Annotated in this window: 47 protein-coding genes and 3 tRNA genes (2 of these 50 running past the window's edge); 26 read left to right on the forward strand and 24 right to left on the reverse strand. The window is 38.6% G+C overall.

Annotated elements, in window-relative coordinates; all coding sequences use genetic code 11:
- The 3 genes from lptB to R2Q84_RS16935 all read left to right on the forward strand — a co-directional run.
- Positions 1-105 carry the 3' portion of an LPS export ABC transporter ATP-binding protein gene (gene lptB, locus R2Q84_RS16925; RefSeq protein WP_316817766.1) on the forward strand. 630 nt of this gene lie to the left of the window's left edge, so the window shows 105 of its 735 coding nt (coding positions 631-735); its start codon lies beyond the left edge, outside the window; it ends in the stop codon at positions 103-105.
- 21 nt (positions 106-126) lie between these two features.
- Positions 127-1,635, forward strand: a complete 1,509-nt coding sequence (locus R2Q84_RS16930; RefSeq protein WP_316817767.1) for a GH3 auxin-responsive promoter family protein — start codon at positions 127-129, stop codon at positions 1,633-1,635.
- An 89-nt stretch (positions 1,636-1,724) separates the two neighbouring features.
- On the forward strand, positions 1,725-2,153 hold the full coding sequence (locus tag R2Q84_RS16935; protein WP_316817768.1) for a CBS domain-containing protein: 429 nt from the start codon (positions 1,725-1,727) through the stop codon (positions 2,151-2,153).
- Between the two features lie 96 nt (positions 2,154-2,249).
- Here the strand turns inward: R2Q84_RS16935 and R2Q84_RS16940 are convergent, their stop codons facing one another.
- Positions 2,250-4,292: a M13 family metallopeptidase gene (locus R2Q84_RS16940; protein ID WP_316817769.1), complete on the reverse strand. Its 2,043-nt coding sequence runs from the start codon at positions 4,290-4,292 to the stop codon at positions 2,250-2,252.
- Positions 4,293-4,432: 140 nt separating this feature from the next.
- A complete protein-coding gene (locus tag R2Q84_RS16945) occupies positions 4,433-4,612 on the reverse strand; it encodes a hypothetical protein (RefSeq protein ID WP_316817770.1) in 180 nt (59 codons plus the stop codon).
- A gap of 234 nt (positions 4,613-4,846) precedes the next feature.
- Here R2Q84_RS16945 and R2Q84_RS16950 point away from each other — a divergent pair, with 234 nt between their 5' ends.
- The 6 genes from R2Q84_RS16950 (at position 4,847) to R2Q84_RS16975 (ending at position 12,230) form a co-directional block, all read left to right on the forward strand.
- Positions 4,847-5,959, forward strand: a complete 1,113-nt coding sequence (locus R2Q84_RS16950) for a metallophosphoesterase family protein (protein WP_316817771.1) — start codon at positions 4,847-4,849, stop codon at positions 5,957-5,959.
- A 69-nt stretch (positions 5,960-6,028) separates the two neighbouring features.
- Positions 6,029-6,637 carry an RNA polymerase sigma-70 factor gene (locus R2Q84_RS16955; RefSeq protein ID WP_316817772.1) on the forward strand — a complete coding sequence of 203 codons (609 nt, stop codon included), beginning with the start codon at positions 6,029-6,031 and terminating at the stop codon, positions 6,635-6,637.
- Positions 6,638-6,706: 69 nt separating this feature from the next.
- Positions 6,707-7,696, forward strand: coding sequence for a FecR family protein (locus R2Q84_RS16960; RefSeq protein WP_316817773.1), 990 nt, complete (start codon positions 6,707-6,709; stop codon positions 7,694-7,696).
- Positions 7,697-7,881: 185 nt separating this feature from the next.
- On the forward strand, positions 7,882-10,527 hold the full coding sequence (locus tag R2Q84_RS16965) for a TonB-dependent receptor (RefSeq protein ID WP_316817774.1): 2,646 nt from the start codon (positions 7,882-7,884) through the stop codon (positions 10,525-10,527).
- 4 nt (positions 10,528-10,531) lie between these two features.
- Entirely contained in the window at positions 10,532-11,329 is a 798-nt protein-coding gene (locus R2Q84_RS16970) for a DUF4249 family protein (RefSeq protein ID WP_316817775.1), read from the forward strand.
- Between the two features lie 10 nt (positions 11,330-11,339).
- Positions 11,340-12,230, forward strand: coding sequence for a sterol desaturase family protein (locus R2Q84_RS16975; RefSeq protein WP_316817776.1), 891 nt, complete (start codon positions 11,340-11,342; stop codon positions 12,228-12,230).
- A gap of 1 nt (position 12,231) precedes the next feature.
- Here the strand turns inward: R2Q84_RS16975 and R2Q84_RS16980 are convergent, their stop codons facing one another.
- The 6 genes from R2Q84_RS16980 to R2Q84_RS17005 form a co-directional block, all read right to left on the reverse strand.
- Positions 12,232-12,513 (reverse strand): GNAT family N-acetyltransferase, encoded by a 282-nt coding sequence (locus tag R2Q84_RS16980; protein WP_316817777.1) that lies wholly within the window; start codon positions 12,511-12,513, stop codon positions 12,232-12,234.
- A 6-nt stretch (positions 12,514-12,519) separates the two neighbouring features.
- Positions 12,520-13,419 (reverse strand): pirin family protein, encoded by a 900-nt coding sequence (locus tag R2Q84_RS16985; RefSeq protein ID WP_316817778.1) that lies wholly within the window; start codon positions 13,417-13,419, stop codon positions 12,520-12,522.
- 42 nt (positions 13,420-13,461) lie between these two features.
- Positions 13,462-14,796: a hypothetical protein gene (locus R2Q84_RS16990; RefSeq protein ID WP_316817779.1), complete on the reverse strand. Its 1,335-nt coding sequence runs from the start codon at positions 14,794-14,796 to the stop codon at positions 13,462-13,464.
- Entirely contained in the window at positions 14,777-16,615 is a 1,839-nt protein-coding gene (locus R2Q84_RS16995) for a hypothetical protein (RefSeq protein WP_316817780.1), read from the reverse strand. The genes R2Q84_RS16990 and R2Q84_RS16995 overlap by 20 nt, the downstream gene beginning before the upstream one ends.
- A gap of 24 nt (positions 16,616-16,639) precedes the next feature.
- Positions 16,640-17,317: a hypothetical protein gene (locus R2Q84_RS17000; protein ID WP_316817781.1), complete on the reverse strand. Its 678-nt coding sequence runs from the start codon at positions 17,315-17,317 to the stop codon at positions 16,640-16,642.
- 73 nt (positions 17,318-17,390) lie between these two features.
- Complete coding sequence (locus R2Q84_RS17005) at positions 17,391-18,284, reverse strand: DUF3078 domain-containing protein (RefSeq protein WP_316817782.1); 894 nt, start codon at positions 18,282-18,284, stop codon at positions 17,391-17,393.
- A 113-nt stretch (positions 18,285-18,397) separates the two neighbouring features.
- Here R2Q84_RS17005 and R2Q84_RS17010 point away from each other — a divergent pair, with 113 nt between their 5' ends.
- Both R2Q84_RS17010 and R2Q84_RS17015 read left to right on the forward strand, forming a co-directional pair.
- Positions 18,398-19,009: a lycopene cyclase domain-containing protein gene (locus R2Q84_RS17010; RefSeq protein ID WP_316817783.1), complete on the forward strand. Its 612-nt coding sequence runs from the start codon at positions 18,398-18,400 to the stop codon at positions 19,007-19,009.
- On the forward strand, positions 19,002-19,241 hold the full coding sequence (locus R2Q84_RS17015; protein ID WP_316817784.1) for a cytochrome b5 domain-containing protein: 240 nt from the start codon (positions 19,002-19,004) through the stop codon (positions 19,239-19,241). The genes R2Q84_RS17010 and R2Q84_RS17015 overlap by 8 nt, the downstream gene beginning before the upstream one ends.
- Positions 19,242-19,528: 287 nt before the next feature.
- Here the strand turns inward: R2Q84_RS17015 and R2Q84_RS17020 are convergent, their stop codons facing one another.
- Positions 19,529-20,449: a PfkB family carbohydrate kinase gene (locus R2Q84_RS17020; RefSeq protein ID WP_316817785.1), complete on the reverse strand. Its 921-nt coding sequence runs from the start codon at positions 20,447-20,449 to the stop codon at positions 19,529-19,531.
- A 140-nt stretch (positions 20,450-20,589) separates the two neighbouring features.
- Between R2Q84_RS17020 and R2Q84_RS17025 the strand changes: the two genes are divergently transcribed.
- Positions 20,590-20,666, forward strand: a tRNA-Asn gene (locus tag R2Q84_RS17025).
- 66 nt (positions 20,667-20,732) lie between these two features.
- On the opposite strand, the gene R2Q84_RS17030 is transcribed toward R2Q84_RS17025, so the two are convergent.
- From R2Q84_RS17030 to R2Q84_RS17070, 9 genes are all read right to left on the reverse strand, one after another.
- Complete coding sequence (locus tag R2Q84_RS17030) at positions 20,733-21,278, reverse strand: hypothetical protein (protein ID WP_316817786.1); 546 nt, start codon at positions 21,276-21,278, stop codon at positions 20,733-20,735.
- Between the two features lie 77 nt (positions 21,279-21,355).
- Complete coding sequence (locus R2Q84_RS17035; protein ID WP_316817787.1) at positions 21,356-22,516, reverse strand: TlpA disulfide reductase family protein; 1,161 nt, start codon at positions 22,514-22,516, stop codon at positions 21,356-21,358.
- A 30-nt stretch (positions 22,517-22,546) separates the two neighbouring features.
- A complete protein-coding gene (locus R2Q84_RS17040) occupies positions 22,547-23,755 on the reverse strand; it encodes a thioredoxin family protein (RefSeq protein WP_316817788.1) in 1,209 nt (402 codons plus the stop codon).
- Between the two features lie 71 nt (positions 23,756-23,826).
- Positions 23,827-25,224 carry a RagB/SusD family nutrient uptake outer membrane protein gene (locus R2Q84_RS17045; protein WP_316817789.1) on the reverse strand — a complete coding sequence of 466 codons (1,398 nt, stop codon included), beginning with the start codon at positions 25,222-25,224 and terminating at the stop codon, positions 23,827-23,829.
- A 24-nt stretch (positions 25,225-25,248) separates the two neighbouring features.
- On the reverse strand, positions 25,249-28,782 hold the full coding sequence (locus tag R2Q84_RS17050) for a TonB-dependent receptor (protein WP_316817790.1): 3,534 nt from the start codon (positions 28,780-28,782) through the stop codon (positions 25,249-25,251).
- 117 nt (positions 28,783-28,899) lie between these two features.
- The gene (locus R2Q84_RS17055; protein WP_316817791.1) at positions 28,900-30,057 is read right to left on the reverse strand and encodes a FecR family protein; all 1,158 of its coding nucleotides are present in this window, start codon (positions 30,055-30,057) and stop codon (positions 28,900-28,902) included.
- A 97-nt stretch (positions 30,058-30,154) separates the two neighbouring features.
- On the reverse strand, positions 30,155-30,751 hold the full coding sequence (locus R2Q84_RS17060; protein WP_316817792.1) for an RNA polymerase sigma-70 factor: 597 nt from the start codon (positions 30,749-30,751) through the stop codon (positions 30,155-30,157).
- 103 nt (positions 30,752-30,854) lie between these two features.
- On the reverse strand, positions 30,855-33,284 hold the full coding sequence (locus R2Q84_RS17065) for a hypothetical protein (protein ID WP_316817793.1): 2,430 nt from the start codon (positions 33,282-33,284) through the stop codon (positions 30,855-30,857).
- 106 nt (positions 33,285-33,390) lie between these two features.
- A complete protein-coding gene (locus R2Q84_RS17070) occupies positions 33,391-34,518 on the reverse strand; it encodes a TlpA disulfide reductase family protein (RefSeq protein WP_316817794.1) in 1,128 nt (375 codons plus the stop codon).
- Between the two features lie 181 nt (positions 34,519-34,699).
- Here R2Q84_RS17070 and R2Q84_RS17075 point away from each other — a divergent pair, with 181 nt between their 5' ends.
- Positions 34,700-35,779 carry a sensor histidine kinase gene (locus R2Q84_RS17075; protein WP_316817795.1) on the forward strand — a complete coding sequence of 360 codons (1,080 nt, stop codon included), beginning with the start codon at positions 34,700-34,702 and terminating at the stop codon, positions 35,777-35,779.
- Complete coding sequence (locus R2Q84_RS17080; protein WP_316817796.1) at positions 35,776-36,435, forward strand: LytTR family DNA-binding domain-containing protein; 660 nt, start codon at positions 35,776-35,778, stop codon at positions 36,433-36,435. The genes R2Q84_RS17075 and R2Q84_RS17080 overlap by 4 nt, the downstream gene beginning before the upstream one ends.
- A gap of 115 nt (positions 36,436-36,550) precedes the next feature.
- On the opposite strand, the gene R2Q84_RS17085 is transcribed toward R2Q84_RS17080, so the two are convergent.
- Positions 36,551-36,635 (reverse strand) — tRNA-Ser (locus R2Q84_RS17085).
- Between the two features lie 309 nt (positions 36,636-36,944).
- On the opposite strand from R2Q84_RS17085, the gene R2Q84_RS17090 reads away from it, so the two are divergent.
- The 7 genes from R2Q84_RS17090 to R2Q84_RS17120 all read left to right on the forward strand — a co-directional run bounded on the left by R2Q84_RS17090 (position 36,945) and on the right by R2Q84_RS17120 (position 47,260).
- A tRNA-Asn gene (locus tag R2Q84_RS17090) sits at positions 36,945-37,018 on the forward strand.
- A gap of 134 nt (positions 37,019-37,152) precedes the next feature.
- Entirely contained in the window at positions 37,153-37,695 is a 543-nt protein-coding gene (locus R2Q84_RS17095; RefSeq protein WP_316817797.1) for a GyrI-like domain-containing protein, read from the forward strand.
- Between the two features lie 294 nt (positions 37,696-37,989).
- Positions 37,990-38,502, forward strand: coding sequence for an RNA polymerase sigma-70 factor (locus R2Q84_RS17100; RefSeq protein ID WP_316817798.1), 513 nt, complete (start codon positions 37,990-37,992; stop codon positions 38,500-38,502).
- 109 nt (positions 38,503-38,611) lie between these two features.
- Entirely contained in the window at positions 38,612-39,772 is a 1,161-nt protein-coding gene (locus tag R2Q84_RS17105; RefSeq protein ID WP_316817799.1) for a FecR family protein, read from the forward strand.
- 122 nt (positions 39,773-39,894) lie between these two features.
- The gene (locus R2Q84_RS17110; RefSeq protein ID WP_316817800.1) at positions 39,895-43,287 is read left to right on the forward strand and encodes a SusC/RagA family TonB-linked outer membrane protein; all 3,393 of its coding nucleotides are present in this window, start codon (positions 39,895-39,897) and stop codon (positions 43,285-43,287) included.
- A gap of 21 nt (positions 43,288-43,308) precedes the next feature.
- Positions 43,309-44,733, forward strand: a complete 1,425-nt coding sequence (locus R2Q84_RS17115; RefSeq protein WP_316817801.1) for a RagB/SusD family nutrient uptake outer membrane protein — start codon at positions 43,309-43,311, stop codon at positions 44,731-44,733.
- A 64-nt stretch (positions 44,734-44,797) separates the two neighbouring features.
- A complete protein-coding gene (locus R2Q84_RS17120) occupies positions 44,798-47,260 on the forward strand; it encodes a zinc-dependent metalloprotease (protein WP_316817802.1) in 2,463 nt (820 codons plus the stop codon).
- Positions 47,261-47,333: 73 nt separating this feature from the next.
- Here R2Q84_RS17120 and R2Q84_RS17125 read toward each other — a convergent pair whose 3' ends face one another.
- From R2Q84_RS17125 to murB, 5 genes are all read right to left on the reverse strand, one after another.
- Positions 47,334-47,933, reverse strand: coding sequence for a class I SAM-dependent methyltransferase (locus R2Q84_RS17125; RefSeq protein ID WP_316817803.1), 600 nt, complete (start codon positions 47,931-47,933; stop codon positions 47,334-47,336).
- Positions 47,934-47,975: 42 nt separating this feature from the next.
- Positions 47,976-49,901: an LTA synthase family protein gene (locus tag R2Q84_RS17130; RefSeq protein ID WP_316817804.1), complete on the reverse strand. Its 1,926-nt coding sequence runs from the start codon at positions 49,899-49,901 to the stop codon at positions 47,976-47,978.
- A gap of 12 nt (positions 49,902-49,913) precedes the next feature.
- Positions 49,914-50,678 (reverse strand): phosphatase PAP2 family protein, encoded by a 765-nt coding sequence (locus tag R2Q84_RS17135; RefSeq protein ID WP_316817805.1) that lies wholly within the window; start codon positions 50,676-50,678, stop codon positions 49,914-49,916.
- Between the two features lie 123 nt (positions 50,679-50,801).
- A complete protein-coding gene (locus R2Q84_RS17140) occupies positions 50,802-51,332 on the reverse strand; it encodes an RNA polymerase sigma factor (RefSeq protein ID WP_316817806.1) in 531 nt (176 codons plus the stop codon).
- Positions 51,333-51,521: 189 nt separating this feature from the next.
- Positions 51,522-52,538, reverse strand: coding sequence for a UDP-N-acetylmuramate dehydrogenase (gene murB / locus R2Q84_RS17145; RefSeq protein ID WP_316817807.1), 1,017 nt, complete (start codon positions 52,536-52,538; stop codon positions 51,522-51,524).
- A gap of 150 nt (positions 52,539-52,688) precedes the next feature.
- On the opposite strand from murB, the gene R2Q84_RS17150 reads away from it, so the two are divergent.
- The 5 genes from R2Q84_RS17150 to R2Q84_RS17170 form a co-directional block, all read left to right on the forward strand.
- Complete coding sequence (locus R2Q84_RS17150; RefSeq protein ID WP_316817808.1) at positions 52,689-53,300, forward strand: TetR/AcrR family transcriptional regulator; 612 nt, start codon at positions 52,689-52,691, stop codon at positions 53,298-53,300.
- A 114-nt stretch (positions 53,301-53,414) separates the two neighbouring features.
- Positions 53,415-54,026, forward strand: a complete 612-nt coding sequence (locus R2Q84_RS17155) for a TetR/AcrR family transcriptional regulator (RefSeq protein ID WP_316817809.1) — start codon at positions 53,415-53,417, stop codon at positions 54,024-54,026.
- Between the two features lie 7 nt (positions 54,027-54,033).
- Positions 54,034-55,374 (forward strand): TolC family protein, encoded by a 1,341-nt coding sequence (locus tag R2Q84_RS17160; protein ID WP_316817810.1) that lies wholly within the window; start codon positions 54,034-54,036, stop codon positions 55,372-55,374.
- On the forward strand, positions 55,374-56,441 hold the full coding sequence (locus R2Q84_RS17165; protein WP_316817811.1) for an efflux RND transporter periplasmic adaptor subunit: 1,068 nt from the start codon (positions 55,374-55,376) through the stop codon (positions 56,439-56,441). Before R2Q84_RS17160 ends, R2Q84_RS17165 begins: the two co-directional genes overlap by 1 nt.
- A 5-nt stretch (positions 56,442-56,446) precedes the next feature.
- On the forward strand, positions 56,447-57,671 hold the beginning of the coding sequence (locus R2Q84_RS17170; RefSeq protein WP_316817812.1) for an efflux RND transporter permease subunit. 1,970 nt of this gene lie beyond the right edge of the window; 1,225 of the gene's 3,195 nt are visible here — the first part of the coding sequence; its start codon is at positions 56,447-56,449; its stop codon lies beyond the right edge, outside the window.

Below are 57,671 nucleotides of genomic sequence, written 5' to 3' on the forward strand. Positions count from 1 at the left end.
GGAAAAATCCTTGAATCAGGTACTCCCGAAGTACTGGCCGCAAACGAGATGGTGAGAAGGGTGTATCTGGGTTCTAACTTCGTCCTTCGCAAAAAAAATCTATAGTCCTTACTCAAGATATAACACATGGCAATTGTAAATTCAATTTTCACCTGGTATATGAAAAAGCGGGTCCACCAGATCGAGCTTTTTATGAAATATCCCCATGATGTGCAGGAGGAATGGTTTCATAAACTGATATCAAGCGCAGAGTATACGGAATGGGGATTAAAGTACGATTATCAATCCATCCTTTCCCCGCAACAATTTAAAGAAAGAGTACCTATACAAAATTACGATACCCTAAAGCCCTACATAGAACGCATGCTAAAGGGCGAGCAAAATATACTGTGGCCTTCTGAAATAAAATGGTTCGCCAAATCATCAGGCACCACGAGCGACAGAAGTAAGTTCATACCTGTTTCTGAAGAATCTTTGCAGGAATGTCACTTTAAAGGAGGAAAAGATATGCTTTCTATCTTTTGCAACAACCGCCCTGATAACCAGATCCTAACAGGAAAAGGCCTGGTGCTTGGCGGAAGCCATCAGATTAACCAGCTGAATGAGGATTCTTTTTATGGTGACCTTTCCGCTGTACTGATCAAAAACCTTCCTGTTTGGGCTGAATACTACCGTACACCAAATATCTCAATTGCCCTGATGGACAATTATGAAGATAAAATGGAAAAGATGGCGGAAGCAACCATCAAAGAAAATGTTACCAATATTGCAGGCGTGCCTACCTGGACAATTGTACTTGCGAAAAAAGTACTGGAAATGACAGGCAAGAAACACCTGTTAGAGGTTTGGCCAAATTTGGAGCTTTATATCCATGGCGCAGTCAACTTCAAACCCTATAGAGAGCAATTCAAAGAACTGATTCCTTGTAATGATATGTATTACCTGGAAACTTATAACGCCTCTGAAGGCTTCTTTGGCATACAGGATCAGGCTGATTCTGACGAGATGTTGTTGATGCTGGATTATGGTATTTATTATGAATTCCTGCCACTCGAAAACATTGAGGACGAACATGCAAAAACCCTGTCACTGGGCGAGGTAGAACTGGATAAGAACTACGCCATCATTATTTCTACAAATGGAGGGCTATGGCGTTATATGATTGGTGATACCGTACAGTTTACGAATCTATTTCCCTATCGCATTAAAATTACCGGCAGAACCAAGCATTTCATCAATGCTTTTGGAGAGGAAGTAATTATTGACAATGCGGAGCAGGCAATCTGTAAAGCCTGCCTGGAAACAGATGCCGTTTTTAAAGACTATACAGCTTGTCCTATTTATTTTAAAGGAGAAGAAGCCGGTGGACACGAATGGATTATAGAATTTGATCAGCAGCCAAATGATTTTGAAAAATTCATCGACATACTGGATCAAACGCTGAGAGAAGTAAACTCGGACTATGATGCTAAACGCTTTAAAGATATGGCTTTACGCAGACCAAAAGTACATAATGCACCATCGAACACCTTCTATAACTGGTTAAAATCGAAAGGTAAGTTAGGAGGACAGCATAAGGTTCCAAGGCTGGCAAATGACCGTAAATATGTAGAAGAAATCCTTTCGATAATTTAGTCTGGTTAATAAACACTACTGTTTTTAAACTTGTTATTGTAAGTGTGTATTTTTTTAGTTAGATTTAATTAGCTAAAAACGAATCTCTTATGAAAACTGTAAAACAATTACTCAGCACCAAACCGGGCCATATTTTCTCGGTGACTGAACAAGCTTCTGTATTAGAAGCCCTGAAAGTAATGATGGAAAAAAACATTAGCGCTCTTCTTGTTCTTGAAGGACAAGAACTGAAAGGGATTTTTACGGAAAGAGATTATGCCCGAAAGATTATCCTTCATGGCAAGTCTTCAGCAGAGACTTATATTCATGAGGTAATGACCGCTAATCCTATTACCGTGCTGCCATCAGATAGTATAGATTTTTGTATGGGTATCATGACAGATAAACACATCAGACATTTACCGGTAATGGAAGGCACTCAGCTACTTGGCATGGTATCTATTGGCGATGTAGTTAAGTTTATCATCGAAGATCAGAAACAAACCATTTCCCAACTTGAAAGTTATATCAGTAGTTAAATAATAAACCTAATTTATATTTACAACCAACCGTTCATTAAAAAAGGCTTTATCCAATTGGATAAAGCCTTTTTTAATGAACTACATCATGCTCAATTACCAGATCTTCACTCTTTTTTCAGGAGCAAGATATAGAGAATCCGTAGGCTTCACATTAAACGCAGTATAAAACTCAGGAATATTCCTTACCACACCATTTACCCTGAACTGAGCCGGAGAATGCGGATCAGTACTCACCTGGTTTCTTAATGCCTCATCAGTAGATTTACTTAACCATGCCTGCCCCCATCCGATAAACACTCTTTGCTCCCCTGTAAAGCCATCCATAACCGGAGCCGGTTTACCATTTAAACTCGTATTATAAGCTTTTAATGCAATCGTTAAACCACCAAGATCTCCAATATTTTCTCCCAATGTAAATTCACCGTTCACATTAAGATCAGGAAACACTTTAAAAGCACTATACTGAGCAACCAATGCACTGGTTCTTTTTTTGAACTCCTGATTATCTTTTTCAGTCCACCAGTTACGCATTACCCCATCTCCGTCGAATGTGCTACCCTGATCGTCAAAACCATGGCCAACTTCATGACCAATGACAGCACCAATACCACCATAATTAACAGCATCATCTGCCTTCATGTCGAAAAATGGTGGTTGTAAAATAGCTGCCGGAAATACAATCTCATTCATCGTCGGATTGTAATAGGCATTTACAGTTTGCGGTGTCATTCCCCATTCTGATCTGTCTACCGGTTTACCTAGTTTATTGATTGTCCTGTTATATTCAAACTCTGCAGAACGCACGTTATTACCATAAAGGTCATTTTTTGCTACTTTCAGCTTACTATAATCTCTCCATTTATCAGGATAACCAATTTTAGGTGTAAACTTACTGATCTTCACCAAAGCCTCTTTTTTAGTTTCCGGGCTCATCCAATCCAATTCCTTAATGCTGGCTTCATAGGCTTTTAATAAATTACCTACCAGTTTCAACATTCGCTCTTTAGCTTCAGGAGAGAAATGTTTCTCTACATATAGTTTGCCAACAATTTCACCAAGATTACCGTTTACAGCATCAACAGCCCTGCGCCATTGTGGCTTCTGTTCCTTAATCCCTTTTAACGCTTTCCCATAAAATTCGAAGTTCTCATTATCCAAAGCCGTATTTAATGACGACGCAGAACCGGTTAAAACACTCCATTTCAAGTAATTTTTCCAGGTGTCAATAGGTGTATTTTTCAGGATTGCATTCAGATCTTTGGTGTAAGCCACCTGCGTAACTACAAGGCTATCCTCACTTTTTATTCCAGCCTCTTTCAAAAGCGTGGTCCAGTCAAAATCTGGCAATAATGTATTCAGGTTTTTAACCGCATACTTATTATATAGTCCTGCCATATTCCTTGTCTCCTCTTTTTTCATCTGCTTAGATGCCAATAATGTTTCAAGGGCCATAATCTGAGCTGCTCTAGGTTTACCATCAGCAATCCCCGCCAGCTTAAACATATTTTCAATATGCTGAACATACTTAGTGCGTATTTCTTTTGATTTTGCGTCCGTTAAAGAATAGAAATCACGATCCGGCAAACCTAAGCCACCCTGCCAGGTATACAACATATACTTTTTAGGATCTTTAAAATCTTCAATCACGCCTAAATTAAAAGGGATTTTTACACCGATCTTATTGGCATAAGCAAAATAACCGGCAAGATCCTTATTGGTAGTAAGCGCATCAATCTTTTTAAACTCAGCTACCAAAGGCGTTAATCCTACAGCATCTCTCGTTTTCATATCCATATATGAAGCGTAAAAATCGCCGATCTTTTGTTCATCAGAACCCTCTTTAGCCTCTCCCTTTGCTGCATTCTCAATCAGCGCTTTCACATCCTCCTGTGCCTTATCATTGATGATATCCATCACGCCATAACGCGCCTTATCAGATGGCACTTTGGTATTTTTCATCCAGCTACCGTTCACATATTCCGTAAAATTGTTACCTGGGACGACGGTTGTATCCATATTTTTAAGGATAATCCCCGATTGAAGCTCCTGTTTAACCTCCGAATTGCTACACGCAGACAGAAATAATGCAGTTCCTGCAAACATGAACAAACCTGTTGATTTACTCAATTTTATCATAAGTTTAAAAGTTAGTACATTCAAACTTAACAAAAAGTTATGGTCTTACCGCTAAATAAATATCTACTTCTGAATCATCCGGATTTTGAGCACGCTCACTATAAAGCTCAAAATCAGCAGTGTACATCCCCGAGATTAAATCAGTGTAAAACCAGCGAATCTTTTTTTATCGTATCAGTTACTAGCGTATCTGATTTCGGGCTTGCTGCCTGGGCCGTAGCCTCATTGCTTTCCGATTCTACAGCTCTCAACTGCAGTTTAGTATTATCACAGGCACTAAAACTCAAAGCTATAGCTGCCATAAAGATGATGCGTTTCATAAATAATTTAAATATTCAATTTCAAAATTAGAGAATAATTTCAGCTAAGTATTACGAAAACCATCAAACAACCCACTTATTATCATTTAATTACAAAAGGATTACAGTTGACTTTAAAACCACAATAGTTAGTAATCATTATAATTACCAATTACTTAACAATACCTTAATACCTGTACCGCTTTGCCTTAATATCAATACTTTAATTTTATTGTAATCACAAAGGAGATGGTTATGATCAGTACAAAAGTTTTATATAGCGCTGTTTTAAAAGCAGAAACAATTGATGACGGGCATAAATTTCAGACTTTACCCCAACCCGCCGGCAGCTACCCATATCGGTTAAATTTTGGCAGTCAGGCAAATCATGAAAAACTGGTTTTTCATATGGTTGGCGATACCGGTGGCGCCAACACACTAGCTTTTCAGGAACAGGTTGTCGGGCAAATGGCCGCTCAATGTTTACATTCAACCGCAGACCAACAACCTTCTTTTTTATACCATCTGGGTGATATTGTATATCATTACGGAGAGGCGGAACATTACGACCAGCAGTTTTTAACACCTTTTGAACAATATCCGGCTCCCATTTACGCCATTGCCGGCAATCATGATAGTGATATAAATCCAGAATGCGATGAACACTATGAAAGCCTCGAAGCCTTTTATACTGCATTTTGCAACACCAGCCCAAAAACAATGTATTTTGGTCAGCACAAGCAACGGAAAAGTCAGGTCCAGCCCCATGTATACTGGACTATGGAAGCACCATTGGCAACAATCATTGGTCTTTATACCAACGTACCTAAATATGGCTGTATAAAAAAAGAGCAAAGGAGCTGGTTTATTCAGGAACTTCAAAATGCAGCAAAATATAGCGCCGACAAGGCCATTATCGTATGTATGCACCACGCACCCTACTCTGCCGATTTTAACCATGGCTCGAGCCTCAATATGATTGAGTTTCTGGAGTCTGCTTTTGAAGAGGCCGGTGTAAAACCAGACATCGTTTTTAGTGGCCATGTACACAATTACCAAAGGTTCAGCAAACATTATCCAGACGGGAAAACGGTACCGTTTATCGTTGCAGGTGCAGGAGGTTTTGACGAATTACATCCTCTGGCCGATCCTACTGACCCAGCCTACCATACACAAAGCCCACTACTTGAACAGGTACAGCTTGACAATTATTGCGACAACAAGCATGGCTTTTTAAAGATCGCTATTGAGAAAAATCCATTTAGCTTTATGATAAAAGGAGAATATTATACCATTTCTGATAAAAGCCATGGAAATAAAAAAGCCGGTTTATTTGACAGCTTTAGTATAGACCTTACCGGTCGATAAACGGAAACATATTGTCCCTCATTTTTTTGTGTAAAAAAAAATATCTAACATTGGGCGCAATAGACTTCCATGCATACGGACCGATCGGATATTATTGAGGACAATGAACTGCTGACCAAGCTCAGGAACGGCGATCAACTGGCGTTTGCGCAAATTTATAACCAGTACAGAAGCAAAATGTATGCATACGCCTACAACCTTTGCAAATCGGGAGAAACTGCAGAAGAGATTGTTCAGGAAGTATTTATCCGACTTTGGCAAAAAAAAGAACAAATCAATACCGATTTAAACTTTAATGCCTACATCAAAAAAATAACACTGAACCACGTACTCAACCACTTAAAAAAAGTTGCCCGCGAAAAAAGCCTGCAAGAAGAAGTCTTCGGGTACATTGAAGCGATTCGGAATACCACAGAAGACAACCTGCTGGAAAAAGAATTACTGAAAACCTACGATGAGGCCATTTCACTATTGCCACCTCAAAAAAAAATTATCTATCAGCTTAGCAGGAATGAAGAAATGACCCATGATCAGATTGCCGAGAAATTGAACATTTCAAAAAATACTGTAAAAAACCATATGGTGGAGGCGACAAAATTTATCCGAAGTTATGTAAGTAAACATGGTAGCATAGTATGCTTCCTTATCGCATCTTCAAATTATTTTCGACCACACTAGTCCCCTCTCCTTTTTCAATTGTATTGTAATAAACGGGCAACGTAGCCGCGTGATGCAAATTACAACACAGTGGAAGAAAAAGAACAATTTAAATACCTGTATAACCAATACTTGCATAACCGCTGCACTGCAGATGAGCTTAAACAGTTCTTTAATCTCCTAAACGAACGCCAGGATAAAGAAGAGATCATGACACTATTGTCTGATACCTGGGACCAGACGGACACACTCCCTGAAGAGGGATTGATACCTCCATTCCTGAAACCGGAAGCAAAACAGGTAAAGCTGGAGGTAGACCGTCATAAACACTACGGCTTCAAGAAATGGATTGGAGTAGCAGCTTTACTGGTCGCACTTACAGGCATATATTTTTACCAGTCAAGCCTTACCAGTCTATTCAATCCTGCTACAAAATACGAATTGGCCCACGCAACGACCAAACGGAAACAGTTACAACTTGCAGATGGCACAAAAGTTTGGCTTAGTCCAAACAGTACACTCAGCTATCCTGCAAAATTTGACGACAACGAACGTTTGGTAACGCTGGATGGTGAAGCATTTTTTGAAGTAACACATGATGCCAAACATCCCTTTATCATTAAAAGCGGTGACGTGAGCACAACCGTACTGGGTACCAGTTTTAATGTTGCCGCATACACAAAACAACACACCATAAATGTAACCCTGGTTACCGGAAAGGTAGCCGTTGCTTTAAATGGCAACAACAATACCAAGCGTGATACGATAACAGCTAATCAGCGTCTTATTATTGACAAGACTGCATTAAGCATCACAAAGGTTGACTATCCGGATGCCGCAGCTTTCCTTAATAAGCGGTTAGGCTTATTTGATTACAAGGGAGCTGCGCTTCAGGAAGTAATTAAAGATCTGGAAAATCAATACAACATCCAGATTCAGCTAGATTCTGAATTGTATACAAAAACCTTTTATGGAGGCTTGAACATGACCGATTCTCTAAATGAAACCTTAGATAAACTATGTACCGTTATGGAAACTAAATGGGAAAAAGATGGAGGGACATATGCTATCATAAAATAAATGCCTGGCAATGAAAGTACACAACCAGGCAAGTATCCAATTAATCAAATGCCCAAGCCTTGAGAACTATAGGGCAATTCAATCAATATCCAATTATAAAGTTATGAATCCTCCACAAACTTCTCGCTTTTAAGCAGAAATTATTTAGTGCAGGCTTTATACACTATAACACACAAAACAATTATATGAAACCAAATGGATCGGTCAGATTTCTGACCCTTATTGCCATCGTACTACTGTTACTGCTAATTGCGCAAACCCAGACACAGGCACAAGAACAGCTCAACAAAAGAATCACTATAAGCATAAAAAATGAGACGCTAAAAGCTGCCTTAGATAAAATCAGCAGTACCAGTGGAGTTAAATTTACATACAACGAACAAGTAGCCCTAAGTAAAATAAAGCTCAGCGTTACCGCTAATGACAAGCCTATTGCTACAGTTTTGCAAACGGCCTTTACCGGACAGCCTCTCCAGTTCAGTGCTCTAGGAAACGAAATCTTCATACGCTTTGATCCCTCAAAAGAAAAAAAGCAGGAAGCCGGTCCGGCGGCCAATCCGGCACAAAGCCAAGAAAAACACACTATAAGTGGTACTATTAAATCGGCCAGCACAGGTGAAACGTTAATAGCCGCAACTATTCGCGCAGCAGATACCAAATATGCCACTTCAAGTAACGAATATGGTTTTTACTCGCTAACACTTCCTAAGGGTATTTACACCATTAGTATAAATGCAATAGGTTCCAAAAGCCATAAAACAACTGTTGACCTGCAAAAAAACATGAGCTTAAATGTGGCTATGGACGACGATTTAAACGAATTGGAAACCGTAACGATTACCACAAATTCAGTCAAAAGGAATATTGACAACCCACAAATGGGTATGGAAAGACTAAGTGTCAGCGAGACTAAAAATGTACCGGTGTTACTTGGTGAACGCGATGTGATAAAGACCTTACAACTCTTACCAGGTGTTAAAACCTCGGGAGAAGGAAGTGGAGGTTTCTTTGTCCGGGGCGGTAGTGCTGATCAGAATATGATTCTCTTAGATGAAGCACCCGTTTACAATGCTTCTCACCTGCTAGGCTTCTTTTCCACCTTTAACTCAGATGCCATTAAAAATGTAACCCTGTATAAAAGTGGTATGCCAGCACAATATGGTGGTGGACTGTCCTCGGTATTGGATGTTAAAATGAACGATGGGAATAATCAAAAGTATGGGGTAAGCGGTGGTGTAGGTTTAATCGCTGCCAGAATCAATGTAGAAGGACCAATCCAAAAAGAGAAATCGTCCTTTCTGATTTCGGCCAGAAGAACATATGCAGATATGTTTTTAAAACTGTCAAGCGACTCTGCGGCCAGGGATGCAAAACTTTATTTTTATGATATCAATTTAAAAGCCAACTATATCCTCGGCGAAAAAGACCGCTTGTTTGTGTCCGGGTATTTCGGTAAGGACGTTTTAGGTTCCGACAATCTAATAGGAATAAATTGGGGCAATGCAGCATCCACACTACGTTGGAACCATGTATTCAACAGTAAGTTATTTTCTAACACTTCCCTCATTTTCAGCAACTATAATTATAAAATCCAATCTACAGATGATGAAAGTTCTTTGACTTTATTCTCTCAAATCAGAGATTGGAATTTTAAAGAAGATTTGCAATGGTATGCAAATGAGAAGAACACAGTAAGTTTCGGATTAAACTCCATTTACCATACCATAAAACCGGGTGAAGTACAAGCCACCGGAAACTCTGGCTTGATCTCTCAAGATCTTCAAAACCGATATTCATTGGAGAATGCTGTTTATGCCAGCAATACCTGGAAGGCCAATAGCACACTTAGCTTTACTTATGGATTAAGAGTTTCAGCGTTCAGTATACTTGGAAAAGGTGATTATTACACTTTAGATGATGCAGGTAACGTTACAGGAACAACAAGTTACAAAAAGGGAGAAATCGTAAAAACTTATGTAAACTTTGAACCAAGGATAGCAGCAGCATTGCAGTTAAACGAATCAACAGCACTAAAGGCATCTTACGTTAGGAATGCACAGAACCTACACCTGGTGTCCAACTCCAATGCGTCCTCGCCCACAGACCGATGGGTAGCGAGTACCAATATCATTAAACCTGAATTAAGTGATCAGGTGTCACTAGGCTATTACAAAAACCTGGGGAACGATAATTATGAATTAACAGTTGAAACTTATTATAAGACGCTACAAAATCAAATCGACTACAGAAACGGAGCAGACATTTATACCAATAAACCTATAGAAACGCAGTTGTTGTACGGAAAAGGAAGGGCCTACGGAGCTGAATTCTTATTGAAAAAGAAGAATGGCAAACTAACAGGTTGGCTTGCCTATACCATTTCTAAATCAGAAAGGCAGATTGATGGCATCAACGATAACAACTGGTACAATGCCAGACAGGACCGGACTCACGATATCTCTTTGGTGAGCATGTATCAGCTCAATAAAAAATGGTCCTTATCTGCCAACTGGGTCTTTGCAACAGGAAATGCAGTCACCTTCCCTACTGGAAAATACAAACTGCTTGGTCATAGCTATTTTAATTTTTCAGACCGCAATGCCGATAGAATGCCTAGTTACCACCGTCTTGATCTGGGGGCAACAAAACTACTGAAACAAACAAAAAAGTTCTCTTCGGAACTGAATTTCAGCCTGTACAATGCTTATGGCAGAGAGAATGCTTACCGCATCACCTTTAGAGATAAAGAAACAGATCCAGACAGAACCGAAGCTGTCAGAACAACCCTGTTCAGATTTGTTCCGTCAATTTCTTATAATTTTAAATTCTAGTCTTATGAAAACAATACTTCGTTTTATACTTTTACTCATCATATCCGTTCAATGGTCATGTGAAAAGGCTATAGACCTTAAGCTCAAAGACAACGTACTTAAATACGTAATAGAGGGAACCATAACCAACGAACCCGGTTCATGCAAAGTATACATCAGTGAAACCAAAGAATTTGGTGACGACAATCAATTCAATGGAATCAGTGGTGCGATTGTGAAAATTGAAAACAAAGGAACTACCATTGTGTTAACAGAAAAAGAGAAGGGCATTTATGAATCAGCGGCAGTAAACGGCATACCCGGTGAAACTTATAACCTAACTGTAAACATTAAAGATCTGGTATTTAAAGCCAGCAGTACCATGCCCCAGCTTGTTCCTTTTTTAGATTTCACACTTAAACCAGCTGATTTCGACACGACAAGAGTCACGCCAATGGTAAAATTTAAAGATCCTGGAGAAACTAAAAACTTTTATTGGTTTCAGCAGTTTGTTAATGATAGGATACAGAAACAATATAAAGTAATGAATGATGATTTTACTACGGGACAGGAGGTTAACGACTACATTGTATTTGAAAATGATACAAAAAACAAAGCACTGAATTTTAAAAAAGGTGATAAACTTACCGCAGAAATGCATTGTGTAGACGCTGGCGTCTATACTTATTTGTTTAGTTTATTTAACGCCAACGGATCAGACAACGGCGCTGCTCCCAGCAATCCCGTGAGCAATATCAGTGGCGGCGTCCTTGGCTTTTTTAGTGCACATACCGTACAACGAAAAACGATTACAATACCCTAATAAAAATAAAATGATTGAATTTGATAAAAGTATAACGGTAGTTACTTTATTCGGCTTTGTCACTTTACTCAGTCTGGTTGAAATGTATTTCAGTTACGCCCATGATAGCAAACACTATCAGGGGCGTGACACTTTAACGAATATGTACCTTATGGCCGCAGCATTCCTGGTTAATGTAACTACCAAAGCTGGCACTTTTATGCTGTTAGAGTACGTCTACAGGTACCACAGGTTATTTCAAATTACAAACATTTACCTATACTGGCTCGTGCTCATTCTGGCGCAGGACTTTCTTTATTGGGTGTTACATTACACAGGTCATTATGTGCGGTTCTTCTGGGCAATGCATGTTACGCACCATTCGTCAGCATATTTTAACCTTACCACTGGCTTCCGTTCTACCGTATTCGAACCACTTTACAGGGTATTTTTTTATCTTCCACTTGCCTTAATGGGATTTAGTGCATTTGACATCCTGTTTGCCTACCTCATTACTCAGATCTATGGCAACCTGGTTCATACCCAAACTATCGGCAAACTTCACCCATTATTTGAATATATTTTTGTGACCCCCTCTCACCATCGCGTTCACCATGCAAGTAATTTGCGCTATTTGGACAAAAACATGGGCATGGTTCTTATCTTATGGGACCGTATGTTCGGCACTTTTCAACCGGAAATCAAGGAAGAAAAAATCGTTTACGGCTTAACCAAACAGCCTGAAGACACCGGAGCCGTAAACATTATCTTTCATGAATTCAAAGCTTTATTAGCCGATGTAAAAAGAGCGCCGAAACTGACTGACAAGATTAAGTACTTCCTCTATCCACCGGGCTGGAGTCACGATGGCAGTACACAAACCGCCCGGGTAATGCAACGTCAGTTATTAAAGTCGGAATAACTTAAAAGAGCACATCATGTAGCTCTGGATGCTTATTAAATACACTTTTCGCGTATGGACAAAGTGGAAGAATCTTTACTTTATTTTCCCGGGCATACTTAACAGCTTCCAGCACCAGTTGTTTTCCAATCCCCTTACCGGAATAAGCTTCATTAACCTCAGTATGATCAATAATGAACTTACCTGGACCTGCCCATACATAAGTCATTACACCTGCTTCATCGTAACCTTCAATAGCTTTGAAAAAGCCATTCTTATCTGTATTATGCTGTTCAATTTCCATCTCTGTTTAAGGCTTATGCGGCTTTACATTTTTGCTTTGTGCGGGTAAAGGCACAAAATCAGTTTCACCAGGTACAGGTTTAAACGTTTGTTCAAGCCACATTGTTTTTGCTTCCTCAATTCTTTCCGTTGTAGAGGCTACAAAATTCCAGTAAATAATACGTCCTTCTTCAAAGGGTTCCCCTCCGAAAATATAAATGGTAGAGTTTTCCTGCATGTCAAACTCACAGAGCTTGCTGTCTTTGGCTACCAACAATTGTTTAGGACCAAAGGTATTCCCCTCGCTTTCCACAGCACCTTCCAGAATATATAAAGCACTTTCACCAAACAGGTCCTTACCAATTTTAATGGTTTGCCGACTGGTTGTTTTAAGTTCCAGGAAATATAGCGGGCTATAAACAGGCACTTCAGATTTCCTGCCAAATGCCTCCCCTGCAATCAGCTTAAAATAGACACCCTGTTCTGTCCATTCCGGCAACCCCTTTCCTTCTACATGAAAAAATTCCGGTTCCATCTCTTCCAGATGTTTAGGTAATGCAACCCAGATCTGCAGACCATGCATCAGTTTATCTGAATTGCGAAGATATGCAGGTGTTCTTTCAGAATGAACAATTCCTTTTCCAGCTGTCATCCAGTTCACCTGTCCCGGCTTTATTTCTATTTCTGTGCCCAGGCTATCGCGATGCATGATGCTACCTTCAAACAAATAGGTAAGGGTAGACAAACCAATATGCGGATGTGACGGAACATCCATATTTTCAGTATCACTCATACATACCGGCCCCATATGATCAATAAAGGCAAAAGGGCCTACCATACGTTTTTCGCGAAAAGGCAGCAAGCGGCCTACCATAAAACTACCTATACTTGCGGGGCGTTCTTCAATAATCAGATTGATGTTTGACATAAAAGTTATCTTAAACTCTAATATAACACAAACGCCAGAATTTTAGGGTAATTGTCCCAAAGCATTAATGTCTTTTCTTTTAAAATCCAGATCCACTTCAAAGTGATTTTTATGAGAAGATTCAGGATTGGCTTTAATAACCAGCCTACTTAACGGCTTGATATATTTTTCCAGAAGAGGAAACTGTGCCTGTTCTTTTAACTGTTCAAAATCAATGCCCAGGTAAAAGAAATAGGGGGTATTTTCTCTCGATGCAGAGATTACCGCATTCCGATCAGTACTTAGCATTACCGTAGTTTCATTACTCTTTGCATAAAGCCGATATAAAGGAAACAGCTCTTTATTCACCTGACCGCTGACTATTATATTTGATTTGCTTAGATAATCGATCAGTCCTTTTGCATGACTAGCCATAACACTATTTATACCGGGCACTGTTACATTGCGAGGTGTAACGATTTCTTCCTTTTCAAAATCATCATTATACTCATAGGTAATTATCGTGTCCACCTGATGCACCGTCTTCCCCATTTCTATATCAAAATATCCATTGCAATACCTCAGTAAGCTGTCAGGATATACATCATAGCTTTTGACCTTAAATCCGGCGTAGCTTTTATTTAAGGATGGCGTTACATTAAACCACATTTTAATGATTGCATCTTTATCAAAAGTACGGTGGCTAAAAGTCTTTCCCTTAACATCAAAATGTTCCGAACTAAAGCTTCCCTCCAGATGAAGTTGTCCATCTTTAAAATCACCGGTACCATAACAATCTTTAAAGACGTAGGCTAAATGAGCTTTTAACCCTTTAAGCTTTATAAGTAATTGGTCGTTGTTGGGTAACAGGTTCCGCTTGTTTAATAAATCAGCAATGACATTCTCTACTTTTTCACCATTAAGCGAATATCCTGCAACAAACATATGGGTATTGAAGGCTATACTAAGTCGACCATTCGATGAACTTCCAGTTATATACTGCCCCATATTTTTAACTGCAGTTATCCCCAGTTTTTCTTTTATAAATGATTTTAGCAATACGGTATCTGCCACTGGCAGCGTACAAAAATAAGTCTGATCTGATTTAGATTTAACCGTATAAACAAAGATCTGGGCAGGTATTTTCAGGCCACTTTCTATTGATTCTATACTTTTGTTTTGATAATAAGATGGATTACTGAAATAATCCATAGCAAGCGTACTATATAACCTGTCGGTATCAACCTTAATTATAAGTTCCGCATCTGCATGTATCCGGTCCTTAGAGGCGTTATATTTACTAAATGAAAAATAGCAGTAAACGGCAACCAGCAGCAGTAAAACAACCACTGCTGTAACTGTTGCTACTCTTTTAAACCTATTTCTGTGCGTCTTCAATAATTGAGAAAAGATATTTTAAAGCATTTGGTTGATTAGCTGGAATGTCCATACTCACTTGTCCGGATAACACATTTCCTTTAATTGAATTCGACTTCAGGTAAATATCACCCAATGCGTTGAGTACGCGATTTGCCTTTTCCACTGTTTTAACACCACCAAATTCGTCCGAAGGGATTTTTCCTGCCAATTTTTTGGCGCTAAAATATGCTGCATAATTACTGTGTATTAATGTTTTCCTGTGTTTCGCAGAAACATGGGAAACGTATTTTCCAGCTGCAATATCATCCATTTCAGTAATACTGGTACCAAAGAAAATGATATTATTTTTAATGGTAAAATAAAGTGCCAAAGGGCTTTTTGGTATGCTCAGTTCATAATAACCACCTCCCTTTTTTACCAGTTCTTTTTTTACACCATAAGCAATCAGCTTATCAATTAAACGGGTATCTTCAGAAGAGATCATCAATAGAAAGTCTGGCAAAGTCTCCTTTTTTGTCTTCACAACCTCTTCAGTTTCAAAATTATCCTCATTGTACTCGTACGACTTGTAACTTACCTCATTTTGTAAAAGACCATTAAAGATAAATAAAGCGTCTCCTTTAATTACCTTTCCAATAGCCTCTTCATCTAACAAAAGAGAGAACAAGTCAGCAGCCATCCCAATTTCTTCGGCATATATAGAACCATAAACTTTCGACATCAGCTTGGGATACTCTTCAAGATAGGTCTTCGTATCCAGGGCATAACCCAAATAGCCGATCATGCGATCTTCGTTTACATACTTCAAAAACCGTTTGTTTAATTTTCTTTTATGTACCCTTTTAAGTACATCCGCAATTTCTTTGCTAAAAGTCATGCTGCTGGCCACACGAATGGTTTTATCTTCAAGGTACAACCTGATGTTACCACTTCCGTATCCGTTTAGAAAACTCAATCCCTTTAAATAAGTGGGCATATAGGCATTCAAAAGTTTATCAACAGCCGAAATCCATATCGTAGCTTCAGCCTGGGCATCCAAACTTTTAACAAAATCGTTATTGTTCAATATCGATGTTTTACCTGTACCGGCAAAGACATCATCCATCATACGTTGGGTCCAGATAGCAACTATTGACTTTGTTTTATCTTCATTTTTAAAAAAAGGATTTAAAGAAGGAACTGGTAATTCCGCTGATGCTAGCTCCTCATCGTAAACAGCTACGGTATCTGTTAAAGCTGAATCTAACACTTCGGATTCAGGGACTTCAACAGCTGCAGCAGAGTCAATTGCTACTACATCCTCAACAGGATAAGGATTTACCAATCCCAAACGCTCCACTACCTCCGGTTTAGAAAAATACTCCTTTTTACCACTAGCAGTTACATACAGGAACATCTCCCCATTCCATCGGGCAACTTGAGTCGAATCGGCATTATAATACGACCTCAACTCCCCTTTTACACTAATTTTTTGATTTGCCTGTTGATACAATTGATCAACCAGACTTACACTTTTAACCGGGGCCAGGAAACAGTTGTAAGTTACACTGTCGTTGCTCAGGTTAAAATAGTAGAAAGAAGAAGCAAGGTTAAAGCCCGCATCTTCAATCGAAGAAAAAGCTTTATCAGTTTTTTTAGAGATTTGTTTCAGAAACGCCTTTCCAATAAATGTATTATTAAACTCCGTCAACGACATTAATTCTGTTAAATTCTTACCCTTAACCGTTGCAACAGCAAGCGCACTAGCCGGAATTTTATGAACAAGGTCCTGTGCTGTGGAAGTAATTGTAAGACCGGATAAAAACAATGCAGTTAAGCATCTGTAAAAAGAAATCATAGCAAAGATGAATTAGGTAGAATGTTAATTTGTTAGTGTAATGCGATTGGATAAATCTGTTTTTCCATTTATTAAACCGAGAACCCCGGTATTAAGCATAACTGCTTTTTTTGATTTTGAGACTTTTGCCTGGGAATTTGTATTAGAAGCTACCGGGGCATCAAACCTGTAAATGCTTACATAAGTTGCATCTTTAAATATCTTTTTAACCTCAGGCTTTAGCTTATTATATTCTACAATAGCTTCTTTGGTATGCTGATAACTGCGTTGAAAAACCTGATTTTTAGAATCATAGGTATACGAAGAGGTGTTACTTAATCCTTTTACTTTCAGCTTTTTGAGCACGTTTTGATTTACATGATCAATATTTGCAATTTCCCTAAATGCGAAAGATACGCTCACAATATAATTTTCAAAATCAACCTTCTTTTGAACATTACTTATTCCGGGAGATTTCTTTAGATAGGCAACAATTTCATCTAGCTCCTTTTGAATCGTTTGTTTGGAAGGAACTTTATAACCCTGTATGCTATCCATGAGCATTAATGAGGCCACTTTGGTTTTACTGGCACTAAGATTTAACGTTAGGTTTACTGTTCCGGAACCAGTTTTACTGAGGTTAATCTCCTCAATGATCTGAAAGCAGGAAGAAAAGCAAAGTAAAACAAATATAGAAAGCAGGTATTTATACTTTAAAAGCATTGCTTTGGCGTTTTTTATAGGTGTGCGGCAAAGATATCATTTTACCTATATAATATAAACACCTGCTTTGTTGTTAGAATTTATAAGTAAACCCAGCACCAAAAATCTGCTTTACCTGCAAAGCTTTATGTCGCTCAACAACCCCATTTACTTCTTTGGCAATTAGAGTATTATCATCATAGATCATCTGAACACCAGCATTCACTGTAACAAATTTATTGACTTTCATAAACAGGTTGGCGGTATAATCGGTATAGATATTTTGTGGATTATCCAGATAATTGGCATACAGCTTTAATATATTTTCAAAACCAACATTTTCCATCAGATTTACTTTATAATAAGCATCTAAAGACGCACCAAATTCGAACCGCATATTCTTACCAGGATCCACACCAAAAGCAGGAACAACCGCATTTAGATCATCATCAAATACCATTACTATCCTTGAGGCTACAGGAGAAAAGTTAACCCTAAAATTATCGGAGCGTTTGTAGGCGATACCCGGACCAAAAGTAAGATAGGCAGGGGCAAAAGCATTGGATATTTTGGTTCTTGTCGTTCCTTCGTATGTGTAACCTTTTGCAAACTGGGTCTGGAAATTAGCATAAAAAGTATACAACCAGTATTGTGCAGCTTTATATCCTAACAGACTATTTAAAATAACTCTATCATCATTCTTCCGCATACCTAAATCGTCCTGTTTACTCAGGCCATAGCCAACAATTACCTTATTATCCCAACTCCACTTATCTTTCTTGTAATTAAAATCATAGTTAAAAACCAAATTTCCCGCAATGGAATTTACACCACCAGACGACCAGTTAGAAAAAGAGCTCTGATTAATGAGGAAAGTATTTTCTCCGTGAATGGTCCAGTTTTTTGTGGTGTCAATCTTGGGTGTTTCCTGACTGCGAACTGATAGCACAACGGCTATAAGTGCAAAAAACAATAATATTTTTTTCATATAGGTGAGGTTTAAATAGATATACATATTAAAGATATAAAAAATTCTATCCGTATTTATAGATTTTAAACCGTATCAAAATCATATTTTTGGAGCTGAACTTATCTTTATACATGAACAATAGCTATCCAAAAGCATTTCTATTATCAGTTGCTTTAACAGGAATTTTCTTTTGTCTAATCACTACCCTATTTAACGTTTTAGGGGTTTTGTCATTCAGCCCCCAGCTTGTAGCCGCACCATTTATTGCAGGTTTACCACTAACAATATTGCTCGTTCCATTTGTTATTTCAGCACTAGGGCTTTTATCCTATCGTTTCTTAAATAGTAATTTCCCTAATAACAATCTCGAGAAGTTCAGTCTTTCAGTTAGCAATCTTATTCTGGGGCTATGTATTGCCATGCTCTTTTTCGGGTACATGAAGTTGTTTACCATGGTTACCTTTTCCATTTTATTCATTCTGCTGCTTTACATCGAGTACAAGAATAAACTGCGCTTTATGTACCGGTTTTACCGGACTTACCTGGCTTTAGTTGTTCCCTTATATTTTTTATGTCTTTATATAAAAACTCAGGACCCAATATTGTTTAATCAAAACGCAGGGTTGAAGTTAGACCTGGTTTATTTACCTATTGAAGCTTATTTTTTCTTTATGGGTATGCTTTTAATGGCCGTATATCTGTTTGAATTCTTTAAAAACAAGGCGCTTAAAAAGAATGGATAACCTACCTGTTTATACTAAACAACAGCTTGCTTTACGCAACGGCCAGGATAAGCCACAGATATGGGTAGCCTACAAGGGTATAATTTACGACGTTACTGAAAGTAGGTTGTGGCGAAATGGGAAGCATTATGAACATTGGGCAGGACAAGACCTGACCGATGAGTTACCGGATGCACCACATACTGAAACCGTATTTGAAAAGTTCACAGCTATAGGCAAATTACCCCTATAAAAACTATCAAAAGATGATATTAGACTTCCTACGTTTTAAGCTAAGTCTGAGTTAAATCAGATAAGGAGTTAAACCATATTTAAACAGGGTGCAAACAGGGTCAATGACCCCGTTTAGACCTGATGAAAACATTATAACTAAAAAGATAATTCGTCCTTCAACTCTATCTCTTATCTGGCACAGACCGATGCAAATCTTAAGTGAAAATTTAAAGGCTACGCAAACGGGTAAAATAAAAAAGACCGTATCACTACTATGATACGGTCTCTATAAAAATGCCGGGCAATTTAAGCTTCGATAGTAAATGAGCTTAAGCTAACAAACTCCTGTACACGCGCTGCAACTTCTGCTTCTGTAAGGTTCACAATTTTCTCAATTCCGAACTTTTCTACACAGAACGAAGCAAGGGCTGAACCGAAGATAATCGCATTCTTCATGTTATTGAAGTTTACTGTACCAACTTTAGCCATATAACCAATAAAACCACCAGCAAAAGTATCGCCAGCTCCAGTTGGATCAAACACCTCTGCTAAAGGAAGTGCAGGAGCCGAAAAGATTTTATCTTCATGGAACAACAGTGCACCGTGTTCACCTTTTTTTATGATCAGGTACTTCGGTCCCATCTCTAAAATTTTCTTTGCGGCTTTCACCAATGAGTACTCACCAGATAGCTGACGTGCTTCGGCATCATTGATGGTTAACACATCAACCATTTTAATAGTTTCCAGTAAGTCATCCATCATAATGTCCATCCAGAAGTTCATGGTATCCAATACAATCAGTTTAGGCCTGTTTTTAAGGCGACTAATAACCGTTTGCTGTACAATTGGAGTAAGATTACCCAACATTAAATATTCGCAATTCTGATAGCTTTCAGGAATAATTGGATCAAAGTCTGCCAACACATTCAACTCTGTAGCCAATGTATCACGACTATTCATATCATTGTGGTATTTTCCAGACCAGAAGAATGACTTTTCACCCTCTTTAATCTGTAACCCTTCGGTATCAATACCATGATTTGTGAAAGTATCAATATCCTCTTTATGGAAGTCATCCCCTACAACTCCCACAATTTTTACCTTATTATAAAAGTAAGAAGCAGCTAAACTGGCGTAGGTTGCCGCCCCTCCTACTATTTTATCCGTTTTTCCGAAGGGAGTCTCAATAGCATCGAAAGCTACAGTCCCTATGATTATCAGGCTCATATAAATTATTTTAATTTATTTCATTTTTTTTCACTGCAAATATTGCATAAATAAATTAAAACCCCTAATATTGCATTCCCAAAACGAACGAAGGTTTATGTTCTTTAAGAGATCAAAAACAACGTTTTGGCAACCAGCACTCCTTCTTAGCTCAGCTGGTTAGAGCATCTGACTGTTAATCAGAGGGTCGCTGGTTCGAGCCCAGCAGAGGGAGCCAAATACAAAGCCTTTCAGTTTTCACTGAAAGGCTTTTTTGGTTTTTGTGAAAATGACTTAATTTATCTTACTCCATTACAGCTGCAGGCACAGCATTCTTTATTAAGGTAGTTAATCCAGTAGCATATTTTTCCAACTCAGTGGCAAGCTCAGCGACAAGGGCCTTCTTAGCTTCGTTTTTCCCGGTAACTCTGGCCATCCATTTTACTTCAGTATTGTCACCTTTAGCTTTGGTAAACACAGCGACAGATACTTCATCGATACCGGCAGGTAAAGATTTTTTTGCAAAGTTGTAAACTAAGAACTTCTGCACCTGATCTACCTGTACAACATCCTCTGTACGGGAACTTCCATTAACGAAAGTAATAATCCGCTCAAATGGCAGTTCATCACCTTTCACTTCAACTGATTTAATATAATCCTTGGCAAAAAGTTTTACTAAATCCAGTTCAGACAATAAACTCCATGTGTCTTCCTGCTTCGACGTGATCAGGGCATCTTTGCTTACATCCCATTTAATCTGTTGTGCTTCTCCCATTTGTGCAAGGGCAGATTTTGGAGAAAATAAAACGATAAGGCCTAATGCCATCACTAAACTGATAATTTTTTTCATTTTTTTATGGTTTTAAAGTACTTTAATAATGAGGCCATAACGGCCATGATTTTAATTTGGTTGATATAAATCTGATTTTACAACCCGAAGATTTCTCCCAGTTTTTTATCCAGTTCTTCGGCCCTCAGATCTTTAGCCATGATGTTCCCATCCTTATCCAGCAATAAGTTACTGGGAACAGCCCTGATGTTATACATTTGCGCGACAACGTTCTTCCAGCCTTTTAAGTCGCTTACATGTGTCCAGGTGAGCCCGTCTTTTGCAATTGCTTCCAGCCATTTATCTTTTTTATCATCCAGGGACACTGCGAGAATCTCGAAACCTTTTTCATGATATTTCTTGTAGGCTTTAACTACGTTAGGGTTTTCGGCACGGCATGGGCCACACCAGGAAGCCCAGAAATCAAGCAACACATATTTTCCTTTATAAGATGATAGCGAAACCGGCTTACCATTTACATCATTTTGGGTAAAATCCATCGCCGGACTTCCGATAGCTGTTTTTTTTGCGATAGCCTCGCCTTTAGCAAGATTCTCGCGCTGAACTTTTGCTGTTGTAAGCCATGGATGAAGTTTTATTAGCTTATCCAGTGTTGATGCGATCAGGGCTTTATCTTTGCGCGGACTGATAAAATTTAATGCATAAAGTACCTGGGGCTTGGTACTGTTCATTTTTACTAATAGCTTGATCCTTTCGTCCATGTCATCAAATAATTTCCACATGAAACTATCCAGTTCTTTAGCAAGCACCGTATCTTTTTTCATTTTGGCTTCATAGTGCAAGCGACTAACATCTATAGTATTTTGATAATTCCGATAATATATAAAGTTAACCTGGTTAATCAGGTTGTTTTCATCTCCACCCTCAATAAATACATACGGCGGATTTTTGATCACAACTTTAGCAGTATCCTGCCCCCTAAAGTCAATTTTAAGATTTTCTTTATTGGCCCAAAACGTAATTTGATCCCATTTGTAAACGTCCAGCTCGTACAGATCAGGTTTGCTCGTGTTAACTTTGAAGCTATAGCTCCCATCGGCTTTAAGGCGAATAGTATCTATAATTTTCACATCATCTCCTGTTCTTTTTTGCAATAAAAAAGGGAACTTTTCCTGATGTTCTTTTGGTGGGGGGAATTTAACCTTTCCACTTACCGTAATGTATTTCCCCGGTTGTGCGTACAATAAACTAATTGTCAGCAATACAGCAATTGCCATTATTATGGTTTTTTTTATCATCTTCTTTAATGTATTTAAATTTCCTTTTTACTAATCTTTCATCATTTGCGGGGTTCCTCTTCCTTTAGCTGCGGCCTGTTTTCTCAAGCTATCAGAGTTTAAAGCAAAAGCTTCGGCTTCTTTAATTTTACCTTGTTTCTTACAAGCCATTTTGCGGAGGTCGGAAACCAGGATCTGGGCGGTTAAATTATTCTTATCATCGCTGTATTGTTCGGCCCATTTTAAAGCGTTAACACAGTATTTAACTGGCGCATCGCGTATCATTTCCATAGCTGGCCACAAAATCGAATGCGCACCGGGTTTAGTGGTCTGCTGAAGTTTACTGCTGATTACATCACAGAATTTATCCCATTGTTTAGTTCCGGACAACTGCGCTAACTGAAGTGATTCAAGCATTTCGTCAGACGAAGGCGCCTTTCCTGTTTTCAGCAATTCCTCCATCACTTTGACTTTATGATTGGCTGCTTGTAGTCTTCCAGGAGTTGAATAGGCCTTTTTTAATGAACTTATCGCGCTATAAAAAACCTGGTTAAAATACATGTCTACCTTACCTTTTCCATACTTTACTGCCAAATCATCCGACTTACTCAACAAGTAGGCAAAAGAAGTGGAGGTTACATCGTATAGAAAACGTTTGGCCATCGTCCAGTTTTTCCCTTCCAGTAAAGAAGCCTGAGGAAGGGCATCAAAATAGACTTTAGCCACTTCACCCATTTTATCATTCTCGTAAGCAGCTTCCAGGGCGGTCATGTAAGCGACAGTCGTTTCCGCAGAATGATCACCTGCATTGAACTTTCTTCCCAGGCCATAAACTGTACTTTCCGGATTTAGGGCCTTACGTGATTCGGCCATAAATTCATTAGCTGGTGCCGAACCTACTATTTTATGCACCAGATTACCATCGCCATCTATAAACAGCAATGTTGGATAAGCATTAACCTCAAAACGCTTATTTAAATCCGGCCCCTCTCCTTTTTCCATATCCACCTTCAGGTTAACAAAGGTCTGGTTGAAGAAGTCGGCAACACTATCCGTTTTAAAAACCGTATTCGACATGACCTTACATGGACCGCACCAGGAAGTGTAGGCATCAAAGAAAATGAGTTTGTTTTGTTTTTTTGCTTCAGCGAGCACTTCTTTAAATGCTGCGTCATGCTTAAAGTTTATTTCCCGGCTTTGGGCTAATAAGCCCAGGCAGAGTGCGCAGCTAAACGCTGCTGATAAAAGAACTTTTTTCATTACTTTTTTGTTGTTTTTGATTTTAATATGCCCTTAGGCTTTAGTTAGGTAGAAACTTTCGATAGGTCTTTTTAATAGCCGGGGTTTTGTTTAATTAAACCATTGGTAATATCTATTTCCCGTTGTGGAATTGGTAAAGCGTATTTATCCATTGGCAATACCGTGTTAGGTTTTAAGCCAGACCTGATGTAATCAAACCGGCTATGGCTTTCAAAAGCCAGTTCCCATAGCCTTTCCTGAAGAATACGGTCAATAAGTATCTCCTTCGTACTAAAATCTGCCGTTGTATAAAGTGCCGGTTTTTGTCCGGCCGGAAAAGCACGCTGATAAACATCATTCAAAAGCTGTACAGCGGATGCAGTAACCCCGTTCTGATAAGCTTCAGCCTCGGCTTTATTTAACATAATTTCCGACACGCGGATCATCATCAGGTTATCAATCAAATCAGGATGAGAAAATTTGAGGTTTCTGTTCTGATTCTGAGGATCTACATAAAAGTCAGCACGCCTTTGGTCAGCCACATTATAAGAAGTTAAAAATGTACTGTTAACTGTAAGGAAGCCATAATTATAATATAGATCATGAAACTTGTACTGACTCACATCCTTGTTCCAGCTTACGGGAAAGCCGAATATAATCTCCTTACTAAAGGGAATATCAACAGACATCGCAGCATTGACTGGAAAAACACTGGTAACACTTGTTTCCAGGCCATATCCCTGATCAGCTAAAACGTCAGTTGCATAACCTATACATTTTGCATAATCCCGTCTATAAAGACTTACCCTTGATGCCAATGCCCTGGCCGCAGCTTTAGTAGCCCTTCCATGCTGATCAACGTTTTGATCAAACTTCAGCTTTAAATCTATAATCGCTTCATCCAGATCTTTGATAATTTGTACATAAACCGCCGAATTCGTAGAACGTGGGATGTTCTGTGAGCCGTCATATCCATCAAAGGCCTGCAACCGTAATGGAACACACAGAGCTTCCATATTGTTCTGCATCGCCCGATCACCAAAGTACTTAAGCAGATTAAAATAAGAAAGGGCCCTGATAAACTTAGCCTCTGCGATAAACTGCTTTTGCAGAATAAGATCGAACGTCGCATGTTCGGCCAGCTTATTAATAATTACATTGGCCAGGCTTATCGTTTTATAATTATTGCTCCAAATACCAAGTACAATAGCGTTACGGGAATCAAGATTACCGGTAGCATAATCGGTCGAGAAACTGGAAAGCAAACCTGTTGTTAAATCAGGAATAGCATACGCCTCCCCTTTTGAAGCATCGAAAAGGCTCAGATAGGTTCCGGCAAGCAATCTTTCTGTTCCTTTTTGATGTGTTAAAGCATCCTTCTCTGTGGTAACAGATTCGGGGGCAAGATCTATTTTCTTGTCACAACCCGATAACATTGAGCCAGCTATCAGAACGCTTAAAAATAATTTATTGAGGTTCAATTTGTTCATGGTTAAGATTGTTTTAGTGATGAATTAGAGCCCTAGTTGTATACCTAATCTGAAACTCCGCATTGGCGGCAAGGTCAACTCGTCATAACCGACATTAAGAGCCGAAGAGCCAAATGCACTTACTTCCGGATCCATGCCGCTATATTTGGTGATAACGAACAAATTATTTCCCTCTGCAAACACTTTTATTTTGCATAAACCTGTCCCGATTTTCCTTTCAAGGGTGTAGGCAAGGGTTAAATTACGCAGCTTGATGTACGAAGCATCTTCCAGAAAGCGGGAAGTATAACGGCCCTGCGTATAGTCAGTTGCACCAAAGAATCCCATGGCAATATTATTCGATTCATTGATCAGGCCCGGAACATTTGTTTGATCTCCGGCATTTTTCCAGTAATTCAATTGCTCGATCGACAAATTGCGTGCATTGAGTCCCGTAAAAGTCCCTTCTGTATAATTCGTAGTTGAAGCCCTTGCTCCATTGAACAGCTTATTGCCCTGGGCAAACGTAAAGAAAGCATTCAGCTCAAATCCCTGATAACTAAAGGTATTCCCCAACCCACCAAAGAATTTCGGCAATGCATCACCCAACACTTTACGGTGTTGATTTGGATTCTCAAAATCAGTAGAAGGAATAGGTTTTTCAACTTTATTGCCATTTTTATCTACCCAGATGGGGTTACCATTCTGTGCATTTACACCGCCCCATTCATACATGTAAAAAGATGTTGCAGAAGCGCCAGGCAACCAGTAACGCCCTCCGTTGTATTCAATAGTACGTGCAGTTAATTCCGGATCAATTTTATGAAGCTTGTTAATGACATTGCTATTTCTGGCAATATTAAATGTGGTGTACCATTTAAATCTATTGCTTACGAAATTTTGAGAATTAAGCGTAACCTCCAAACCTTTATTGGTCAGATCCGCAAGATTTTGCAGCTGAGTATTGAAGCCCATAAAGTTAGGCAATGGTGAAGTTACAATGGAGTTTTTAGTCTTTTTGTTGTAATAGTCGAGACTTAAGGTTAACCGTGACTGAAATACGGATAGGTCCATTCCCACATCAATCATCGTGGTCCGTTCCCATTCCAGATTTGGGTTATTTGGGAATAAAACTTCGAAAGAATTGATGGTTCCGTAAGTAGCTCCGTATGGATTTGGCCGATAAGTTCCCTGATTTCCATAATAACCAGCCCCGCCATCGTTTCCGGTATACCCCAGACTTCCTCTAAATTTAAGCTGGTCTATCCATTTTACACTTTCCAGAAAAGACTCTTCACTAGGCACCCATCCCAGTGAGAAAGAAGGGAAACCAACGTAACGTTTATTTCTACTAAATTTTGATGAGCCATCTAGACGGTAAGTAACACCGGCCAGATATTTATTGTTGTATTGATAATTGAAACGACCGAAATAAGAAACCATCGCCCATTTTTGATCTAAAGCGTTGATTACTTTCCGGGTACTTGCAGCGTTGATACTTAAAATATCATCACTCTGAAAATTTTCTCCTACTACACTATTTATACCTTCGGTAGAGGTTTCAAATGACTGCCCCAGGGTTGCATTAAACCCATGTTTATAAGCAATCAGCTTATTGATACGTAATTCATTGCTAATTACCCAACGACGGTTATTTGTGGTTGTAGAAGTAGCCATTCCTTCAAGCGTACTTAGTTTATCAACCTCACGTGAATAAGCTTTACCATCTATCCAATCCACACCGAAATCGGTATGCCAGGTAATCCAGGGCGCAAATTTTACATCCGTATAAACATTACCAAAAACCCTTGTATCAATCCTGTTATTAGCGCCCGTTTTTGCCCAGGCAACAGGATTGGTATCTTCATTTACTCCTTGGGGATTATCACCAAATCTCCATACATAGTTTCCCTGTGCATCGGTTATAGGGGAATTGGGTGGCTGCAATATAGCATTACGATATATACGTTGGGTATTCAGTGCATTGTTATCTACATAAGACATGGCCATATTTGCACCAACTTTGATAGATTTAGAAAAATTGCCCTCCAGGTTTATACGTCCTTGATAACGATTAAAATCGTTGTTAATAATGTAACTCTGGTCCTTATCATAACCTCCGCTAATCGCATACACCAGGTTCTCATTACCTCCGGATAAAGAAAGCGAAGCTTTAGAACCGATTGCAGTACGGGTGACCTCATCTAACCAATTGGTATTTATTCCTTTCGGAAAAGCAATTGTAGATTGCGGGTTTTTAGCTTTCAAAAAGCTCGTATAAAAATCAGCATATTGATCACCGGTCATCATTGAAGGCGTTTTAACCGGGTTACTTGCCGAGGAGGATAAGGTGAAATTAATTTTCATCTTCCCGGCTTTACCTTTTTTAGTGGTTACCAGGATAACACCCGCAGCGCCCCTGGAACCATAAATCGCTGTTGCATAAGCATCTTTAAGTACTTCAATGGACTCTATATCATCCGGATTGATACTGGCCAGCGGATTATTTTCCACCTTATTTTCAGCCCCGTTTGCGTAAGTTTCATCCACCCCGGTACCGCCGAATACAAAGCCCGGAGATTTGCCGCCACTGAAATCGGTGGTATTGTTATTTCGGTCTAAGCTGTAAACAGGCACTCCATCGATCACTACAAGTGGCGAGTTTCCATTTTTATTCAAAGTACTGACACCGCGAATGATGATAGCTGAGGCGCTACCCGGCATACCCGATGACTGAGCTACCTGCACCCCGGCAATCCTGCCAATCAGCGCTCTGTCAATTGTTAACGGAACCTGCCCGATTTCTTCGCCGGGTTTATAAGTACCGATAGATCCGGTTAAACTTCTTTTTTCCTGTACACCATAACCCACCACCACTGTTTCCTGCAAGTAGGCTATGGTGGGTTTCATCATCACGTTCAGATCAAGTGTTTTCCCGGCCTCAATGATAACATTATCTAAAATCCGCGTATTGAATCCTATACAGCTAAAGATAATCCGGTATTTTCCAGGGGTTAAAACAAACTTGTAATTTCCATCTGTGTTGGTAGCCGTCCCCATTTCAGTACCATCAACTTTTACGCTAACTCCTGAAATGGGCGCCCCTTTCTCATCGGATACGTTTCCCTTTAGGCTTACTCCAGGCGCTAGCACCGGTGGTTGCTCCCTTTTTTTTGGCAACACAACAATGGTCTTATTCTCTATTGAATAAGTAAAGGGCTGCCCCTCAAAACACTTATTCAGCACACTGGTCAACTCTTCCCTGTTTGCACGAATGGTTACGGGTTTAGTTTGTTTAAGCTGTGCGTTGGTGATTACAAAGTCATAACCACTTTGCTTTCTAAGTTCCTGAAAAACTTCATCAAGCGGGGCATCCTTTTTAACTAAGGTTATACGCTGTGCGTTTGCTGCAAATGCAATTTGCAAACAAGCCACACATAATGAAATAATTATTAAATTCATCCTCATTATCCATTTCTTTAAATGACACCCTGAAAATGCTCCCCGCAGTGGATTTCCTACGAAATCCATGGTATAGTTGGTCAGACCATACCAGATCTTGTTGTAAATTTTGTACATTTAGTCGTCGGTTTAGTTGATAAATATGTTTCCAAGCATGGTTATTAGAGGGGCTGACATTTGATCGGGGGCGCGTCAACGTTCCCGATTATTTTCAGTTCGTCCTCTCGTTGTCGGTTAAGGCATAACTAAAATCCTCCTTCCTTCAATTTTAAAGTGAACACCTTCTGTGGCCTGTAATGCTGTAATTACTTCCGATAGTTTTTTTGTTTTCGAAATGGTACTTACAAACCCAATATCCGACACATTTCCTTTGTATTCTATTTCTACGTCGTACCACCTTGCCAGCTGGCGCATAACACTTTTTACATCTTCTCCTTTAAACACAAAATCTCCGTTTTTCCATCCGATAGCCTGTTCCACATTTACCTTTGAAATTTGCAGACGGTTACCGCTATTATCTGCCTGTTCGCCAGGATTAAGCAATTTAAAATCTTTCGGGTCGTTGAGGGAAACCTTCACCGAACCTTCCAGTAGCGTTGTTTTTATAGCATCTTCATCTACATAAGCATTCACATTAAAGTGCGTTCCGAGGACCTCAATCGTTTGGCCAGCGGAGCGTACCCTAAACGGAGCAGCCTTGTTGTGCGCCACTTCAAAATAAGCCTCGCCTTTCAATTCAACCTTTCTCTCTTTTAATGAAACGAATGATGCAGGATATTTTAGTGTGGAAGCTGAATTTAACCATACCCGTGTTCCATCGGGGAGTGTAATTTCATACTTCCCTCCCTTTGGCGTTTCAATCGTATGGTAACCAAGATCAGGAGCGTGTGCTTTTTTTGCACCCGTTGCATAGATCAATTGTCCATTGGCTGCTTTAACGATTTCAACATCAGCATCTTTTGCCAGCACACTACTGTTTCCATCACTTAAAACAATACGTTTTCCATTTCCCAATGTTAAATAAGCTTTATTCCCTCCCGGGCCTACGTCGCTGACCAAAGTTTGGTTACCTTGTTTTACCCTGAAAGTGAATTGATTATAAAAGTAAATACCAAAACCAAATACAAAAACAACAGATGCAGCTACAGCAATACGCTGCCAAATTGCCAGGGTTCTTGCCCCATTGCTGTTCATCTTTTCAATAAGACCTTGCCAGCTTTCTATTCCAACGTCGTTAATGCGCACAACGTCAATATCGGAAACATCATGCACTGATATTTTTTTTGAAGCCTTCATATAAGACTGCTCCAGTATATTTATTTCGTTAGCCGTTGCCTCACCTGAAAGGTATTTATCAATTAGCTCGTCTATGTCTTGTTTTGAATATTCCATAATTGCCCTCTATATACAAGACGCTTATATTTAATCCAGGGGGACATTTTTAATAAAGTTTTTTTCAGGATTTTAAAAATTGACCTTAAACTATGGTTTAAGCCTTATTGTGCATGATTGAGATCAATACCAGGGAAATACCTGCGTAATTTCGAAGCCTGAGCCTTAGGGTGTGGATTGCTCTGTGAATTTGCTTTTTTACAGCTTCTTCGGTCATATTCAACCTTTCTGCAATTTCCTTATTGGTCAGGAATTCCTTTCTGCTCAACTCAAATACTTCCTTCATTTTTTTTGGTAGCTGTTCAATTTCTATATCAATCAACCGAATCAATTCCCGCTCGTTAATACGCTCAACTGTAGTATTATCTAGTTGATTAAGTTCTTCCATTAAAATATCAACAAAATCAGGATTCACCTTTTTTTTCCGGATTAAGCTAAAAATCCGGTTCCGGACAGCAATAAAGAGATAACCTTTTAAATTCGTGTTGATCTGTAACTCTCCGCATTTCTGCCAAAAAGTAAAAAAGGTATCCTGCACTAAATCTTTCGCGGCGTCCTCATCTCCCAGAATTTTCAAGGTATGGAGATAAAGCAAATGCCAATGCCGCTTGTAAATTTCAGTAAACGCCAACTTATCCTTTTCTTTTAACAAAAGGATAAGTTCTTCGTCAGCAAACTCACCATAATTTCTCATAGCATTACTTCCATCATATAAAATCGGCTTATATATTTTTAATTTTAACGCATGCCATTATAGTTCATTTACCAAGTGCTCCTTGAAACAGTACAAAGGATTTTCAAAGTTTTACTTTCTTTACCTGCTCAGCTTTACCACGTGTGATATACCTCACAACAACCTCAGGACTACTGTCCTTTTCCACATCACATGCAAAAGCTACTGCAGAAGATCCAGCCGGAAGCGATGCTTTACCTTGTATCTTTAAAGTATCTATGATATTGAAGTTTTTATCTGTTAAAAGCGCCCGCCCTTCATGATCCAAAAGCAAGTACTGATTTGCCTTTATTGTTCCTTCAATTTTTATAACCCCGGCAGGTGTAGTGAATGATGGATTTGCAATTGCGCCCTCTCCTTCAACTTTAAGCCTTAAAGCAAAAGGCCCTTCAGTTGGTGTAGACCATGACCAATCTGCTCCACCTGGCTGTCCGGGTTGCATTTCAGAAAGGTCACATCTAAATTGCTTAGAAATATATAATGGGTGCAATAAGAAATCATTTTCGCCTTTTTTCTCTAAATGCCATTCCGTCTCCGGATCTCTTAGCCTTACTTTTTGTTCTTCAGTAAAAGCCTGGTTCATTCTCAGAAAATCCCAATTTTTCATAGCCTCTAACAGCTTATCTATCTGACCATGGTTACGCAATGTCTGAAGGTTAATACTCATTGCATAGCCCGAATCAAATCCTGCTGATTCTGAAAGCGCCCATTCCAGATCCTCTAAAGTAGTGGTTTCAAATTTTCTATCGCCCAGACGTACTAAGAACCATCCTAACATTCTGGGAAAAAGGTTTCGTGTAAAATACTTTTGATTTTTAATTCTGCTCTCTACCTGCCCCTTGCGCATTTCTTCTCCCCAGGGCTCTCCCCAGTTCATTCGTGTGTGAATATGCCATGAGAAGTGATCCAGACGGCTTGCGTCATTTATAATATTTGATTTATCTTTTACCTGGTCATAAAATCCCTTAACAAACTTAGCCGTAGCATAATAATCATGACCTGTATACATGCATCCTTCCAATCCATCAAAAGAAATCTGCTTAATTCCAGTTTTATTAAAAATTTCAGCTAGTCTGGCTGCAAAGTTATCCTGTAATTTCAAGTCAGGGAATAATGTTTTGTATGGGTAATCCCATAACTTAAATAACTTTTCACTCTTTTTATGCGCTGATTTCTGAGTTCCAAAAGCACCTCTTGTACATCCTGTCAAACTCATTTTATCTCCCGTCACATCAACTTTACCAAATGTAATCAGCTCATCTCCGATTTGCAAAGTATTTAAGGTTAACGGCATTTCAAATAAAGCTGATTTAGAAATTTCGAAAGTTGTCTGGTTATCATCCAAATCAGACAATAATGTTAACTCCCCTTGTTTCAACAGGTGCTTACTAGGCACAGGTGTAACGTAAGGATCATTTGGCGTAAGAAAATTAGATAGTGTATGTACACCCAAATCTATGCCCTGACTATTTGCTTTTTCAACAATCCTTTTAACTCCATCATCGCCATCAGCTGCAAATGATGAACTCCATTTAAAGTTTCCCCAGGTATCAAATGGCCCCTCATGATATATATTTTTAAAGCCAGCTTTTTTCGTTTTATCTAAAACGAAATCAATATCCTTCTCAGAGAAAGAAGAGATTAAATACGACCTCATTGACGACCTTGATGTTTTATCCCATTCTCCATTAATCATCGGATGAGGCAATTTCTGTTCAATTTCAATCTTTCCGATTCTATTCAGGATTTCAGCTCTTTGATCACCAAACAATGCAATCTTAGACCCTACTATTTTTGCATCTGGTCCTTCAACAGGAAGCGTTAATGATTTCTCAATTTGTTGGACCTTCCTATATTCAACACGCTCCCGGTTTCTGCTGGAAAGCTGAAAAACAGTTCCATCTTTTGTATCAACGGCAGCGAGATTGTAAAAAGGAGTGCTGGATACTGATAACTCTGTATTCTCCCCGGTATATTTAAAGAACTTACTATAGATATCAGCCACTTCATAAGGAATTCCACCATTGGTTTTGATGTGCAAAGATTGCATTCCAAAAGCGATATCTGCATGCTGGGCAACGCCAACAACTTCACCTACTACCTCATGCAAACTTACTTTCAATGGACCAAAAACGACTTCATGATATACATCACTTATTTCCTTAATTTCAAACACAATGGCATTAGGGCTTTGTGTAACCTGTAAAACAATTTTACTTCCGTCCTCCATGCTCAGACTAAACCGACTTCCATTAACCTCCAATGACTTCGGCAAAACGACCCTCCCGTTTTTACTTGTAGAAATCAAAGGATAATTTCCTGCACTTAAAATTTCTTTACCTGCTACTTTTATGGAGCTATAAAAACCCTTATTATCAATAGATACAATTGTTTTTGATGTTTTTAAATCGATTGCCTTCAATACCGAAGGCAGAGAAAAAAGCAATACAATTGTTAATAACCGGATTACAACATTTTTTAAAGTGTTCATCATCGTTTAGTTTCATTATGGATTAACGCCATAATCTACAAACTTTTGTTTCTATTTTATAACCTAATTTTCTTTTATTTTTAATAGTACAGCTATAATAGGGTAACCTTTATCTTTCCAGTGCTTTAAGGATCGCAGTTTCGATACCATTTGAATAACCTTCGCTAATAAACGTAATCTTCCCTGTCCTGTCTACAAGTACATAAAGTGGTATACCTGTTATCTTTAACGAATTCATCAAGTGTTCACTTCCGGCTAACATTGGCAGAGTAAACCCTCTCTTTTTTGTAAATGCCTTTGAAGATACAATGTTACTGGTATCATTTACAATGCCGTACACCAGCAAACCTTTCGTTTTATACTTTTGAAACAAACCTTCAATATTTGGCATTGATTCCACACAAGGGCCACACCAAACTTCCCAGAAATCCAACAATACCACTTTGTCTTTAAAATCATCGGTAGAGATCCACCCAGTTCCGTTCGCAAAGACCTGCAGTCTAAAATAAGGCATTGAACTGCTCAATAGTCCGAACACCGGACTACTCGTCTTTTCTGGAACTATGTGTTGAAAGTTCGCGAGAAAATCTGGTGCAGCAAAATCGTATTCGGGTTTACCGGGGTTTATAGTTAGTTTATTTATTTCATAATAAAGATCCTGTATTCTGCCCAGAGATTCCTGATGCTTACGGACAGATACAGGGAGCATGGTTTGTTTATCGATTTTCACTTCCTTGAACTTTCTGGTAACATCATATTTGACAACATCCGCGTAATTGAATAACAAAAGATAGCTTTTATCATCCTCGGATACTGAGCTATTGATCACGCCGACAGTATCAAGGTTCATCATATCTGGCAGTACCAGGTGCCCGCCACCGCCATCTAACAAGTTATGGATCCCAGAGGAAGTTGTTGTGATTTTATATGTCTTTGCAACTACATCTAGTGCGTATCCGACATGACCATCATACATTTTTTCTGTTGGATCACCTTCCTTTTTACCTGAGAACCTGAATCCAAAGATGGAATCTTTAACATTCTTTTCCATTACAACACTCCCATTCATATGCCTGATATAAGTACCAAGAGTATCGGTACGCTTAACCGTGTATGAAAGTACATTAATTGACCGCTGCTTGTTCTTTACCTGACTGATAATATCTGCTGCATTCTGACTGAAGCAGATCATCGGCATTAACAACATTACAATCCCGGATTTAAACATCTTTTTCATATAAAACATTTATTTCAAACAAAAATAGATGCTTAAAAAGTATATTTTCACGCTATTAGACCAGCGCTCAGATAATTTAGACAAAAGTTGAAGACCTTCTTATGTCGAAAAAAACCGTTCCTTTGTCGAAAACATAATGCAATGGTTTTTAATTTGAAAATTAGCCCTTACCTTGTAAGGGATGTCTTTTAAACTATTCTTTAATGATAAATACAACAGATTAGAGGTTATTTTTTTCCTAACCTATTATGTCCTATTTTCTATGTTGAGCGGGCTGGAGTATAGCCTGATTGAAAAGAGAAACGTTTCATTCGAATTCAAAGATCTTACGGAAATATTGTTTTACGGACTCAAGTCGCTCGTCGCGGGATTTGTCTTCTACAAACTTTTGATTCAACGCTATCTGTTTGAAAAAAAATACATCAAGTTTATAATTGGATTGTTAATCTATCTTGTAATTTACAACCTCTATATCCTATATGGATACCTATTGGTTTCCAAGATCTCTTTCCTACCCGAACACATGACAGCTAATGCTGCGAAATGGTACAACAGCAAAGCTTTATTACATTTTAGTCTCATTTATATGTTCAGGGAGTTTTTGGTACTTTCCGCACTTGCCTATTTCATCAGATCGGCAAAACAAGACAGGCTTATTGATCAATTGGGAAAACAGCAATTGAATGCTGAGCTGACCTATCTAAAAGCTCAGGTACAGCCACATTTTTTTTTCAATACACTGAACAATATTTATTCGTTGACCCTGCAACAGTCTGCAAAGGCCGCTCCATTAGTTGCCAAACATGCAGACATAATGCGCTACATACTCTATCTGGCTTCTGAACCAACGATAACATTACAAAAAGAAGTTGATTTTTTAAGAGACTACATTGGAGTAGAGGCCGTCAAGTATCCGGAACGAATACGCATTGATTTTGAAGTACAGGGGATTGACCAAACCACGATAATAGAACCCTTACTTTTGCTTCCATTCATCGAAAACACATTCAAACATGGAATAAAGGAAGAAACAGACGAAGGTTTCGTGCTGGTTATTCTTAGTCTGGTGGGCCGTGAACTATCCCTGGAAGTCAGCAACAGCAAGTCGGCCAGTAGCGTAAACAACGGACATAGTGGAATTGGGCTTAAAAATATCAGAAAAAGATTGGAGCTTTTATACCCCCAACGACATTCTTTAATAATCAAAGATGAAACGGATACTTATACCGTATTTCTAACTTTAACACTAAATAGCAAATGACAAGATGCCTAATAGTAGAAGACGAACCCTTAGCGCAACAGGTGATAGCTGATCATATCAGAAATATACCAGAGCTGGAATTAGTCGGAATATGTGGAAATGCAATCGAGGCATTTGAGATCATACATCGTACACACATCGACCTGATACTCCTTGACATTCAAATGCCAGCCCTAAACGGAATGGATTTTATTAAATCCCTAAAAGTTCCTCCTGCGGTTATCTTTACTACCGCTTACTCCGAGTATGCAGTTGAGAGTTATGAAATACAAGCTGTAGACTACCTTCTAAAGCCGATTACTTATGAACGATTTTTGGCCAGCATCACCCGGTTTCTAAAACTTTATGTACAACCCGCCCCTGCAAAGACACATACATTCTTTAAGGTGAATGGAAAATTCATAAAACTAGAACATATAGATATCTTATATGCTCAGTCTGTTAAGGATTATATTATTCTTCACACAATACATGGAAAATACATTACACACATGACCATGAAATATCTGGACGGCTTGTTGCCATCTTCTATATTCTTGAGGCTTCATCGTTCGTTTCTGGTCAACCGAGACAAAATTACTTTAATTGGAAAACAAGAAGTTGAAATAGACCGTGACAAAATTCCAATAGGAAAGAATTATAAAAATGCGCTATAGCAAAACGGTATCAAACGACAATTCCAAAAAACAAGTTGTGCATTGTCGAAAATATGAAATGTGTTTAAAACAAAAAATCCTGAAATCTAATGACTTCAGGATTTTTGTTTTTCTGCGGAGAGCGAGGGATTCGAACCCCCGGACCTATGACAGTCAACAGTTTTCAAGACTGCCGCATTCGACCACTCTGCCAGCTCTCCGCTGCAAAAGTACAAATACCATCCGGTTCTCCAAATTTAGATTTATTTATTTTTCAGGTTTTTTCTGACTGAGATTTTTCATTTACACAAAACGGATTTGCAATCAAGCATTTAGACCATCAAGCCCTCTGTATTTTTAAATTAAAAAAAATAATAAAACCGCTCAATAAAACGTTCTTCATTTTAAGTTCAATAATATTTCAAAAAATTTTAGTCAATCTGATTAATATTTCTTAATATTGCGCTCCCAAAACGAATGAACGTTTACTTTCTTAAAAGATTTTAAGCTACGTTTTGGCAAACTAGCACTCCTTCTTAGCTCAGCTGGTTAGAGCATCTGACTGTTAATCAGAGGGTCGCTGGTTCGAGCCCAGCAGAGGGAGCAAAAAGGCAAGCACGGTAAAACGGTCGCTTGCCTTTTTTATTTTTGGCTCATTACAGCCAATGCCAAATCTTCGTTAACACTGCCATAGGGTTGTCACAGGCTTACTCTAAATTTGCTCCCTAACAAAAAAAAATGACAACAAAGAACCTTCAGTATTGGACGCTTACAGCATTTATGCTATGCTCCTTCGCCGCTCAATCACAAACCAAAACATCTACAGCAATGAACATTCAAAAATTTAACGTAATTGGAATTTCAATAAGAACAACCAATGAAAACGGGCAATCCTCCAAAGACATTGAAAAATTATGGGGTAAATTTTGGGCTGAAGAAATACAGAAAAAAATCCCAAACAAAGTCAATGATGATATTTACGCAGTTTACACAGATTATAAAACCGACTTCAACGGTCCATATACTACCATTATTGGACTTGCCGTAAGTTCGCTGAAAAATATCCCTCAAGGTTTTGTCGGAATAACAATCGAAACGACTACCTACCAAAAATTCGTTTCTAAGGGTAAAATGCCGGCTGCAGTTTTCAACACCTGGTTGGAAATATGGCAAAATGACAAGTTAAACCGGGCTTATAAAGCTGATTTCACAATTCACGGAAAAAAATATTACGCGGGAGATCATGCCGAAGTAGAGACTTATATCTCCGTAAAAGAATAAAGTCCCGTTTGTCCTTTCAATATAGAATGGAGCTGGCACCGACATAACCACCAAAAGCTGGGAGTAATCAATTAAAAGTACTATTGGTGACCAATATCAGGGTAATACACACCTTAATTCTTTGCAATAGAAAAAACCGTTATTTCGACTTTTTTTAGAGAAGAAGTAATTATATCTTCGGAAACTCAAATTTTTATTTGAGGATCTATATTTAACGAAAATATGATTTAACGCTCCTTGCATTCGATGTAATAGTTAAATTATAGGTCAACAGGTTGAAAAGAAAGCAAAAAAATGACAGCACCTGGAGACAAAACCTTGATTACAATTGATCAATTTGAAGTTTTTTTTCATAAGAACTACAAAGGGTTATGCATGCTGGCTGTTCATTATGTTAAGGATGCCGACCTGGCAAAAGATCTGGTACAGGAGTTCTTTCTATATGTTTGGAACAAACGGGAACAAATTAATTTTCAATCAACCTTTGAAGCATACGCACATCGGTCCGTAAAAAATATTTGTATTACCTATTTAAAAAGACAAAAGAACCACGTATTATTTCAATCGGAGGAATTACCAGATTTATCATTCGATCCAGATGAGATCATAGCAGAAGAACTTTTTCAAAGCGAAATGATTTCAAAGTTAAAAGATGCAATTAAAAACCTGCCTCCGGAAAGAAGGAAATTATTTCTGATGAGCAATGTTCAGGGCTATACATACGCCGAAATTGCCAAACGAAACAATATCTCCATCAACACCGTTAAAACCCAGATCAAAAAAGCATACGCCACCTTGCGTTTGTAATTGTTTTTTAAAGCTTAATTAAGCGCTTTTTGATACAAAAACAATAAATTATAGAATTTATTTTAAAATACGATCACCCCTTTCTTTGAAACGTGCTACATATTAATGTATGGACAACATTAATAGCCCGAAACACAATAAGAGCAATGAATGGATTCAGGATTTGCTGGATGAAGAATTGTATGACGAGGCCTATAAATTTGAACTTGTTACGAATGATGCAGAAGAATTAACAGCAAGTCCATTGTCAGCAGGCGAAGAACATCAAAAAAGCTTTAATTCAGCTGATGCCTGGGACTTATTCAAAAACAATGTGGATACAGGCACTGATCAGCATCCTAAAATCGTTCCCTTAGGATTCCGGTGGATGAAATATGCCGCGATAATTGCGCTTCCACTTTTAGTAGGCTCAGTTGTTTATTTCTCCCTAAAAAACAACGGGGGACAAGAGAACTCAAATTATCAGGCAACAACTAAAAATCATTCAAAAGACGTTATGCTTGTACTTGAAAATGGGGATCAGGTTAACCTAAAAAAATCGGAAAATGCAACGGTATTGAATGACAATATCATCAACTCTGCCGACCAACTCGACTATACAAAAAGTTCCAGCACTGCTGCTTTTAACACATTAATTGTCCCCAAAGGCGCAAGCTATAAACTCCTGCTGGACGATGGCACTCAAGTATGGTTAAATGCAGATACAAAAATTAAATACCAGGTCAACTTTGATAACACGTCTACCCGTGAGGTATACCTGGAAAGTGGAGAAGCCTTCTTTAAAGTAACGAAGAACCCTGAAAAGCCTTTTATTGTACATAAAGGTGATATGCAAATCCAGGTTTTAGGAACGTCATTTAATGTAAACACCTATTCTGAAAAAATACAAACCACACTCGTTGAAGGTAAAGTAAAGATTGGATTAAAAAATACAAACAAGGAACTAATCTTAAATCCGGGACAACAGGCGAACGCCAACCTAAAGACTACGGAACTTAGCAAACAAAATGTTGATCCGGAACTCTTTGTCGTATGGAAAGACGGGATCCTTATGATCAATAATACAACTATGGAAATGCTGATGGAGGAATTAGGCAGACTATATGATTATCAAATTGTATTTGAGAATGAAGAATTAAAAAAATTGCATTACGACGGAAGTACCGAGAAATCGGCAAGCATAAAACCATTGCTCGATATGATCGAAAAAACGACCAATGTAAAATTCACTATTAAAGACAGGAGGATTATCGTAAAGAAAGACAACTAAACCAAACTATTAAAAAAGGACAAGAGATGTTAGGACCATCTCTTGTCGAAGTCAAATTATTTATAAATCGGGCGCTTTCTAGAGCCTGCCCATGATTTATTGTTTTAACCTAAACAAAACTAATGAAAAAAAACCATAAGAATGCCACTTGCGCGCAAGCCGGCAGATGGAAGACATTTAAGTTAAAAATACTTATGATTGTCTTTCTGTTAGCAGGTGCCGCTAATTTATTTGCCCAATCTCAGTCTGCAAAAAAGGGCCTTAGCCTGAATGTTAAAAATACATCAGTAGCAGAAGTTATTACAGCACTGAAGAAACAAGTCAAACAACACTTTATTTATAATGTTGAAGAACTAAAAGACTTGCCCCCCATTTCAATAAACGTTAAGAATAAATCACTGGAAGAAATTCTTGAACAATTAAAAAAAGAAAACAACCTTAACTATTCTATTCAGAACAATACGGTTATTATCAGCCGTCGCAAAGACGAAAAGCCCTCAAATGCTAATGAATTCTATAAAGACATTAGAATCGAAGGAAAAGTTGTAGATAAAGACAATCGGCCATTACGTGGGGTGACCATTACAGAACTTGCCACAGGCCGTTCAACCGCTACAAATTCCAATGGCATGTTTCACTTAAATGTTAAAAATAACGCCAGACTTCAATTTTCTTTTGTGGGCATGGAAACTAAGTCAGTTTATATTGACAACCAGAAAAACCTCAACGTCGTTTTACTACCTAAGTCAGAATCGCTGAATGAAATAGTTGTAAATGCAGGATATTATAAAACAACACAGGCGGAATCAACAGGAAGTATTTCCAGCATTGATTCTAAAACAATTGAAAAACAACCGGTCACAAACGTATTAAATGCACTTGCTGGGAGAATGCCCGGTGTACAGATACTTCAACAAAGCGGCACCGCTGGCTCCGGAATATCGATACAGATTAGAGCTGCAAACTCTCTTTATGCGGGTAGCACACCACTTTACATTGTTGATGGAGTGCCTTTCCTCGGTGATGCAATTTACAAAGCAGGGGGAAATACCAGTGCAGGTATAGCGCCAGCAGCTGGCAGTAATCCGCTAAACCTGCTTAATCCCAATGACATTGACAACATCAGTATATTAAAGGATGCGGATGCAACGTCGATTTATGGTTCGAGGGGAGCTAATGGAGTTGTATTGATCACAACCAAAAGACAAAAAGGCGGGAAGGCGAAAATTGACTTCGGTTTCACTCAGGGCATTAGCCGGGTAGCTAGCCTGCACCGCGTAAAAACTTTATCACTACCGCAATATCTTGAAATAAGAAGACAAGCTTACAAGAATTCAGGAGTTACCCCAACACCGAATACGGCACCCGACTTACTGGTTTGGGACCAAAATAAAACCTCTGACTGGGAAGACCTTTTCTTTGGCGAAACTTCCAATTCTTCAGATGCAAATTTATCGCTGTCGGCAGGAAACAGAAACCTTAGTTTTTTACTGAGTGGAACCTACCATACTGAAGATGGCGTTATTCCTGGTGACTTCAATTATCAACGTGGAGGTCTACGTATGGCGGCTGGTTACACTTCTGATGATGATAAATTTGGAATTAACGTAACCACAACCTTTAATTCAGATAAAAATCAGGGAAATGCAAGATCGAGCAGTACTGCCGACCTTGCCAATGTAGCTTACTCTGCTCCGTCGAATTATCCTTTGTATAATCCCGATGGTAGCTTATACTGGTTTTCTGGCAATGCGTCTCTCTTTTCCAATCCATTTGCTTATCAGCATAAAAAATACACAGGTAATTCAAATGTATTGATCGGCAGTGTCGGCATGCGCTTCTCACCTATAAAAGGCCTTAATCTTAAGCTCGATGCATCCTATAACAGAATATTTTCAAGTGCAACAGACCTTAGCTATCTCAAGTCTATCAATCCCTTCACAACGACCAAGCCTTCGGGAATGTACCAGCAAAATTATAATGAGACCTGGAACGTAGAACCCATGGCTGAATATATCCGGAAAGTTTCGCAAGGAGTTTTAAGTGTTCAGGTAGGCTCTGCTTTCCAGTCTTCAACTTATGTACAGCCATATTATATTGCTGCCGGCAATTTTGCTTCCGACAAACAGTTAAGAAATTTTACTTCGGGATCAATGACAACACTCAATTCTTTTGATTCCCAGTATAAATATAGTTCGCTTTTTGCCCGTGTAAACTACAACTGGCTAAAAAAATACATTGTAAATGTTAACTATCGTCTGGATGCCTCCTCAAAATTCGGTATCAATAAAAGATCAGGAAGTTTTGGTTCTGTAGGAGCGGCATGGATATTATCTGAAGAGAAATTTGTAAAATCACTCCAACCGGTAATCAGCTTTGCTAAGCTAAGAAGCAGTTATGGATCTTCCGGTAATGATCAGATCAACAACTATCAGTTTTCAGACAACTATTCGACTTCATTTGCTCCGTATGATAATATTCCCGGGCTTAACCCTCAAAATCTGGCTAACCCTAACCTGGCCTGGGAAGTAAATAAAAAATTCGAAATTGCATTTGATCTTGGGCTATTCGATGATAGGATTAATTTGTCTACTGCATGGTTCAATAACAAAACTAACAATCCTTTAGTTACATCTCCATTATCTACGCTTACCGGATTTCCGTCCTATGTTGCCAACATCGACGCAACAATAGAAACCTATGGAATGGAGTTTAGTTTGAATACAAAAAATATCAGTACTAAAAACTTTAAGTGGGATTCCTACTTTAACATCAGTAACCCAAAGAGCAAACTAGCGGCTTTCCGGGACATTGAAAACTCAAATTATGTAAGGGACAAACTTGTAGGTGGTTCACTGGCTAATATTTATGGCTTCAGGTACCTCGGCATTGAAGCTTCAACAAGTCTACCCATGGTAGCTGATGAAAACAAAGACGGTCGAATTTCAAACCCCAATGACAATCCGACACTTGCTGCTTATGGTAAAGGTGATTATATAAAAATCGGAAATTCTGATGCCGATTTCTATGGTGGATTAGGTAACAACTTTACTTACAAAGGTTTTGAGCTCGACATATTTGCACAGTTTGTGGGACGCAAGATGGTCAGGGACATTGCAAATGCAGCCTACAACGGCCGGAATGCAGTGGGCGCAACTGCAGCAAATATGGTCGCGTCATACTATGATCTATACCAGCAAACGGGAGGTAAATTAGCAACAACAGGAGGTTTCAGTATCAACGATATAAATTCGCCAGCATCCAGATATTTGTTATACGCCAACTCTGATGCAACCATCAGCAACGCGGCCTTTATCCGTTTGAAAAACGTCGCACTGTCATATAATTTACCGGAAAAATGGATAAAGCCACTTAACCTTAGTCGGGGTACCATATTTGTTAACGGACAGAATCTATTCGTAATTACAAATTTTGAAGGTTATGATCCTGAAACCCAGCCGAACAATGTTCCACCAATGAAAACCTTTGTTTTAGGTTTTAGGGCAACATTTTAATTCATTATTAATATAAAAAAAATGACAAGGATTTATAAATTACTCACATTATTTATTGCGGCCGGGGCTCTGTTCTTGATGGGGAGCGGCTGTAAAAAATTTGCCAATGTAGAACCTGCATCTAATATTTTTGGGGCTGCGGAGGTATTTTCCAGTGATGCCACATTAAACAGTGGTATAGCAGGTATGTACAGCACAGCCTTATTCAACTATGGAGATCAGTTTCAAACAGACCAAGCTATTTGCCCTGGCCTTTTATCAGATGAATTAGAAGTGGTTGGAACCAACCTGACATACGAACAATTTTATAAAAACTCGATTAATGCAAACAGCGCCAATATCAATGCGTACTGGACAGCCATGTATAAAGTAATTTATACGGCCAATGCAATAATGGAAGGCACTGCACTTAACAAAGAAAATATTTCGCCTAGCCTGGACAGTCTTGCCAAAGGTGAAAGTCTTTTTATGAGGGCATTTTGCCATTTCAACCTGGTAAATTGGTTCGGTGATGTACCTCTGATAATAACGACCGATGCTAATGCAAACAACAGGGCCTTAAAAACCCCTACAGCAGAGGTTATGCAAAAGGTAATAGAGGATCTTAAAACAGCGAAGACTTTGTTAAGAAAGAATTACTCTGCATCTGCCAGTAACAACCGCACGCGGGCAAATAAATTCGTAGCTACTGCCCTGCTCGCAAAGGCCTATCTGTACACAAACCAATGGGCTTTGGCCGAAGCAGAAGCCAGTTCTGTGATTGGAGAAACCCAATTATATCAACTGCTCCCTAAAGCTGATATCGGCAAAGTTTTTTACCTGAATTCATTAGAGTCCATCTGGCAAATGAGTAATACTTCTACAACGGGGCTTAGCAGTTTGAGAGGATACACGGCTCTGGGTTTTTATTTTGCTAGTCAAACTGTTCCGCAAATGGCTATAACAACTGAGCTTAAAAACTCTTTCGAGGCGAACGATGTTCGTTTCACAACCTGGACAAGGGCGGTCCCATATACTAATGGCACCGTTACCGAGACAAAATTTCTGCCAAACAAATACAAGAACCAATTCTCTGGTACCCCTGCAGAGTCTTTCAGCTTTTTACGTTTGGCAGAACAGTACCTTATCAGAGCGGAAGCCAGGGCACAGCTAAACCAGCTGGGTACGGCTGCAGACGATCTGAATGCCATACGTAACCGCGCCAATATTGGCAATACATCTGCAAGCACAAAAGAAGACCTCTTACTGGCAATAGAGCAAGAAAGAAGAGTTGAGCTGTTTACTGAAACCGGACATCGATGGTCTGATCTTAAAAGAACTGGCAGGATCAACCAGGTGTTGGCTACCAAGCCAGGATGGTCGGACTCAAGATTGTCATTCCCCATTCCTTCAATTGAATTACTGAACAATCCTAACCTCGTACAAAACGACGGCTACGGAAAATAACCATTTATTATTTTAACACAGGTTGTGTCATAAATAAGGATACAACCTGCTAAAAAACATACACATGTATTTAAAATTGATTTCCCTGTTTTTATTAATGGGTGTTTATAGCGTGAGTGAGGCCCAGAATAAAACAACAGGTAAAGCTCCCCTTCCCTATGCAGAAGTGATTACTGCTAAAGCAGTGACTACAACAGGAATGTTTAAAGTCCACAAACAAGATGACAGATACCTATTCGAAATCCCTGACTCATTGTTGGGAAGAGACATTTTAGTAGTCAACCGAATATCTCGCTCGGCAGTAGGCCTAAGGATTTCTTATCCATTCCTTGGCCATGCCGGCGATGAAATTGGACAACAGGTGATCAGGTTTGAAAGAGGCCCAGGCACCAAAATGCTGCTCAGGGGTGTTTCTTATCTTGAAAAGTCAGCAGATTCATCTAAAAATGGGATGCACCGCTCTGTCATTAATTCGAATATTCAGCCCATCATCTCCTCTTTTGACATAAAGGCTTTTTCGCCGGAAAAAGATAAATCGAGAAGTAGTGTGATTGATGTGACTGATTTTTTTAGTGCGGACAATGAAACTGTCGCATTTGACGGGTTAAAGAAAAAAATCCTTACGTTAAATGACATGATTTCAGACCGTTCGTTCATCGACACGATCCGTCCACGCCCCAATACGATAGAAATCCGGACAATTAAAACATATAACAAAAAGCGTTCTGAGCCAATGGCAGTCTCTTTGGGGGCAGGTCCGCAGCCTGTAACTTTTGAACTAAACTGCTCAATGTTGTTACTGCCAAAAAAACCTATGAGAATCAGGTTTGAAGATCCCCGCGTAGGATATTTTACATCAACATACACTGACTTTGATGTGCACCCACAAGGTGTTGAAAAAGCTGCTATAGTTTCTCGTTGGCGCTTGGAACCAAGAAAAGAAGACATTCAGAAATACTTGAAAGGAACTTTGGTTGAGCCTGCAAAACCTATTGTATTTTACATTGATCCCACAACACCTAAAAAATGGGTTCCTTATTTAATTCAGGGAGTAAAAGACTGGAATATTGCTTTTGAACAAGCTGGTTGGAAAAATGCCATTACAGCAAAGGAAGCTCCTGTTAATGATCCAAACTGGAGCATTGAAGATGCATCACACTCTGCCATTGTTTATAAACCTTCGGATATTCAGAATGCAAGTGGCCCAAGTATTGAGGATCCACGTTCAGGTGAGATTTTGGAGTCGCACATCAACTGGTTTCATAATATCATGAACCTGGTACACGACTGGTATTTTATTCAGGCTGCAGCGATTGACCCTGAGGCTAGAAAAATGATTTATTCTGATGAGTTAATGGGTGAATTGATACGTTTCGTTTCCTCACATGAAGTTGGACATACCTTAGGCCTCCAGCATAATTTCGGGGCATCCAATATGGTTCCGGTTGAAAACCTCCGTAATAAAAAATGGGTAGAAGCAAATGGACATACACCATCTATTATGGATTACGCGCGGTTTAACTATGTAGCACAACCCGAAGACAACATTACCCAAAAAGGAATATTTCCCCGAATTGGCGCATACGATAAATGGGCAATAGAATGGGCTTACAGATGGTTTCCCGACAACAAAACAAAAGAAGAAGAAAAAGCATTTTTAAACAACTGGGTATCAAAAAAAATCGCGGCAGATAAACAACTTCGTTTTATGCCGTCAATGGGCGTTAAGGACCCAAGGCTGTTATCAGAAGTTCTTGGTGACAATGCTATGAAGGCAAATACTTATGGGATTAAAAACCTAAAACGTATCATGCCCCATTTACTGGAATGGACCAGAGAGCCAAATGACGATTACAAAGGCACAGAAAGGATCTATAAAAAGCTGGTTGATCAATATAGGTTGTACATCAATCATGTGCTGATAAATGTTGGAGGTGTTATGGCTACAGCTTCATTGACTGATGAAAATAAACAAGTTTTCGAATTTGTTCCTAAAGCCACTCAAAAGGAAGCAGTAACCTTCCTTCAGGATAATTTGTTTACCACACCTACATGGCTTATCAGCAAAGAAATTTTCCAGAAAACAGGGACCAGTGACCGAAGTACAGTTGTATTCCTTCAAGAGTCTACACTAAGTACATTATTAAACAAAGCCACTTTTAAGGGCCTCATGGATTTCGAGACCATTGATCCGGCCAATGCATACACAGTCGCAGAGATGGTGAGTGATTTGCAAAATGGAATATGGTCGGAACTGCCTCAGAAAAAAGCGATCGATGTTTACCGTAGAAGTCTTCAAAAACTATATACTGAGCAAATAGTTGCAATACTAAATAGTAAAGGTTCCAGACAATCTGCAATGCTGAGCACAATAGACGATTCTTTTTCAATTGTAACCGGACAGGCAAAAAAATTAGCAAAAGCAATAGAAACTGCTTTACCCTTTATGACTGATGAAGCTACAAAGCTCCATCTACAGGATATGCAAGAACGCTTATCAAAAGTTCTAAATCCACGTAACGCATAAAATTGAAAGTTGATTTAGATCCGTTTACCGGATAAAGAAAGGGCAAACAGAAGAAATTCTTGTTTGCCCTTTTTTATACATATTGTGCCATCCAAACGGTAGCACCACCACAATCTGCATCATCCATAACATGTTTCAACACTTTAAAACCGTGCTTTTCCAATACTTCTTTATAGGTTTCTGTACTCAATGAAGCATGAAACAGGTTTTCACCACCATTCATCCCCCAGGCTTCTCCGTACTCCGTTCCAGATGTAAAAAGTAAAACGCCATTGGGTTTTAAATGATTACTAAAGGTTTCAAACATTGCAGGCTGATCTGCTGCTGGTAAATGAAAAAAACTATGCCAGGCAATTATTGCATCAAACTTCTTGTTTAGGTACAAATTACGCATGTCTGCAAGCACAAACTCCGTTGAAGGAAAGTTTTTCTGCGCTAAAGCTAACATTTCAGTGCTGCCATCAACACCAACAACGTCCAAGCCTCTTGTGATAAGATATGCTAAAATAGGCTTCCCTGTTCCACAACCAAGGTCTAAAACACTGGCACCCTTATTCAAAAGACCAATCATTTCATCAAGGTATGCCTGCTCCATTAAACCACCATAACGATTTGTGGCAAACCAGGCTGCTATTTTATTATATACCTCAAAAACATTTTCACGATTTTCCATAGTGCGAAGTATGATCAAACGTAAAAGATAAAGTTAGGATTATCATTTACTATACAAATGATTCTTATACAAATAGGACGCAACCTGATAATTTGAAACCGCTTCTTTGATCAACGTTTCATCAGGTTCCGTCAAGACTGCCGCACCGGTACCAAAATCAGGAATAAATGTTTTAGTCTTTTTATTGGGATCCAGAATAACAAGCTTGCCATTTTTAATATACCCCAGACTTTGATAAGTACTGATAAAAGCCCGCTCCTGACCTGGCTTCACTTTAAATATATCCTGTCCAAAAAACTTACTCGTATAATCCATATTTAGAAAACCAAGAATAGTTGGAGCTACATCTATCTGTGCCGTTAACTTTTCAAAATTTCCAGGTGCAATATGACCAGGTGCATAAAAAATCATAGGAATATGATACTTATTAACCGGAAGCTCCACTTCACCCGCACTTGATGCGCAGTGATCTGCCACAATAACAAACAGGGTATTCTTAAACCAGGGCTTTACAGAAGCCTCTTTTATAAAACGACCAATTGCATAATCAGTGTACTTCACCGCTCCTTCCCTATTCGTATGAGAAGGAATATCAATTCTACCTTCGGGATAGGTAAAAGGACGATGATTAGATACAGTCATAATGTGCGAAAAGAACTTTTTATGATTACTAAAATCCTCATCAGCGAGGCGTAGCGAAAGGGTAAAAAGATCTTCATCCGCAACACCCCATATATTTTGATAATGAATATCGGCATCTTTGATTGCCTTACGATCGGTAACATCATAACCATTTTCGGAGAAAAAAGCATTCATATTATCGAAATAACTATATCCACCGTAAACATATCTGCTATGGTATCCTTTCGACCTGAAGATACTTCCTAAAGAGAACAGCCCTTTATTTTCAGGACGTTTTATAATCGACTGACCAGGAGTTGGCGGTATAGAAAGAGCCAGCGCCTCCAGGCCCCTGACTGTACGTGTACCAGAAGCATATAAATTGGTAAACAACAGCCCTTGTTTAGCAAGGGTATCTAATTCTGGTGTAATGTGTTGGGTGTTTCCAAAATGCGTCATAAAATCGGCACTAAGGCTTTCCACACTAATCAATACGACATTCATCTGCCTTTCTATTCCAGGATTATCAACCTTTCTAAGCGTAAACTTAGTAGCCTCTCCAATAGTCGCGCTATCTGAGCACAACTCCTTCCTAATTATTGATTCAGCCTCAGCAATAGGTAAGGTTTTGTAAAACGTTTCGTAATCCAGTTCATTGTTCCAAAACGCATTACCAAAATCATATATACCATTGCCTGCAAGCTCACTTACATACTGGTTGTTACTAAAGTACTTCCATTTATGATTAAACAAAAAGTAAACCGCAACCGGGACACAAAGCAGCAAGATAGCAACTGCAGTACGGTGCTTAAACCGCATTACATTTTCATCGTGCTTCCAAAAATATCTTCTCAGCACAAAAAGCAAAACAGCGGAAAATAGTGCAATAAAAATCAGGATGGTGTTCACAGGATAAGACTGCCTGATGTTTCCAATAACCTCGGTGGTGTAAACCAGGTAATCAACGGCAATAAAATTATAGCGAACAGAGAATTCCTCCCAAAAAAACCACTCTGACATAGCATTAAACAATAAGGTACTAATAACCACCAGGAAATAAAGCAGCAACAAAACGCTGTTGATTTTTTTCCTGTACCATTTATCTGGCATTATCCAGATGTACAATATCAATGGTACAACAGCAAATGAGGCCGCGGCCAGATCGAATAAAAGGCCGATCAAAAAGATGCCCAGGAGATTAAAAAATGACCAGTCAACATGCTGTCTCGAACTAAAAAGCAGGACGATCCTGGTAAGCAGCGACACAGCGCATAATATTAACGTAGCTAATAAAACAGGACTAAACCTGTGTTGAAAAAGTTGTTTAATTTTGGTTTTAAAAGTCATTATATGGATCGCTTAAAGCTTATGAACAAATGTAAAGCCGGTATGTCCATCCTGATAAAAAGGAACCATAACGGTTTGATTTGATTTACTAAGAAACAATTTATCTCTTATATAAGGATATACCCAGTAAGAAATTTTAGTAGAAAGCATGCCGTAACCGGCCCCGGCAACCACGTCGCTTAACCAATGCGCACTGTTATACAAACGTAAACCTGCTGTAGTTAAAGCCACAGAGTACCCCATTACACTATACCATGGCGACTGATCCTTATATTCCTGGTGCATAAACTCTGCAGCCATAAATGCCATAGCGGTATGTCCTGAGGGAAAAGATTTATCATTTAAACCATTTGGCCGCATTCGATGTGTAAGGTTTTTGGTAATACTTGTCGTGCCAGCCATTATCGCAGTCGACAAAAGTAAGAGTGCGGTCCTGTCCACAAATTTATGTTTACTCCTTACCCCTGCCAGATCCAATCCATAAACTGCTGCAATCGGCGCATAACGAAGATAATCATCTGCATGATAACCAAAACCAGGATGATCTTCTCTCAATTCATAATTTGTTTCAACATCAAGGTTATGTAACGGCTTTATGTAAGGAGCACTAAAGCCATAGGCGATAAAAACAGAAGGAACAACGATTCGCGTCAGCTTTAAGGCTTTATATTCAAGATCAGCATATCTATGCTTTTCATACAGCGTATCTCTCTGCTGAGGATAAACGAGAAACGAGCAAAAACATATGATTAATATAAGACAATATTTAACTGACACTTTACACTCAATATAATTAAACTACAGACAACGCTAAACTAAATTAAAAATCTGTAGAAAATCTGAATTAAAGATAAAAAAAAGACACCCTAGGGTGTCTTTTTTTCGGATCAGACAATGACTCTACACCATTTCTGTGCCCAAAATCTCTTTTGAATAGGTTTTCAGATATTTTTTAAGGATCTGGCGAGCAACATGGATCCTGGTTTTAACTGTTCCTATCGGAATCTCCAGCATCTCCGCAATTTCATGATATTTATAGCCCTCAAAATATTTAACAAAAGGAATATAATATTCAGGTTGCAGAGTTGACAATGCTTTATTGATATCGCCGATTATAAATTTGCTTTCGCTTGTATTTACTGTGGCGCTGTAGTGTAAATTTGCAGAAGATATATCATCTGATTTTGTAATTAATGCATTTGTTTTTACCAAACGCCTATAATTATTTATGAAGGTATTCTTCATAATTGTAAACAACCACCCTTTTAAATTCGTACCGTCTTTGAACTTACCATAATACGTAACTGCCTTAAGCATTGTATCTTGCACCAAATCATTCGCGTCTTCTGCGTCTTTAGTAAAGTTTAAAGCGAACGACTGCAACGATACTGAATGGTCATGTAACTGTAGATTGAACTCATTTTTTGTCATAGTGTTTTAATTTTAGGGTTAAAAAAACAAACAAACATTTCATTGAGTGAGTGGCGCTCAAAATTTGTTTAATAATACATACTAAATCATACACAAGATATGTACCAAAAACGCAGATTCTATATTAAGAAATTAAGATTCTGTATTAAGAAATTAATTATGGGGGTTAAAACATATTACAGCGGCATATTACAAAATATTTACTTCCCTTTCAAGCATTATGCCAAATTTTATATATACAGTTTTTATTATTTCTTCCGAAAAAGCATACACCTCCTGTCCTGTTGCCGCTCCATGATTAACCAAAACAAGGGCCTGATTTTTCCAGGTACCCGTGTTCCCAACTACCTTGCCTTTAAAACCACACTGTTCTATCAACCATCCCGCAGCCAGTTTTATTTTATCGTTTGGTGCAGGATAATGAACTACATCGGGAAACTTCTCAATAACCTCATCAAACAGAGATTTTTCAATTACGGGGTTTTTAAAGAAACTACCTGCATTACCAATAGTCGACGGATCAGGAAGTTTACTTACCCTAATAGCAGCTACCACAGACGACACATCAGCAATTGTAGGCTGATCTATATTTCTGTTCAGTAATTCCGCTTGTATAGCGCCATACTGTGTATTGATTTTTGCCTTCCTGCTTAGCTTAAAACTTACGGCAGTGATAATATATCGACCCTTTAATTCATTTTTGAAAACACTATCCCTGTAACCGAACTTACAATCATCAAACTCAAATACCTGGTGATTACCTGTAGTAATCTCATAGGCCACACAAGAATAAAATACATCCTTAAGCTCGACACCATACGCTCCAATATTCTGAATAGGCGAAGCGCCTACAGTACCAGGGATAAGGCTTAAATTTTCTACTCCGGCAAAACCGTTTCCTACACAATAGTTTACAAAATCATTCCATACCACCCCTGCCCCCGCAGTTACGATCACATCATCACCTGCATCAACAAAAGAGATTCCAGGAATACTCACCTTTATCACCAGGCCATCAAAATCTCTGGTAAATAAAAGATTACTTCCTCCACCCAAAACCAACATCTGTTGCTCTTTAACAATCGCCATACTTAAAAGGCCCTTTAAATCGGCTTCATTAAAAACTTCAGCAAAAAAAGTTGAACTGGCAGCGACACCGAAGGTATTGTAAGGCTTGAGGGAGATATTTTCCTGTAAGATTGACATAAATAAAATTAGATATACAGCACAAATGTAATTGTTAACAGTTGTAATAAACATGTTAAAAGCAATATTTAAAAATTTTGCCTATTTTTCGGCAGCATTGTAAAAACGCATATATTAAAACTTATAACAAAGAAGAATTGTAGTTACTTTATGGAAAATCAGGATAAAAAGAAAGGTATTATTATTGAAGCTGCGTTGAAGCGGTTTGCTCATTATGGTTTATCAAAAACCACAATGACGGAAATAGCAAAAGACGTATCCTTCTCTAAAGCATTACTTTATTATTATTTCCCTGACAAACTAAGTCTTTATGTTTGTACCATAGAACACCTGATGCAAATCATTAGCAGAGACCTTGTAAAATCAATTGACAAAACAAGTACTTCTACTGAAGGGATTTTTAAATTACTGCAAAAAAGACAATACTTTATTCAAAAATATTACACCCTGATGGAAGCAACACAGGTTATTGCTAATGAATTACCCGATGATCTGTATGAAAAATTCAGTAAAGCCCGCGCATTCGAAACAATTATAATCGGTTCATTATTCAACCGGGGGATTGCAAGCGGCGAATTGGCAATGGAAGATGTTAAACTGACTACTGAAATATTTCTTGATGCACTGTCCGGTATACACTTCAATATTATGTCCAAAGACAAGAACATATTCCCTGGAAAAGAGCAGTTTAAACAAATCTTTTTAAAGGAAAAAGTCTTTGCAGAGGTCTTCCTTCAAGGATTAAAACCTAAATCCCTATAAAAAAAGTCATCAAATTGTAAGTTTACCGCCATTTTCGGACTAAAATTCCGTATGTAAAATTATGGCAGTATTTTTGACCCTTCAAATGAAAAAGTCAGAAAGTAAAAAAGTAGAATGGTAGAGACAGATAAAAAAAGAGATGTAATTATTGAGGGGGCTATAAAACGTTTTATTCATTATGGAATTAACAAGACTACAATGAATGAAATTGCTGAGGATCTTTCGGTATCCAAACCTTCATTGTATTATTATTTCCCTGATAAAAGCAGCCTTGTACTTGGCGTAATTGAAAAAATATTTAATGATTATTTTGAACTTGTAAACCAGGTTCAATCGGGAAACCCTTCCCTGGAAGGATGTATGACTACCCTGATAGAGATCAGACATCGATTTTTTCAAAAATACTACATGATGCACTTGTCGGGAAATACCCCGGACTCTTCACTCAATTCAGAAGAGCTTAAAGGACATTTCATAAAAATGCGCACCAACAATATACAATTGCATGCAGATATATTTCAGTTGGCTATAGACAAAGGTGAAATTGCACCTACTGAAGCTTACAAAACTGCCGAGCTTTATCTTGACAGCCTTGCGGGAATTACTTCGCTGTGTATTATGCATGGAAACAAGGAATTGTTCCCGAGTAAAAAAGAAATGAAAAACATCCTGGACAGACAACTTAGCCTATCCGCAATATTTATTAAAGGACTAAAACAACAATAAACTATATATGAATACAATAATTAAACAGATGAAAATAATCCCTGTATTGCTACTAGGTTTATTGTTATCGAACACAGTAAGTGCCCAGCAAACGCTTACATTAAAAGAAGCACTCAATTATGCGGTACAAAACAGTGTAAAAGTACGTAAGTCAAAATTAGACATTGATGGCGGAAGATATAAAACAGAGGAAATTAGAGCCCAGGCCTTGCCACAAATTACAGGTACTGCAGGCTTAACCTACAACCCGATTATCGGAAAACTGGTAGCAGACTTCGGAGGTGCACCACAATCCATTAAACTGGGACAGAACTGGAATTCATCTGCCGGGATTCAGCTTTCACAACAATTGTTCAATCAAACGGTCTTTACAGGATTGCAGGCTGCAAGATCGAGTGAAGAATATTACAACCTTGTTTCTCAATTAACAGAGGAGCAAATCATTGAACTGGTGGCCAATAATTATTATTCAGTATTGGTAAACAGGCAACAATTGAATGTATTGGACACCAATATCAAAAATGTAAAAGCGATAGAAAAAATCATAGCTACCCAATATCAGAGCGGCTTAGCGAAAAAAATTGATGTGGATCGTATTAAAGTCAACATTACCAATTTGCAGACACAACGCGAACAAACCTCAAATGCAATTACACAATTAGAAAACCAGTTAAAGCTATCTATGGGAATGCCTGTGCATACTGAGGTCAACTTACCTAAGACTGAGCTCGCAGAAGTTACCCAATTGCCACAGTTCACAGATTCTCTTTCATTTGCTAACAGAACTGAAATAAAGATTTTAGACACGCAGGACAAATTATACTGGCTACAACGTAAAGCTTATGTATCTGAGTACTATCCTTCATTAGCCTTGACGGGGAACTATACCTACTCCAGTCAAAGTGGTGGTTTCGATTTCTTAAGCTCTAACAACACCGCTATTGGTTTTGGCGCCTCCGCTGTTGGCCTGACTTTAAAAGTGCCAATTTTTAACGGTTTTTTAACGCGTTCAAAAATCAGACAGGCCGATGTTGACATCAAAAAAGCAAAAGAAGACAGAAGAGAGTCAACAAACTCTCTGAACATGGCCTATGAGAATGCTAAAATTCAATTGAGAAATAGCTTAAGTACAATAACCGCACAAAAGCAGAATGTTCAACTAGCTGATGAAATATATAGAAGTACGCAAAACAATTACAACAATGGCCTGGCAAATTTAACCGACCTGTTAGATACAGAAACAGCATTAACAGAAGCACAAAACAGCTATAACCAGGCATTGTTAAATTACAAAATTGCCGAAATACAACTAATCAAATCAAACGGAAATATAAAATCGCTATTATAATGAAAAGAGTAATAATTACTGCCTTAGTAATCATAGTTGCCCTGGCCGGAATTGCCATGGTGTTAAATAACAACAAAAAGAAAAATGAAGCAAAAACTGCATTTATCGCAGAGGGAGGTGGTGCTGTTGCCGTTCGGGTTGCAACAGTGGAGAAAAAAATAGTCGACCTTGACTTCAGCACTAATGGTACATTTGCACCTAAACAAGAACTGATCTTCAAATCAGAAAATGCAGGCAGGGTAACCAAAATATTTGTAGATGAAGGTGACCACGTAACTAAAGGTCAGATTTTAGCCCGCATTGACGCAGAAATTATTAATACAGACAGAGAGACTGCGGAAGCAAACTATCAGAATGCATTGAGAGACGAAGCAAGATATCAGAGTTCCTATGCAACTGGTGGTGTAACCCAACAGCAATTAGATCAGGCTAAATTGGCGACTCAAAATGCAAAGTTACGACTTCAGGCTAACCAAAGAAGAGTGAGTGATGCAAACATCAAATCTCCGATTAATGGTATCATCAATAAAAGGTTCATTGAAGTTGGTGCATTTGTTAATACACAGGGAAGTGATATGTTTGAAATTGTAGACGTTTCTAAATTAAAACTAAAGGTAAACGTAAACGAATCACAAGTTGCGCATCTTAAAGTTGGCGACAAATTGGAAATTAAATCATCTGTTTTTCCTACAGAATCTTTTAATGGGATAGTAACATTTATCGCGGCGAAGGCTGATGCAAGTTTAAACTTCCCGATTGAAATTGAAGTAGACAACAACGCTAAAAATGGGCTTAAAGCCGGTATGTATGGAACCGCAATATTTAACTTCCCTAAACAGGCACCTAGCATTTTAGTTCCACGTACTTCATTTGTGGGTAGCGTGAGCAGCAATCAGGTATTTATTTTAGATACTGCAACTAATACATCTAAACTACGCAAAGTAATTGCAGGTCGTATTTTAGGTGATTCTGTTGAAATTCTTGAAGGATTAAACGAAGGAGAAACTGTAATTACAAGCGGACAAATCAACCTGGCTGAAGGCACTTCAGTTAGTATCGTAAAATAAAGAAAATGAAGATAACAGACATTTCTATAAAGCGGCCCTCTTTGGTAATTGTAGTTTTTACTGCACTTACCTTACTGGGGCTATTGAGTTACTTTTCGTTGGGTTATGAGTTATTACCGAAATTCTCAAACAACGTAGTATCTATTTCAACTATCTACCCTGGAGCTTCACCAGCCGAGGTAGAAAATACCGTAACCAAGAAAATCGAAGATGCCGTATCTTCAATGGAAAACATTAAGAAAATTAACGCGGTTTCCTTCGAAAGTTTATCAACAGTTACCATTACTTTAACTGATGCGGCAAACATAGATATTTCCTTAAATGATGCGCAACGTAAAGTAAATGCCATCCTTTCGGAATTACCTGAAGATGTAAAAACACCTTCATTAAGTAAATTCTCCTTAGATGATTTACCGGTTATTACCATGTCTGCCTCGGCAAAAATGGATGATGTAAGCTTTTATGATTTAATTGATCAACGGATTGCCCCGGTAATTTCAAGGGTTAACGGTATCGCTCAGGTTAACCTGATTGGTGGCTCGGAAAGAGAAATCCAGGTATCTTTAGATGCCAACAAATTACAAGGATACAATCTTTCTGTACCTCAGGTACAACAAATGATTTTAACCTCAAATTTAGATTTCCCTACAGGAAGTGTTAAAACGGCAAATCAAGACGTATTAATCCGTTTATCTGGTAAATATAGAAACCTAGATGAGCTAAGAAATCTTGTTTTAACCACATCAAAAGCAGGTGCGCAAATTCGTTTACGCGACGTTGCCGATGTACAGGATTCGCAGAAAGAAACTGAAAAATTAGCCCGTATCGATAGAAAAGGCGCCATCGCTATTCAGATTATTAAACAAAGTGATGCCAATGCGGTTGAAGTAAGTAAAGGCGTTCATAAAATCATCGAAAAACTTAAGGTAGAATATGCAGCCAACAATCTTGATATTAAAATCGTTAACGACAGTTCTATTTTCACATTAGAATCAGCAGATGCGGTTATCCACGATTTAATGCTTGCCGTTGTATTGGTAGCATTTGTAATGCTATTCTTCCTCCATAGTTTACGAAATGCATTAATTGTAATGGTATCTATTCCGGCATCGTTAATTGCGACGTTTATTGGTATTGAATTATTTGGCTTTACCTTAAACCTGATGTCATTATTAGGACTATCACTCGTAGTTGGTATCCTTGTGGATGATGCCATTGTAGTTCTGGAGA

Source organism: Pedobacter nyackensis, assembly GCF_032678475.1.
Lineage (GTDB): Bacteria > Bacteroidota > Bacteroidia > Sphingobacteriales > Sphingobacteriaceae > Pedobacter > Pedobacter nyackensis_A.

Bases quoted from the DNA above. Each gene is read 5' to 3' on its own strand.
- R2Q84_RS16975 (WP_316817776.1), top strand. From the start codon at position 11,340: ATGATTGAATTTGATAAAAGTATAACGGTAGTTACTTTATTCGGCTTT.
- R2Q84_RS17130 (WP_316817804.1), bottom strand. From the start codon at position 49,901: ATGACTTTTAAAACCAAAATTAAACAACTTTTTCAACACAGGTTTAGT.
- R2Q84_RS17075 (WP_316817795.1), top strand. From the start codon at position 34,700: ATGTCTTTTAAACTATTCTTTAATGATAAATACAACAGATTAGAGGTT.
- R2Q84_RS16930 (WP_316817767.1), top strand. From the start codon at position 127: ATGGCAATTGTAAATTCAATTTTCACCTGGTATATGAAAAAGCGGGTC.
- R2Q84_RS17140 (WP_316817806.1), bottom strand. From the start codon at position 51,332: ATGACAAAAAATGAGTTCAATCTACAGTTACATGACCATTCAGTATCG.
- R2Q84_RS17095 (WP_316817797.1), top strand. From the start codon at position 37,153: ATGACAACAAAGAACCTTCAGTATTGGACGCTTACAGCATTTATGCTA.
- R2Q84_RS17005 (WP_316817782.1), bottom strand. From the start codon at position 18,284: ATGAAAAAAATATTATTGTTTTTTGCACTTATAGCCGTTGTGCTATCA.
- R2Q84_RS17045 (WP_316817789.1), bottom strand. From the start codon at position 25,224: ATGAACAAATTGAACCTCAATAAATTATTTTTAAGCGTTCTGATAGCT.
- R2Q84_RS16980 (WP_316817777.1), bottom strand. From the start codon at position 12,513: ATGGAAATTGAACAGCATAATACAGATAAGAATGGCTTTTTCAAAGCT.
- R2Q84_RS16970 (WP_316817775.1), top strand. From the start codon at position 10,532: ATGAAAACAATACTTCGTTTTATACTTTTACTCATCATATCCGTTCAA.
- R2Q84_RS17115 (WP_316817801.1), top strand. From the start codon at position 43,309: ATGACAAGGATTTATAAATTACTCACATTATTTATTGCGGCCGGGGCT.
- R2Q84_RS16945 (WP_316817770.1), bottom strand. From the start codon at position 4,612: ATGAAACGCATCATCTTTATGGCAGCTATAGCTTTGAGTTTTAGTGCC.
- R2Q84_RS16940 (WP_316817769.1), bottom strand. From the start codon at position 4,292: ATGATAAAATTGAGTAAATCAACAGGTTTGTTCATGTTTGCAGGAACT.
- R2Q84_RS17105 (WP_316817799.1), top strand. From the start codon at position 38,612: ATGGACAACATTAATAGCCCGAAACACAATAAGAGCAATGAATGGATT.
- R2Q84_RS16995 (WP_316817780.1), bottom strand. From the start codon at position 16,615: ATGATTTCTTTTTACAGATGCTTAACTGCATTGTTTTTATCCGGTCTT.
- R2Q84_RS16965 (WP_316817774.1), top strand. From the start codon at position 7,882: ATGAAACCAAATGGATCGGTCAGATTTCTGACCCTTATTGCCATCGTA.
- R2Q84_RS16950 (WP_316817771.1), top strand. From the start codon at position 4,847: ATGATCAGTACAAAAGTTTTATATAGCGCTGTTTTAAAAGCAGAAACA.
- R2Q84_RS17150 (WP_316817808.1), top strand. From the start codon at position 52,689: ATGGAAAATCAGGATAAAAAGAAAGGTATTATTATTGAAGCTGCGTTG.
- R2Q84_RS17035 (WP_316817787.1), bottom strand. From the start codon at position 22,516: ATGATAAAAAAAACCATAATAATGGCAATTGCTGTATTGCTGACAATT.
- R2Q84_RS17010 (WP_316817783.1), top strand. From the start codon at position 18,398: ATGAACAATAGCTATCCAAAAGCATTTCTATTATCAGTTGCTTTAACA.
- R2Q84_RS17020 (WP_316817785.1), bottom strand. From the start codon at position 20,449: ATGAGCCTGATAATCATAGGGACTGTAGCTTTCGATGCTATTGAGACT.
- R2Q84_RS17060 (WP_316817792.1), bottom strand. From the start codon at position 30,751: ATGAGAAATTATGGTGAGTTTGCTGACGAAGAACTTATCCTTTTGTTA.
- R2Q84_RS17015 (WP_316817784.1), top strand. From the start codon at position 19,002: ATGGATAACCTACCTGTTTATACTAAACAACAGCTTGCTTTACGCAAC.
- R2Q84_RS17100 (WP_316817798.1), top strand. From the start codon at position 37,990: ATGACAGCACCTGGAGACAAAACCTTGATTACAATTGATCAATTTGAA.
- R2Q84_RS17080 (WP_316817796.1), top strand. From the start codon at position 35,776: ATGACAAGATGCCTAATAGTAGAAGACGAACCCTTAGCGCAACAGGTG.
- R2Q84_RS16935 (WP_316817768.1), top strand. From the start codon at position 1,725: ATGAAAACTGTAAAACAATTACTCAGCACCAAACCGGGCCATATTTTC.
- R2Q84_RS17030 (WP_316817786.1), bottom strand. From the start codon at position 21,278: ATGAAAAAAATTATCAGTTTAGTGATGGCATTAGGCCTTATCGTTTTA.
- murB (WP_316817807.1), bottom strand. From the start codon at position 52,538: ATGTCAATCTTACAGGAAAATATCTCCCTCAAGCCTTACAATACCTTC.
- R2Q84_RS16985 (WP_316817778.1), bottom strand. From the start codon at position 13,419: ATGTCAAACATCAATCTGATTATTGAAGAACGCCCCGCAAGTATAGGT.
- R2Q84_RS17125 (WP_316817803.1), bottom strand. From the start codon at position 47,933: ATGGAAAATCGTGAAAATGTTTTTGAGGTATATAATAAAATAGCAGCC.
- R2Q84_RS16955 (WP_316817772.1), top strand. From the start codon at position 6,029: ATGCATACGGACCGATCGGATATTATTGAGGACAATGAACTGCTGACC.
- R2Q84_RS17050 (WP_316817790.1), bottom strand. From the start codon at position 28,782: ATGTACAAAATTTACAACAAGATCTGGTATGGTCTGACCAACTATACC.
- R2Q84_RS17040 (WP_316817788.1), bottom strand. From the start codon at position 23,755: ATGAAAAAAGTTCTTTTATCAGCAGCGTTTAGCTGCGCACTCTGCCTG.
- R2Q84_RS17155 (WP_316817809.1), top strand. From the start codon at position 53,415: ATGGTAGAGACAGATAAAAAAAGAGATGTAATTATTGAGGGGGCTATA.
- R2Q84_RS17120 (WP_316817802.1), top strand. From the start codon at position 44,798: ATGTATTTAAAATTGATTTCCCTGTTTTTATTAATGGGTGTTTATAGC.
- R2Q84_RS17165 (WP_316817811.1), top strand. From the start codon at position 55,374: ATGAAAAGAGTAATAATTACTGCCTTAGTAATCATAGTTGCCCTGGCC.
- R2Q84_RS17065 (WP_316817793.1), bottom strand. From the start codon at position 33,284: ATGATGAACACTTTAAAAAATGTTGTAATCCGGTTATTAACAATTGTA.
- R2Q84_RS17160 (WP_316817810.1), top strand. From the start codon at position 54,034: ATGAATACAATAATTAAACAGATGAAAATAATCCCTGTATTGCTACTA.
- R2Q84_RS17070 (WP_316817794.1), bottom strand. From the start codon at position 34,518: ATGAAAAAGATGTTTAAATCCGGGATTGTAATGTTGTTAATGCCGATG.
- R2Q84_RS17000 (WP_316817781.1), bottom strand. From the start codon at position 17,317: ATGCTTTTAAAGTATAAATACCTGCTTTCTATATTTGTTTTACTTTGC.
- R2Q84_RS17055 (WP_316817791.1), bottom strand. From the start codon at position 30,057: ATGGAATATTCAAAACAAGACATAGACGAGCTAATTGATAAATACCTT.
- R2Q84_RS17110 (WP_316817800.1), top strand. From the start codon at position 39,895: ATGAAAAAAAACCATAAGAATGCCACTTGCGCGCAAGCCGGCAGATGG.